This is a genomic window from Thiomonas intermedia (assembly GCF_002028405.1).
Lineage (GTDB): Bacteria > Pseudomonadota > Gammaproteobacteria > Burkholderiales > Burkholderiaceae_C > Thiomonas > Thiomonas intermedia.
This window is the reverse complement of record NZ_CP020046.1, coordinates 1,302,312-1,358,255: the sequence shown is the minus strand read 5'-3', so window position 1 is coordinate 1,358,255 and position 55,944 is coordinate 1,302,312. Positions and strand designations below refer to the sequence as shown.

The following is a 55,944-nucleotide window of genomic DNA, read 5'->3' as shown; positions in this document are numbered from 1 at the left end:
CTGCAAAAGCTCATCGACATGCAGACCGTCAACGCCGCCACACCGGGTGCGGCCGGGGCCCAGGCCGCAGTCGCCAGCAGCAGTGGGGCGATGCGCGCGGTCATCCTGCCGGAGAACGCGAGCAATTCCTTGATCGTGCGGGCCACCAACGGCGCGCAACTCGCGCAGATCGAACAGATGATCCGCCGTCTCGATCGTCCGCAGAACGATCAGGACAACATCCACGTGGTGTACCTGCGCAATGCCAACGCCGCCGACCTGGCGCGCACCCTGCGCGGCGTGCTGGCGGCGCAAGGTTCGGGCAGTGCAGCGGAAGGGCGGTCGCAGAGCAAGAGCCTCGGCGATTCGCAGAGTCTGAGCAACGGCAACAATCCCTCCGCCTCGTCCACCTCCGGCTCGTCCAGCACCACCAGCCCGGGGCTGGGCCAGACGCCGGATTTCACGTCCACGGCCAGTGACGCCACGGTGAATCTGCCGCAGGGCGGCACGGTGTATGCCGACAACGCCCTCAACGCCTTGATCATCAACGCCCCGCAGCCGGTCTATATGCAGTTGCGGCGGGTGATCGAGCGGCTCGACGTGCGCCGGGCGCAGGTCTATGTGGAGGCGCTGATTGCCGAGGTCGATGCCAACAAGGCGGCACAACTGGGCATTCAGTGGCAGTCGATCGCCGCCAGCAGCGGCAACAACAACGCCATCGTCGGCGGCACCAACTTCGGCACGGGCGGCAGCAACATCATCAATCTGCAGGCCGGCCTGTCCAGCGGCGGAAGCACCGCCGCGTCCGCCATCACCAGCGGCACGCTGACCGTCCCCACCGGTCTGAACATTGGTGTGCTGCACAACTTCGCCGGGGTGGTCACGCTCGGCCTGCTGGCCAACTTTCTGCAGACGCACGACGGCGCCAACATTCTCTCCGCCCCCAATCTGATGACCCTGGACAACGAAGAGGCCAAGATCGTCGTCGGCCAGAACGTGCCCTTCATCACCGGGCAGTACGCGCAGACCGGTTCCACCGCCACGGTCACGCCGTTCCAGACCATCGAGCGCAAGGACGTGGGCCTGACCTTGAAGGTGCGGCCGCAAATCACCGCGGGCGGCGCGATCAAGATGGATGTCTATCAGGAAGTGTCGAGCATTTCCAGCCAGTCCAACAGTGCGGGCATCATCACCAACAAGCGCTCCATCCAGACCGCCGTACTGGTCAACGACGGCCAGACCATCGTGCTCGGCGGGCTGATGCAGGACAACGTGAGCGAGAACAACAGCAAGATTCCGGGCCTGGGTGACATCCCCGGCATTGGCGCGCTGTTCCGCTCGAATTCGCGTACCGCGACCAAGACCGATCTGATGGTGTTCCTGCGGCCCATCGTGGTGCGCACCGAGAACCAGGGCAACATCCTGAGCCAGCAGCGCTATGACACCATGCGTGGTCTGCAGGGCAATGCGCAATTGCCCGCGCAACTGGGCATGCCCGACATGCCAGGCCCGGTGATGCCCTCGCTCCGAGACGATGGCGGCGGGGCGCCCGCAGGCGCGTCGGCACCAGGCAGCGCTTCGACACAGTCGTCGGCTTCGACCAAGGCCATGAGCCGCGGCGGCCCGACCGCTGCCAATGCCCTGCAAAGCCTGCAGGCCCAGGCTCAAGCCGGTGCAACCGAGGTCGAGATCGGCTTCTCCCAGCCTCTGGCCGCGCCGCCGACGGCGTTCACCCTGAGCGACCCCATCCGGCTGATCCTCGATTTCCAGGGGGCGCAGTCCCAGCTCAGCAGCAAGACCCAGTCGTTTGATCTCGGGCCCTTGCAGTCCGCCAGTGTGATGGACGGTCAGGGCAAGACCCGGGTGATCCTGAACCTGAGCCAGACCACGCGCTACGTCACCGAGGTGCGGGGTACACATCTGCGCGTCACCCTTACGCCGCAGCACTGAGTCCCATGTCCGCGCGTCATCCCCTGCCCTATACCTTCTGCCGCGACCAGGCGGTGCTGGCCGAAGACGATGGCCAGGGCGTCGAGCTGTGGATGTGCGAGGACACCCGGCCCGCCGCGCTGGCCGAGGTCCAGCGCCAGCATGTGCTGCGCGCGGTGCACCGCACCAGCGCCGAAGACCTGCAGGCCCGCATTGGCGCCGCCTACGCCGCCCGCGATGGCAGCGCGGCCGCGGTCATCAGCGAGGTCGAGGGCGACGTCGATCTCGGCCGGCTCATGCAGGACATCCCGGCCGTGGAGGATCTGCTCGAAGCCGCGGACGACGCCCCCATCATCCGCATGCTCAACGTCCTGTTCACCCAGGCGGCGCGCGAGGGGGCATCCGATATCCACATCGAGCCTTACGAAACCTCGTCGGTTGTGCGGTTTCGGGTGGATGGCACGCTGCGCGAAGTGGTCCGGCCCAACAAGGCCTTGCATGGCGCGCTGATTTCGCGCATCAAGATTCTTTCCCAGCTTGACATCGCCGAGAAGCGCCTGCCCCAGGACGGCCGCATCGCCCTGCGCATCGGTGGCCGCACCCTCGATGTGCGCGTGTCCACCCTGCCTTGCGCGCATGGCGAACGCGCCGTGCTGCGCCTGCTCGACAAATCGGCCGCGCGGCTGAATCTGCGCGCCGTGGGCATGGCGCCCGACATGCTCGATCATTTCGATGCGCTCATTCGTGCGCCGCACGGCATCCTTCTGGTCACCGGACCGACCGGCAGCGGCAAGACCACCACGCTCTACTCCGCGCTGAGCCGGCTCGATGCCAGCACCACCAGCATCATGACGGTGGAAGATCCGATCGAGTACGACCTGCCCGGCATCGGCCAGACGCAAGTCAACGCCCGCATCGATCTCAGCTTTGCCCGCGCCCTGCGCGCCATCCTGCGGCAAGATCCCGACGTGGTCATGATCGGCGAGATCCGCGACTTCGAAACCGCGCAGATCGCCATCCAGGCCTCGCTCACCGGTCACCTGGTGCTCGCCACCCTGCATACCAACGACTCCGTTTCCGCCGTCACGCGCCTGACCGACATGGGCGTCGAACCCTTTCTGTTGGCCTCGTCGCTGCTGGGCACGCTGGCGCAGCGTCTGGTGCGTCAGCTGTGCCCCGCCTGCAAGGGGCCCGCACCGGATGGGCAGGGCTTCGCGCCCGTGGGGTGTCCGGTCTGCAACCACACCGGCTACACCGGCCGCACCGGCGTGTTCGAGCTGTTCGAGGTTGACGACCGCTTGCGCGCGGCCGTTCACGCTCGTGCCTCCGAGGCCGAATTGAGGCGGCTTGCACAGGCGGGCGGGATGCGCAATATGCGTCAGGACGGGCAGCGCTACATTGACAGCGGCATCACCAGCCTGACCGAGTTGCTGCGCGTCACGCGCGACTGAGCGACTGAGTTTCCCGACGATGGGGTTTCCGCACCACCATGCCCGCCTACCGCTTCACCGCCCTTGACGCCACTGGCGCCGAGCAATCCGGCGTACTCGAATCCGACAGTGCGCGTGGCGCGCGCACCCTGTTGCGCAGCCGCGGCCTCATCCCGCTGCAGGTCGATGGCATTTTTGAGGAGGCCGCCCAGGCCGGTGTGCGCCGGTTCGCCCGCAAGGTCTTCAACAATCAGGAGCGCACCCTGTTCACCCGCCAGCTTGCCGGCTTGCTCGTTTCGGGCCTGCCGGTGGAGAAGGCCTTGTCCGCGTTGGCGGAAGATGCCGATCGCGCCGAGGTCGGCAACCTGCTGTCCAACCTGAAGAGCGAAGTGTCGGCGGGGCACAGTCTGGGCGCGGCGCTGGCGCAGTATCCGCGCGAATTCACGCCGATCTACCGGGCGCTGGTGAGTGCCGGAGAAGACAGTGGCGACCTGGGCTTGGTGATGGAGCGCCTGGCCGACTATCTCGAAGACCGGCAGGCCTTGCGAGGCAAGATGGTGCAGGCCTTTGCCTATCCGGCCATCGTGGTGCTGGTGGCCGTCACGGTGGTGGTGCTGCTGCTCACCTATGTCGTGCCACAGGTCGTCGGCGTGTTTCAGGGAGCGCACCAGAAGCTGCCTTTGCTGACCGTCGGCCTGATCGCGGTGTCCGATTTCATGCGGGCCTGGGGGTGGCTGATCCTGATCGTGCTGGTCATCGGCGGGATCGTTTTCGCGCAGGCCATGAAACTGCCCGGCCCGCGCCTGGCGTTCGACGGCCTGATGCTGCGCAGCCCTCTGTTCGGGCGTCTGGTGCGAGGCCTGAATACGGCCCGCTTCGCCAGCACCCTGGGCATTCTCGGTGCTGCGGGCGTGCCTATCCTACGTGCGTTGCAGGCCGCTGCCGACACGCTGAGCAACAGCCTGCTCAAGGCCGACGCCGAAGAGGCCATCGCCCTGGTGCGCGAGGGCGCCTCGCTGGCGCAGTCGCTGGCGCTGCACAAGCGTTTCCCGCCCGTGCTCATCACCTTCATCCGTTTGGGCGAGCAAACCGGCACGCTGCCGCAGATGCTTGACCGCGCCGCCGTGCAGCACGCCCAGGAAGTGCAGCGGCGCGCCATGACCCTGACCACCATTCTTGAGCCGCTGCTCATCCTGGTGATGGGCGGTATGGTGCTGCTCATCGTGCTGGCGGTGATGATGCCCATCATCCAGATGAACAATCTCGTGAAATAAACCCATGCCAGCCGATCTGAACGACCGTCTGGTCGTGGCGATTTCCTCCCGGGCCCTGTTCGATTTCGAGGAGGAGAACCGCGTCTTCGAGCAGGCCGACGATGCTGCCTACATGCAGCTGCAGCTCGACCGGCTGGAGCGTCCCGCATCTCCCGGCGTGGCGTTTCAGCTGGTGCTCAAACTGCTGGCGTTCAACACCAGCGACGCGCAGCGCGACCGGGTGGAAGTGGTGCTGCTGTCGCGCAACGATCCGGTGTCCGGGCTGCGGGTGTTCCATTCCGCCAAGCACCACGGCACGGCCATCGAGCGCGGCGTGTTCACCCGCGGGCGGGCGCCCTATCAATACCTTCAGGCGCTGCAGGCGAATCTGTTCCTGTCGGCCGATACGGACGATGTACGCGCCGCCTTGCACGCAGGCTATCCTGCAGCGCAGGTCTATCCCGACTCGGCCCGTGCGTCCGAGGCGCACCCTGAAGAAGTGCGCATTGCCTTCGACGGTGATGCGGTGCTGTTTTCCGACGAGGCCGAACGGGTGTTCCAGGCCGAGGGGCTGCCCGCGTTCCAGCAACACGAGGCCCGCAAGGCCGCTTTGCCACTGCCGCCCGGACCCTTCAAGCCCCTGCTCGAAGCCCTGCACCGCCTGCAGCGGGCCAGCGCCGATGGCTCCACACCCATGCGCCTGCGTACGGCCTTGGTTACGGCGCGCAGTGCCCCGGCGCACGAGCGCGCCGTCCGTACCCTGATGCACTGGAACATCGCCGTCGATGAAGCCATGTTTCTCGGTGGATTGGACAAAGGACCATTCCTGCGCGAATTCCAGCCCGACTTCTTCTTCGACGATCAGGCCGGTCATGTGCAATCCGCCGCGCGCCATGTGCCCTCGGGGCAGGTTCACGCCGAAGTCACGCGCAAGGATTGAGCCGACCCGTCAGGGCGGACGGTGCCTGAAAAAAAGTGGCCGCGCCTCTACCATGCAAGCCTTCGTCATCCGCTGACTACATCCCGAAGGAGACTCGCATGGCCACCACGCATCTGCATGGCAACCCCGTTCCCACCAGCGGCGAACTGCCTGCCAAAGGCAGCAAAGCCCCGGATTTCCGCCTGACCGACAAAGACCTGACCGATCGCACCCTGGCAGACTTCGCGGGCAAGCGCAAGGTGCTCAACATCTTCCCGTCCATCGACACCCCCACCTGTGCGCAGTCGGTGCGAGCCTTCAATGCGCGGGCCAGTGAAAAGGCCGATACCGTGGTGCTGTGCATTTCCGCTGACCTCCCGTTCGCCCAGGCCCGCTTCTGCGGCGCAGAAGGCCTGGACAAGGTGGTCAATCTTTCGGAAATGCGCGACCGCAGCTTTGCCCAGTCCTATGGCGTGGGCATCGCCGCGGGTCCGCTTGCCGGGCTTTGCGCCCGCGCGGTAGTGGTGCTCGACAAGGACAACACCGTGCTGCACACGGAGCTTGTGCACGAAATCGCCCACGAACCCAACTACGACGCGGCATTGACGGCGCTGTAAGGCAGCAGACTCCGCGCAGCGCACGTCTGCTGCGGAGTTTCTAGAATCACCCTTTTACCTCCCGGAGACAACACATCATGGTCATGCCTGCTTCCATGTCGGATCGCGACGGCAAAATCTGGATGGACGGTCAGCTCGTCGAATGGCGCGATGCCAAGATCCACGTGCTGACTCACACCCTGCACTACGGCTGCGGCGCCTTCGAGGGCGTGCGGGCTTACAAGACCGACAAGGGCACGGCCATCTTCCGTTTGCGCGATCACACCGAGCGTCTGTTCAATAGCGCCAAGATCTTGCGCATGGAGATTCCTTTCACCGTCGAGCAGGCCATGCAGGCGCAGATCGACGTGGTCAAGGCCAACGGCTTCGATTCCTGCTACATCCGTCCGCTGACCTGGATCGGCGACAAGAAGCTCGGCGTCTCGCCGCGGGGTAACACCATTCATCTGATGATCGCGGCGTGGCCGTGGGGCGCCTATCTCGGCGAAGACGGTCTCAAGCGCGGCATTCGCGTCAAGACCAGCAGCTACACCCGCCACCACGTGAACATCACCATGTGCAACGCTAAGGCGGTGAGCAATTACACCAATTCCATTCTGGCGAACATGGAAGTCACCAACGACGGCTACGACGAGGCGCTGCTGCTCGACCCGCAGGGCTTCGTGAGCGAGGGCGCGGGCGAGAACATCTTCGTCGTGCGCGACGGCGTGCTCTACACCCCGGACCTGTCTTCGGGCGCGCTCAACGGCATCACTCGCAAGACCGTATTCGCGATCTGCGAGGATCTGGGTCTGACCATCAAGGAAAAGCGCATCACGCGCGACGAGGTCTACATCGCCGACGAAGCCTTCTTCACCGGCACCGCGGCCGAGGTCACGCCCATTCGCGAGCTTGACGGCATCACCCTCGGCCCCGGGCATCGCGGCCCGATCACCGAGCGCATCCAGAATGCCTTCTTCGACATCGTCGGTGGACGCAATCCGAAGTACGCCAACTGGCTTTCGATGGTCTGACCACGACGTCCCCACCACTTGACTGAGGTTTGCACATGAGCGCCATTCCCAAGCCCGACATGCCCGTGGTCGAACTCAAGGCCAAGGATCTTCCGGCCCATTGTCCCAATCCGAACATGCCGATCTGGAGCAGCCATCCGCGGGTGTTCATCGACATCACGCACGGCGAAGCGGCCTGCCCCTACTGCGGCACCCGCTACCGGCTGGCGGAAGGCGAAGTGGTGCGCGGCCATTGAGCGCGCATACGGCATGACCCGTGTGCTGCTGATCGCGCCCCAGTGGATCGGCGACGCGGTCATGGCCCAGCCTTTGGTGGCCTTGCTGGCCAGAGGCGGCGCGACCATCACGGCGCTGGGGCTGCCCAGCGTGGCGCCGGTGCTTCGGGCCATGCCGAGCGTGGACGAGGTCATTGAGGCGCCCTTTGCGCATGGCCGACTCGATTTCAATCTTCGTCGACAGCTTGCTGCGCAACTGCGAGGCCGAGGTTTCGAGCGTGCCTACGTGCTCGGCAACAACATCAAGTCGCGCCTGGTGCCGTGGCTGGCGCGTATTCCCCGGCGCATCGGATACCTCGGCGAGGCGCGCGGCGTATTGCTGACGGACCGTGTCGATATCACCGATCAGCGAGCCATCAAGGCAGCCGAACCCATGGCGCTTTCGCCTGTGTCCTGCCGCATGCCGCAGCCCGCGCAGGCATTGCGGGCGGACATGCGAGAGCATTACGCTGCATTGGCTCAGATCTCCGCAGCGCAGGTGTTGCCCGAGCCAGTGCTGTCCATAGCGTCTCAGCAGGCTGAGGCAGCGCGCCAGCGGTTTGGGTTGCCGCAACGCTGGATCGCCCTCTGCCCGGGCGCCGAGTATGGTCCGGCCAAACAATGGCCGGTTGACCATTACGCCGCACTGGCAGGACGGGCGCAGCAGGGGGGCTATGGCGTTGCAATACTCGGAGCATCGCGCGACGGCGCCATCGGCGCGCAGATTGCTGCGGGCGCGGCAGGCAGCGTGAACCTTTGTGGCGCAACACGCCTGGAAGAGGCCATCGCCCTGTTGGCCGATTGCAGTGGCGCGGTAAGCAATGATTCCGGCCTGATGCACGTTGCGGCGGCCTTGGGGCGGCCGACCCTCGGGCTGTATGGCTCGACCGATCCGCGGCATACGCCGCCAGCGGCCCATCGCAGCGCTGCCTTGTGGCTGCATCTCGACTGCAGCCCGTGCTTTCAGCGCACTTGCCCGCTCGGGCATCTCCATTGCCTGCGCCAAATCACCCCGGATGCGGCGTGGGATGAGCTGAGCCGACTGATGGCGGCACCGTCCTTCACCGACTGAGGGTCGCCCGGTCCCGGTTGGGCGTCAGCGCCAGAACAGTGCCGCCGCAATGGCGAGCCAGCCCAGCGTGAAATTGAGAATCACCAAGGGGTGAATCTGCTCCAGTCCCCGCGCCGTGGCGGGCCAGTCCTGCACGGCTGCCGCTCGTCTGGCGCGTCGGTAAGGCGCGAAAAACAGGTGCGCAAAAACCAGCATCATCACCAGCCCGATGCCGAACATCGCGTGCCAGCCGATGGGCGCCTGTGCAAAGCCCACCTGAAGCATGATGATCAAGCCGGTGACCAGGATCACGCCGATGCTGAGCCAGACGAGAGGAAAAAATCGCTCCAGGGTTGCCAGGATGAACTGGGGGCGCGTCGGTGCCTGCAGCGTGGCCAAGGCCGCGGGCCGCATAGCGAAAAGAATGAACGCCATGCCCCCCATCCAGATGAAGGCGGCGACAAGATGTAAGAAAACCAGAAAGACAATCATGGGAGTGCGAGGGTTGCGGCCCGACGCCGGGAATGCACGAAATGCGGCCCCCGTGCATTCGCGTGCCAGGAGGAAGGACGGAACGTTGACCCGACACAATCTTAGGTGCTCCGGCACGAAAAAAGCTGGTGCAGTATCGACTTTCCCCTATACTTTCGCCGTTTGACCTGTAAGCCAATTGTTACCCGCCGCAACAACCCGCAGGGGTTTGAGGCAAGGCGAGGCAAGGCCTACGAGGCTGCCGACCCCCGGGCATAGTCCCACCCCCACTTTGTTGATCCGAGTGTTTTCGCTTTGAACCAAACCGTGCCATCCACCGATCCCTGGAAAGACGAGCAAGAAACGCCGTCCGCTCCGCCGCTCACACGCGCAGAGGTGCAGGGTCTGTTGCTGCGCAAGCCGCAGGTTTCCGTGTGGCGCGTCGTGGCGCTGCAGGCTGTGGTGGGTGTGGTTGTGGCGCTGGGGGCCTGGTTCGTCTCTTCGGGTCGGGGCTCGGTGGTGTTGTCGGCGCTGTACGGTGCGGCCATCATCGCGGTGCCCTCGGCGCTGTTTGCGCTGTCCATTCAGTTCTGGCTGTCCAAATTGAAGCCTGGCGTGGCCGTTTACGGTTTTGCGTTGGGTGAGTTGTTGAAAATCGGTTTGACCATTGTGCTTCTGTTTTTTGCGCCTCGCATTGTCCAGCCGCTGAGTTGGGCGGCGATGCTGATCGCAGTCGTTGTGACCTTGCAGGTGTACTGGGTCGCCTTGCTTCTGCGTGGCAAAAAAACGAGTTGCGCCGCCTGATCCATTCAAGTCGCGTCGCGCAAGCGACCCTCCTTCATTAGTCGACCATGTCCGCAGACCAACACACCATCACCGCAGGCGAGTACATCGTTCACCACCTGACGCATTGGACCAGCGGTCCGCGTGCCGGGGTGATTGACTTCGGTATCGTCGATATCGACTCCATCATTTTCTCCGTGCTTCTGGGGGTGATTGCCTGCTACGTGTTGTGGCGCGTCGCCAAGAATATGACCACCGGTCGGCCCGGGCGCATGCAGGCCGCGGTGGAATTCCTGGTTGAGTTCGTCGACGAACAGGCTCGCGGCATCGTGCGCAATGCCAAGTCCCGTGAGTTCGTGGCCCCGCTGGCCTTCATCTCGTTTGTCTGGATCGTGATGATGAACCTCATGGATCTGCTCCCGGTGGACCTGCTGCCGCGCCTCTGGCAAACGGCCGGAGCTGCCGCCGGGCACGACCCCGAACACATGTATATGCGCGTCGTACCCACGGCCGACTTGTCGGTCGCCCTGGGGATGTCGATCACCATTCTGTTGTTGAGCCTTTATTACGGCATCAAGATCAAGGGCATTGGCGGCTGGGTGCATGAGCTCTTCACCGCGCCGTTCGGCAATCATTTTCTGCTCTGGCCGCTGAACTTCGCCATGCAGGTGCTGGAGTACCTGGCCAAGACGCTGTCGCACGGCATGCGGTTGTTCGGCAACCTTTACGCCGAAGAAATTCTGTTCATGATCATCGCCCTGATGGGTGCGGCTGGCTTGAGCAGTCTGACGGGTTGGGCCTTGTTTGTCGGTAATATCGCCGCCGGCCTGGCCTGGTCGATCTTCAGTTTGCTGGTCATCGTGCTGCAGGGCTTCATTTTCATGATGCTGACCCTGGTGTATATCGGCCAGGCGCATGATCATCACTAATCCTTTTGGATCGCTTTCGTTTCTTTTCTCTTTACCTCTTTAACTCTTCAACTCACTAGGAGCAAGCATGGAACACGTTCTCGGATATGTCGCACTGGCCGCTGGTCTGATCATTGGTCTGGGTGCCAATGGCGCCTGTATCGGCATCGGCATCATGGGTAGCAAATACCTCGAGTCCGCCGCACGTCAGCCCGAGCTGATGAACGAACTGCAAACCAAGATGTTCCTGCTGGCCGGTCTGATCGACGCGGCCTTCCTGATCGGTGTCGGTCTGGCCATGATGTTCACCTTCGCCAACCCGTTCGTGCTGAAGTAATCCACGCTTGATTCCAGCAACGATCTGTTCACCCATCTGAAGCAAAGGTTAGCGCCATGCATCTGGACGCAACACTCATTGCGCAGATCATCGTTTTCTTGCTGTTGGCGTGGTTCACGAAGAAATTCGTGTGGCCACCCATCACCAAGGCCCTCGATGAGCGCGCAACAAAAATCGCCGACGGCCTGGCAGCCGCCGATCGTGCCAAGACCGAACTCGCTTCGGCCAACCGCAAGGTCGAGGAAGAGCTGGCTCGCTCGCATCACGAGAGCGCCGGTCGACTTGCCGACGCCGAGCGCCGTGCGCAAGCCGTGATCGAGGAGGCCCGCAAGAAGGCCGAGGAGGTCGCTGCGAACATCGTGGCGCAGGCCAAATCGGAGGCTGATCAGCAGGCTGTCAAGGCTCGCGAGCAGTTGCGCGACCAGGTGGCGGCACTGGCGGTCAAGGGTGCCGAAGCCATTCTGCATCGCGAGATCAATCCGCAGGTGCATGCCGATCTGCTGAACCGGCTCAAGGCCGAGCTGTAATCGGAGCGCGCCATGGCAGAACTCGCCACCATTGCCCGGCCCTACGCCGAAGCTGCTTTCGCCGCAGTACGAGACTCCGGTCTTCCCGCCGCCCAGGCCGCCGACACGCTGGATCAGATTGCGCAGATTGCCGCAGACCCTGCCCTGCGCGACGTGATCGGTAGCCCCAAGGTCTCGGCGCGCCAGTTGGCCGATCTGGTCCTGGGTGCCTTGCCCGGCTCCGTGCCCCCAGCGCTGAAAAACCTGGTCGAGATGCTGGCCGAGAACCAGCGTTTCGCGGCGTCCGGCCAGATCGCGGAGCAGTTCCGTGCGCTGAAGGACGAAGCCGAAGGGAAGGTCGAGGCTGTGGTATCCAGCGCGTTTCCGCTGGAGGGCGAGGCGCTCGATGGCCTGCTCCGGGCGCTCGAGCGCAAATATGGCCGCAAGCTGCACGCCACCGTGGAAATCGATCCGTCGCTCATCGGGGGAGTGCGTGTCGCCGTTGGCGACGAAGTGCTCGACACCTCGGTCCGCGCCCGGCTGGAGCAGATGAAAGTCGCTCTCACCGCTTAAAGTTTTAGAGGCTCCCATGCAACTCAATCCCGCAGAAATTTCCGAACTCATCAAGAGCCGCATCGAAGGTCTGGGCGCCAGCGCCAATATCCGCAACGAGGGCACGGTCGTGTCCCTGACCGACGGTATTGCGCGGGTGCATGGGCTGTCCGACGTGATGCAGGGCGAAATGCTCGAATTCCCGAACAACACCTTTGGCCTGGCACTCAACCTTGAGCGCGATTCGGTCGGTGTGGTGATTCTGGGCCCCTACGAGCACATCTCCGAAGGCGACACCGTCAAGTGCACCGGTGAGATTCTTTCCGTGCCCGTCGGCCCCGAGCTGATCGGCCGTGTGGTCAACACGCTGGGTGTGCCCATCGATGGCAAGGGCCCGGTGGAAACCAAGCAACTCGATCCGATCGAAAAGATCGCCCCAGGCGTGATCTGGCGCCAATCCGTGTCGCAACCGGTGCAGACCGGTATCAAGGCGATCGACGCCATGGTGCCCGTCGGCCGTGGCCAGCGTGAGTTGATCATTGGCGACCGCCAGACCGGCAAGACCGCCGTGGCCGTCGACTCGATCATCAGCCAGAAGGGCAAGGACCTGATCTGTATCTACGTGGCGATCGGCCAGAAGGCTTCGACCATCGCCAACGTGGTGCGCAAGCTGCAGGAGTTCGGTGCGATGGAATACACCATCGTTGTCGCTGCCTCCGCGTCGGATTCCGCCGCCATGCAGTATCTGGCGCCTTATGCCGGTTGCACCATGGGCGAGTACTTCCGCGACCGCGGCCAGGACGCGCTGGTGATCTATGACGATCTGACCAAGCAGGCTTGGGCGTATCGCCAGATCTCGCTGCTGCTGCGCCGTCCCCCGGGCCGTGAAGCCTATCCTGGCGACGTGTTCTACCTGCACAGCCGTCTGCTCGAGCGCGCCGCCCGTGTCAGCGCCGAATATGTCGAGAAGTTCACCAACGGCGCTGTGACGGGCAAGACCGGCTCGCTGACCGCGCTGCCCATCATCGAAACGCAGGCGGGCGACGTGTCTGCCTTCGTGCCGACCAATGTGATCTCGATTACCGACGGCCAGATCTTCCTCGAAACCGATCTGTTCAACGCCGGTGTGCGTCCTGCGATCAACGCGGGCGTGTCGGTGTCGCGGGTGGGTGGTGCGGCACAGACCAAGATCATCAAGAAGCTCTCCGGCGGCATTCGCACCGACCTGGCCCAGTACCGTGAACTGGCAGCGTTCGCGCAGTTCGCCTCCGATCTGGACGAAGCGACCCGCAAGCAGCTCGAACGCGGTCGTCGCGTGGTCGAACTGCTGAAGCAGCCCCAGTATCAGCCGGCCCAGGTCTGGCAGATGGCGGCTTCGCTCTACGCAGTGAACAACGGCTATCTCGACGATCTCGAAGTCAAGCAGGTGCTGCCTTTCGAGAAAGGGCTGCACGATCATCTGCAGACCAAGCATGCTGCCCTGGTGCAAAGCATCGAATCGGCCAAGGATCTTTCCAAGGACGACGAAGCCAAGCTCAAGGACGCGATCGCCGAGTTCAAGAAGAACGGTGCGTACTAATTCATTCCATGATGGACAGGACCGGAAGGCCCGCGGCCTGCCGGTCTGACCGAGGAGTAAATCAATGGCTGGAATGAAAGAAATTCGCGTCAAGATCAAGAGTGTGCAGAACACACGCAAGATCACCAAGGCGATGGAAATGGTGGCCGCATCCAAGATGCGCAAGGCCCAGGAGCGCATGCGCGCGGCACGCCCCTATGGCGATACCGTGCGCGTCATTGCGGGCCATCTGCGTCAGGCCAACCCTGAGTACACCCATCCTTTTCTGATCAAGCGCGAGCCGATCAAGCGCGTCGGCCTGATTCTCGTGACGACCGACAAAGGGCTTTGCGGCGGGTTGAACACCAACATCATCCGCATGGCGCTGGGCAAGATCAAGGAATGGCAGGCCGAAGGAGTGCAGATCGAATGCTGCGCCATCGGCAACAAGGGCATGCAAATTCTGCAGCGCCTGGGCATGAACATCACCTCGCAAGTGGTGCAGCTCGGAGACAAACCTCACCTCGAGAAGCTCATCGGGCCTGTCAAGGTCATGTTGGACGCCTACCAGGAAGGCAAGCTCGATGCGGTGTATCTGGCCTTCAGCCGCTTCGTCAATACCATGAAGCAGGCGCCGGAGATCGAGCCCCTGGTGCCGCTGCCAGCTCACGCCCTGGACGCCAAGGCCGGTGATGCCAAGACCCACAGCTGGGACTACATCTACGAGCCCGACGCCAAACCTGTGATCGATGCGCTGCTCGTGCGCTACATCGAGGCACTGATCTACCAAGCCGTGGCTGAAAACATGGCTTGCGAACAATCGGCGCGGATGGTGGCGATGAAGTCGGCTTCCGACAACGCCAAGAGCGTGATCGGTGAGTTGCAGCTCGTCTACAACAAGAGCCGACAGGCGGCCATTACCAAAGAACTTTCGGAAATCGTGAGCGGAGCCGCCGCGGTCTGATGAGGTCAAGTTCTGACCCTCTACCCGGCCAACCGAATTCAAACCATTGGAGAGCAATATGACGACGGCTCAAGCGCAAGGCAAAATCGTTCAGTGCATCGGCGCTGTGATCGATATCGAGTTCCCCCGCGACGCCATTCCCAAGGTGTATGACGCCCTGGTTCTGGCCGACAACAACGACAGCAGTCTGGCCGAAAATGGCCTGACCTTCGAGGTGCAGCAGCAGATTGGTGACGGTGTGGTTCGTACCATCGCCATGGGTTCGGGCGACGGCCTGCGCCGCGGCATGCGGGTCAACAACACCGGCCATTCCATCCAGGTCCCGGTCGGTCCCGCCGTGCTGGGCCGCATCATGGACGTGCTGGGACGCCCCATTGACGAAGCCGGTCCGATCGCCACCGACGAGCGCCGCTCGATTCACCAGGCTGCGCCCAAGTTCGACGATCTGTCCCCCTCGGTCGACCTGCTCGAGACAGGCATCAAGGTGATCGATCTGGTCTGCCCGTTCGCCAAGGGCGGCAAGGTCGGCCTGTTCGGCGGCGCCGGTGTGGGCAAGACCGTGAACATGATGGAGCTCATCAACAACATCGCCAAGCAGCACAGCGGTCTGTCGGTGTTCGCCGGCGTGGGTGAGCGCACCCGCGAAGGCAACGACTTCTATCACGAAATGAAGGACTCCAACGTCCTCGACAAGGTGGGCATGGTGTTCGGTCAGATGAACGAACCCCCGGGCAACCGCCTGCGCGTGGCGCTGACCGGCCTGACCATGGCCGAGCGTTTCCGCGACGAAGGCCGCGACATCCTGTTCTTCGTGGACAACATCTACCGTTACACCCTGGCCGGTACCGAAGTATCCGCGCTGCTGGGGCGTATGCCGTCTGCCGTGGGCTATCAGCCGACGCTGGCCGATGAAATGGGCAAGCTGCAGGAGCGCATCACCTCCACCAAGACCGGCTCCATCACCTCGATCCAGGCCGTGTACGTACCGGCGGACGACTTGACCGACCCGTCGCCCGCGACCACCTTCAACCACCTGGACGCGACCGTGGTGCTGAGCCGCGACATCGCCTCGCTGGGCATCTACCCGGCCGTAGACCCGCTGGATTCCACCAGCCGCCAGATCGACCCCAACGTCATCGGCGAAGAGCACTACTCCACCACGCGAGCGGTGCAGGGCATTCTGCAGCGCTACAAGGAACTGCGCGACATCATCGCCATTCTCGGCATGGACGAACTGTCGCCGGAGGACAAACTGGCCGTGGCCCGTGCCCGCAAGATCCAGCGCTTCCTGTCGCAGCCCTTCCATGTGGCCGAAGTGTTCACCGGTTCGCCGGGCAAGTATGTGCCGCTGAAGGAAACCATCCGTGGTTTCAAGATGATCGTGGGCGGCGAGTGCGATGCCCTGCCCGAACAGGCGTTCTACATGGTCGGCACCATCGACGAAGCCTTCGAAAAGGCCAAGAAGCTCAACTAAGCCAGCGAGCTTGAAGCGATCCAATCCGGCTGACGATCTTTACACAAGACCGCCGGCCGGAGCCTGAAAACGCATCACGTTCCGGATTGAAGCCATGAACACCATCCATGTCGACGTCGTCAGTGCCGAGGAGTCCATCTTCTCCGGCGAGGCGCGTTTTGTCGCCCTACCGGGCGAATCGGGTGAACTGGGCATTCTGCCCGGCCACACCCCGTTGATCACCCGCATCAAGCCCGGCTCGGTGCGCATCGAATTGGCAGAGGCCAACGCCACCGGCAGCAAGGAAGAGTTTGTTTTCGTTGCGGGCGGCATTCTCGAAGTGCAGCCCAAGCGCGTCACCGTGCTGGCCGACACGGCCATTCGCGGCAAGGACCTCGACGAGGCCAAGGCCAACGAAGCGCTGAAGGCCGCGCAGGAAGCACGAGCCCATGCCAAGGAGGCGCAGGATGTTGCGGTGGTCGAGGGCGAACTCGCCATGCTGGCGGCGCAGCTCGCGGCCATTCGTCGATTGCGTGGGCGCTCGCACTGAGCCCATCGCTTCGTCGTTTCAAAACAGCCCGCCGTTGCGGGCTGTTTTGTTTGCAGGACGCACGCCGCTAGCATGCGGCTACGGTATCCCAGCGGAGTATGCGGATGAGCAAATGGCAGGATGCGTGCGAAAAACGCATGGGCTCACTTGTGGCAGGACCAGGACAGCGTCGCCTCGCCCTGGGGCTCACAGTTCTGTCGGGCATGGTCCTCGGGGGATGTGCCAGCGCGCCACCGCGCGCGAGTTTGAGCGGGGCGCCGGTGAACGCGCAGGCGGGCTGCCACGCACCCACGCCCAATTTGCGAGCGGCGTACAACCGAACCTATACCGTTCGGGGCCGCAGCTACACGCCCCTGCGCAACGCCGACGGCTATGACGAGGTCGGTACGGCGTCCTGGTATGGCTGGGAGTCGGGCACGACCACGTCGATGGGCACCCGCTTCAATCCACGGGATTTTTCCGCGGCGAGCCGTGTTCTGCCGCTGCCAACCTGCGTTCAGGTGACGAATCTGGACAATGGCCTGAGCGCGCTGGTTCTGGTCAACGATCGCGGCCCCTTCGTCAGTGGCCGCTTGCTGGATCTGTCGATGGGGGCGGCTCAGGCGCTGGGTGTCACCCGGACGGGTACGGCACGCGTGCGTATCGTGGCACTGCCCGAGGGAGCGAACGCACCGCTGCAGTATGCCCAGGCCCCTGCGGCGGCATCGCCGCCGCAAGACCATCCTGTCATGACCCCCTCACAGGCGGACATGTCTTCGCGGGCATCGACCGCGGCGGCGCCGCAGCAGTTTGCGACGCAACCCGTGACACCATCAATCCCCGCAGCATCCTCCTCCATGGGGGTCCCCGAGTCGCCTCAGGACGCCCCTCCCGCGCCGATCGAGGAGCAGGTGCTGCCGCCCATGGCGTCCTCGTCCGCCCCTGCCGCATCGGTCAGCCGGGCCGCGGCGCCCCCCGGCCCGGCGAGCAGCCAGGAGACGATGCCGCAACCTGCGCTTTCCTTGCTGGGGGCCTCATCGCCAGCAGGCGCCACGCCCGCCTCGGCCCCCCCTCCTGCTGGGGCGGCACCGCCAGCCCAGCAGAACTATGTGCAGACCGGCGCCTTCACGTTGCAAGCCAACGCCGAGGCCGAACAGGCGCGGCTGCAGGCGGCAGGGATCGCAGACGTGATCGTGGTGCCTGGCTATATCCGTGGACAAACCTTCTATCGTGTCCAGGTCGGCCCTCTGCCCGCCGCGATGCCCGATGCCACGCTCGTGCAGCAATTGCGTGGCCTGGGCCTGAATGGCTATTCGGTGGTGCAGCAGTAACCTGGTTCGATGCGTGCCTGCTGCGTGCGGGAAAGAAAAACGCACCCGAGGGTGCGTTCAGTGCGGCCGCCGAAGCGCTGCATGGCGGCCAGCCCGTCAGGGCAAAGACGCTACGGATTATTTCTTGCGCAGGCAATCGCTCATGAACTTCTTGCGCTCTTCGCCCTTCAGACCCTTGGTCTTGGCGTCCTTGCTGCAGAACGACATCTTTTCCTGCTGCGGGGTCAGTTTCTTGCCCTCGGCCATGGCTTTGTGTTCTGCCTTTTTCTCGGGCTTGGCGGCTTCCTTGGCGGCAGGTTTGGCGGCTTCGGTGGCGGCGGGCTTGGCCGCCAGGCATTCCTTCATGAAGGTTTTGCGAGCATCACCCGTCTTGCCGGTCGCTTCCTTGTTGCACTGAGCCATGCGGCTTTGCTGCGGCGTGGTCTGCGCTTGCGACAGTACGGGCAGTGCCAGCATGCCCAGGGCCAGACCCAGTGTGGCGATCAGTTTTTTCATCATTCCTCCAAGTTGTGTTGTGACCGGATGCCGGTCGGGGGGAACCGCACGATCTGCCGTAGCAAGCCAGCTTGCAGTCGGCAAACCATTACACCATAGGGTCGTGGAGGCGCGAAGCAGGGCAACTGCCTCCTAAAATGCCGACTTTGCGTCTTCACAACATTCCCATAATGATCGAATTCACAGCGCGGTTGACCTCGGCCCTTCATCGCGCGGCCTGCATCTTGCAGCCCGAGTTTTCAGGCTCCATCGAATTGAGCCGTCCCCGCAGCGACGACCATGGCGAACTGGCGAGCAATCTGGCCATGCAGCTTGCCAAGCCCTTGAAGCGCAACCCGCGCGAGGTGGCTCAGCAGATCGCGGATGGGCTGGCCTCGGAGGCTGACCTGGCCGCCGGTGTGGCGCGCATCGAGATAGCGGGTCCCGGGTTCATCAATTTCCACCTTCAGGCGGCTGTGCTGCAGCAGGTCATTGCCGAGGTCGAACGAGGCGCCACGACATTCGGCCACTCGCAGGCGGGCGGCTCGCGGCCGATGTTGGTGGAGTTTGTCTCGGCCAATCCGACCGGGCCTCTGCATGTGGGGCACGGACGTCAGGGCGCCTTGGGCGATGCCATCGCCGCCGTGCTGTCCACCCAGGGCTGGGCGGTGCAGCGCGAGTTTTATTACAACGACGCCGGGGTGCAGATTCAGACCCTGGCGCTTTCGGTGCAGGCCCGGGCGCGGGGGTACAAGCCCGGCGATGCCGAATGGCCCGAGTCGGCCTACAACGGCGATTACATCGCCGAAATCGCGGAGGATTTTCTCGGTCGCCAGTCGGTGCCGGACGACGAAGGACGCCCGATCACCGCCAGCGGCGAGGTAGGCGACCTGGACAACCTGCGCCGCTTCGCCGTGGCCTATCTGCGCCGCGAGCAAGATCTCGATCTCAAGACCTTCGGCATCCGGTTCGACTGCTATTACCTCGAATCCAGCCTCTACACCGACGGCCGTGTGGAAGACGTGAAGCGCCGCCTCCAGGCTTCGGGGCATACGTTCGAACAAGACGGCGCGTTATGGCTGCGCACCACCGATTTCGGCGACGATAAAGACCGGGTGATGCGCAAGTCCGACGGCAACTACACCTATTTCGTGCCCGACGTGGCCTATCACCTCGCCAAGTGGGAGCGCGGCTTTCACCGCGCGGTGAATATCCAGGGCTCGGACCATCATGGCACCATTGCCCGGGTACGCGCCGGACTGCAGGCGCTCGATCTGGGCATTCCTTCGGGCTATCCCGACTATGTGCTGCACAAGATGGTCACCGTCATGCGCGGGGGGCAGGAGGTAAAAATTTCCAAACGCGCCGGCAGTTATGTGACCGTGCGCGATTTGATCGAATGGTCGGGCGGTGCGCGCGAGGACATGACCACGGACGAGCGCAGCCAGGCGCTGCAGCGGGGCCGCGATGCGGTGCGCTTCTTCCTTGTTTCGCGCAAGGCCGACACCGAATTCGTGTTCGACGTCGATCTCGCCCTGGCGCAAAACGACGAAAACCCGGTTTACTACGTGCAATACGCCCATGCCCGGGTGAACTCGGTCTTCGAGCAATGGACGGCCCGCGCGCCCTTGGACGCTGCGCAGCCCGCGCTGCTGGACCAAGCCGACCTCGCCCTGCTCACCGCACCACGCGAACGCGCCTTGCAACTCACGCTCGCGCGCTATCCCCAGGTCTTGGCCGCGGCGGGCCAGGAACTGGCGCCGCACCATGTCGCCTTCTATTTGCGCGACCTTGCGGCCGACTTCCATGCCTTTTACAACGCCGAGCGGGTGCTGGTCGATGAGCTGCCCTTGCGGCATGCGCGCCTGCGGCTGCTGCGCGCCGTGCGCCAGGTGATGCACAATGCGCTGGGTGTGCTGGGCGTGAGCGCGCCGCTGCGTATGTGAGTGTCCCTCTCGAGCGCACACCCGAGCGCCCGCCAGATTCCACCCTCAACGTTTCATCCAGCTCTCCATGCCCACACCCACTTCATTTCGCCGCCAATACGGGGGCACCGTGATCGGCCTGATCGCCGGTCTGGTCATCGGCCTGGCCATTGCACTGGGCGTCGCCCTCTACATCACCAAGGCCCCGCTGCCCTTCATGAACCGGTTCCAGGAGCGGCCTTCCAGCGCTGCCTCGGGGGCTGGCAACTGGAATCCCAATCAGGGTTTGAGCGGGGCGACACAGTCGCCGCCGGCAGGCAGCGGCTCCATGCCCGTGACCGTGGCAAGCAAGCCGCTCTCGCCTCAGGCGCTCGCCAAGCTCGGGCAGCCGGGTGCCGGGGCTTCCCAGCCCGAGGCGGCTCCTGCGGCCGGCGGCACCCCCGCGCCGACAACCGCGGCCAAGCCTGCCGCACAGGGCCCCGTGCAGTATGTGCTTCAGGTCGGGGCCTACAGCACGCGCGACGACGCCGAGCGCCAGCGCGCCAAGGTCGCCCTGATCGGGCAAGAGGCTCATGTGGATGAGCGCGTTGTCAACGGCCGGACCTTGTATCGCGTTCGGGTAGGGCCGTTCACCTCGGTGCAACAAGCCGAGCAGACGCAGAAACTTCTGGGCGACAACGGCGTTCAAACCGCGCTGGTTCGCACCAGTTCATAAAACGACTCTCTGACTCCCTACCAAAGGACGACTCATGTTTCAACGCTGGCTTTCCGTGGTGTTTCTGGCCTTTTCCATGGGCTTTCTCGCCGCAGGCGCGCAAGCGCAGACGCCGGCCAAGCCCCAACCGTTCAACGAGGGCTTTGCCTACAACCGCCTTGCCGTGTCACAGCCGGTGAGTCCGTCGGACAAGGTCGTGGTGACCGAATTCTTCTGGTACGACTGCCCGCACTGCGCCGATTTCGATCCCATGCTGGAGGCCTGGACGAAGAAGCTGCCGGCCGGCGTGGTGCTGCAGCGCGTGCCGGTGGCGTTTTCGCCCCAGTTCGTGCCGCAGCAGCATCTCTATTACGCGTTGATGGCCCTGGGCAAGCTCAACGACGACATGCAGGCCAAGATCTTCAATGCCATTCACAAGCAGCGCATTCCCTTGGGCACGCCCGAACAGATGGCCAACTGGCTGGCCCAGCAAGGCATTGCGAAAAAGGCTTTCATGGATGCCTACAACTCGTTTGGCGTCAACGCCCAGGTCAAACAGGCCACGCAGATGGTGACCGATTACCAGATTCAGGGTGTGCCGACGATGGCGGTGCAGGGGACCTACACCACCTCGGCGGCGATGCCTGAAGCGAACAACAACCAGAAGGTGCTGGAGGTTGTGGATTTTCTGATCAAGAAAGTTCAGGCGGCGAAGAAATAAGCGCTTTGCTTTTGTTCCGGAACAAGCTGCCCGCATTGAGCGGGCAGCTTGTTTTTCGCCATGCAGGATCTGTGCGCGAACGCGCGGCCTTGCCCTAGAATGAGCCGACCAAAGCAAAACCCATGCCGATGAAACGAGTGGCCCGTTCCCTGTTGTCTGTCCTGTTGTTCGCGCTGCATCTGGCGCCGTTCGCGCAGGCCGCACAGACCGATCGAAATCAGCCCATCCACATCGAGGCCGATGCCATGCGTTACGACGATGTGCACCAGACCAGCGTGTTCACCGGCCATGTGGTCGTGACCAAGGGCTCCCTCGTTTTGCGTGCCGCCACCGTGGACGTGCGCCAGGCTCCGGATGGCTATCAATATGCCACGGCATTGGCCGCGCCGGGAGAGCTGGCAACCTTTCAGCGTCAAATCGACGTCGCTCCAGGCCAGCCCGCCCAGACCCTGGACGGCGCAGCACAGCGCATCGAATACGACGGCAAGACTGATGTCGTCACCCTGCGTGGCCAGGCCATTCTCAGTCGGCTGATCGATGGTCGATTGATCGACCGCAGCCAGGGCAATGTGATTGCCTACAACCAGATCACCGACGTCTTCACGGTGGAAGGGGGCGCACAAGGCGCCACGGCGACCAATCCGGGCGGGCGTGTGCGGGTGATGTTGACGCCCCAGCCCGCGGCATCGTCCGCACCAGCGAGGCCGAAGTCGACACCGGCACTCAAAGTGGCGCCCACGCTTGGGGCTCAGCCTTGAGCGCGCAGCCGCAGCGGCCGCAGCAAACCGTGCTGCGGGGTGGACTGGAACCGGTTGCGTCTCAGCATGGCGAAAGTCCCTTGGCCATGCGTTCGGCTTCCGGGCCGCAACTCGACGTGCAGCATCTGCAGAAGCGCTATGCCGGCAGGCAGGTGGTCCGCGATGTGAGTTTCAGCGTGCGCTGCGGCGAGGTCGTCGGTCTGCTGGGCCCGAACGGCGCAGGCAAGACCACGTCGTTCTACATGATTGTTGGGCTGGTGCGACCCGATGCGGGGCGCATCCACATCGACGGCCAGGATGTGAGCGATTCGCCCATGCATCGGCGGGCGCGCATGGGGCTGTCCTACCTGCCGCAAGAGGCTTCCATCTTCCGGCGCATGACCGTCGCCGAGAACGTCCGGGCCGTGCTGGAACTGCAGCGTGACGCCCAGGGGCGTCGCCTGAGCCGTGCCGAAATCCGCCAACGCGAAGATCACCTCCTGCGCGAACTGCATGTCGAACACCTGCGCGACAGCCCCGCGCCCGCGCTGTCGGGAGGCGAACGTCGGCGCGTGGAAATCGCGCGTGCACTGGCCACGCAGCCGCGGTTCATCCTGCTCGACGAACCGTTCGCCGGGATCGATCCGATCGCGGTGATCGAGATTCAGCGCATCGTCCATTTCCTGAAAGAGCAGGGCATCGGTGTGCTCATCACCGACCACAACGTGCGCGAGACGCTAGGGATCTGTGACCGTGCCTGCATCATCAGCGAAGGCCAGGTGTTGGCCCAGGGCGATCCGCAATCCATCATTGACAACCCCGCGGTGCGCAAGGTGTACCTCGGTGAAAACTTCCGCATGTAAGCCGCGATGAAACCGTCGCTGAATCTGCGCCTGTCCCAGCATCTCGCGCTCACGCCGCAGTTGCAGCAGTCCATTCGCCTGCTGCAACTCTCCACGCTCGAACTCACGCAAGAGATCGAAGGTCTGCTCGAATCCAATCCGTTTCTCGAACCCGAAGAAACGGAGGATCCGTCGGCCGCTGCGACGACGTCCGAGCCGCAGGCGGCGTTGACGCCCGACGTGCCCCAGGTGGCCACCGAGGGGCATGAGACCGCGGCTGAGCCCACTGCCGAACTGCAGCTCGAAACGCAGGACTGGACGGCCAGCAGCGGCGAGACCGATCACGGCGCCGATATCGATGCCGACGCTGACTCCTGGGTCAGCTCAGGCCAGAGCGCCGGAGGCAGCGGGGACGACGACGAATTCAGCGCCCTGGACGTTGCTTCTGAGCAGATCGATTTGCGCGATCATTTGCGGGCGCAGCTTGCCGGGCTGGCCTTGAGCGCCACCGACCGCGCGGCCGCGGAGGCCATCATCGATTCCCTCGACGACGATGGCTATCTGCCCGACACGCCCCTGGAGCTGGCGCTGGCCCTCGCCCCCGCGGCAGATGCCGAACAGATCGAAGACCTGTCCGACGCGCTCACCACGGCCATGCGACTGATCCAGAGCTTCGATCCGGCCGGGGTGGCCGGGCACGATCTGGCCGATTGCCTTTGTTTGCAGTTGCTGCGTCAGCCGCGTTGCGCCGTGCGAGAGCTGGCCCTGCAGATTTGCCGCGGCGGCCATCTGGACATGCTGGCCAGGCGCGACTGGCGCAAGCTCGAACGCCAGCTCGAGGCCGATGAAAACGCGTTACGCCAGGCGCAGCAACGCATCGCCCAGCTCGACCCGCATCCGGGTGGCGCTTTCCGCCGCGATGCCGCGCAAGCGGTGACGCCCGATGTGATCGCCCGCAAGACCCCGCAAGGCTGGACGGCGCAGCTCAATCCCGAGGTCATGCCCAAGCTGCGGGTGAACCAGATCTATGCCGATGCCATGCGCCGAGCGCGCGACAGCGGTGGCGCCATGCAGGGCCAGCTTCAGGAGGCGCGCTGGTTCGTGAAGAACGTACAGCAGCGTTTCGAGACCATTCAGCGCGTCTCGCAGACCATTGTCGAGCGCCAGCAGCGGTTCTTCGACTTCGGCCCGGTGGCCATGCGGCCGATGGTGCTGCGTGAAATCGCCGACGAACTCGGGCTGCACGAATCGACCATCTCGCGCGTGACCACCCAGAAGTTCATGCTCACGCCCTTTGGCACCGTGGAGCTGAAGTATTTCTTCGGCTCCGGCCTGAGCACCGAGGCCGGGGGCAACACCTCGTCCACGGCGGTGCGCGAACTCATCCGGCGCCTCGTTGCAGAGGAAAACAGCGCCAAGCCCCTGTCGGACAGCGAACTCGCCGAGCGCCTCACGCAGCAAGGCGTGCAGGTCGCACGGCGCACCGTGGCGAAGTACCGCGAGGCCCTGCGCATCGCCCCGGCGAATCTGCGCAAGACGGGCTAATCTCAGCTCAGGCCGAGCTTGCCGCGCAGCATCGAGAGGTCTTCGGCCAGGGTGTTGACCGCGCCCGAGAGGATCTTTCGATCCTTTTCCGTGACCTTGTCATAGGTCACGTAGCCGCCGTCCTGGGTCTTGTACTTGTCGAGGATGGTGTTGACCGTGCCGAAGTTTTTCTCGACCTTGGCCACATAGGCCTCGTTGCCCTTGGGCAGTTGCGGACGGAACAGATCGAAGATCTTTTTCGAGCCGTCCACATTCGCCTGGAAGTCGTACAGATCGGTGTGGCTGTAGCGGTCTTCCTCGCCGCTGATCTTGGTGGCGGCCACTTCTTCCATCAGCGCCGCAGAGCCGCCCACCACCTTGTCGGGCGGGAAGGTCATGCCGTTGATGCGCTTTTGCAGGTCGAGCACGTCGGCCATCAGCTTGTCCGCAAACGGTGTGAGGCCTGTCGTGCTGTTTTTGATCCACAGCCCGTATTCGATGCGGTGAAAGCCGGTGAAATCGGGGGCGTTCACGCCTTTTTCATGATCGTCCTCTCGCGAATCCATCGAGGCGTCCAGATCGCTGAAGAGCTCAGCGATCGGTTCGATGCGCTCGTAGTGCACGCGGGTCGGACCGAACAGCTTTTTCGCCGTGGCCACATCGCCTTTCTTGACCGCCGTGGTGAAGGCGCGGGTCTGGGTGACCAGCTCGTTGATGTTTTTGGTGACGTAGATTTTGTAATCGGTGATCGGGGTGACCAGATCGAGCGAGGCCGGGGTGGCGGCCTGCGCGGCAAGCGGACTGCCGAGCAGGCTGGCGCCCAGCAGACAGGCCATGGCGAAACGTTTCATGGGAGACTCCATTGAGAGGGGTGGGTGTGAAAGGGATTCAGGCGCTGGCCAGCAGCAGCGAGCGGCCGTAGAAGTCCTGCGCGTCGACTACCCCGGGCAGGGCGAAGAAATAGCCGCCGCCCGTGGGTTTGATGTATTCCTCCAGCGGTTCGCCGTCGAGGCGGCGCTGCACGGTGATGAAGCCCTGTTCGAGATCGGCCTGATAGATGACCATCAGCAGGCCCATGTCGAGCTGGCCGTTCTTCATCACGCCGTTGGAATAGTTGAAGGGGCGGCGCAGGATGAGGTTTTTTTCCGAGTCCTCGGTGCGCGGATTGGCCAGGCGGATATGGGCGTCGAGGGGGGTGATCTTGCCCTCGGCGTCGCCGCTGTAATCGGGCGCGGTGAACTCGTCGGCGCCGCCAGACAGGGGAGCGCCGTTGTGCTTGCGCCGACCGAAGATGGCCTCCTGCTCCTGCAGCGGCGTGCGGTCCCAGCGTTCGACGAAGTTGCGGATCAGCCGCACCACTTGATAGCTGCCGTGGGTGGCCCAGGCCGGTTCACCGTCGTCCGGCCGGATCCAGACGACGTGGTTCATCAGCCGCTCGTCGTGGGCCGCCGGATTGGCCGAACCATCGAGAAAGCCGAGAAAATTGCGCGCGCTGGGCTCGGGCTGGCCGGGCTGCGTCTGGATGACGGGGACGGTGCCTTCCTGCTTCCAGTTCAAGACCATCAGGTCCGAGGTGTTCTTGACGATGTCGCGCAGGGCGTGGATGTTGGTGTCGGGCGTGTTGGCGCAGAACTGCAGCGTGAGATCGCCGTGGCAGCGGTCCTTTTCCAGCGCGTCGTTCGGGAATGCGGTCATGCGCTGCAGTCGACGCGGCCGGAGTTTGGCGAGGCCGTAGCGGTCGTCGAACAGACTGTCGCCCACGGCCAGGGTGATGGTGAGGTTGTCGGGGGTGACGACGGGGCCCAGAATGCCCGAATCCAAAGGGGGCAACTTGGGGTTGATCTCAGGAACCGGGCCGCCGCTCATGAGAAAGCGCACACGCTCGGTCAGTGTGCGCAGCAGCCGTTCCAGATCGGCGCGGTGGGTGGCGATGATGTCGAACGAAGCCACCATGCCCGCGGCGGGCCGAGGGGTGACGATGCCTGGCTGATGCAGGCCGTGGAACGGCTGGAGCTGCAGCACGGTGTCGCTCTGCGGTGCGTGGGTCGCCGCAGAAGCGTCGGCCGCACGGGCCAGGCCCGGGCACAGCCCGGCAACCGCCGCGCCCGCGGTGGCGCCGAAGCCTTGCAGCAGCCGTCGGCGTTGCGGACAGCTCGGCGGTGGAATGTCTTTGGAAGCCATGATGAGTCGCAAAAGCCGTTCAGGTGGTGGAAAGACCGAGCGCGCCATTGACCGCGCCCAGCGATTGCGCAAGCAGGTTTGCCTGCTGCGCAATCCGTTGTCGCGTGCTGGCATCGACCTGGTCATAGGGTCGATAGCCCTCGGTGCCGTGCAGACCGCCCAGCGTGGAGGCGAGGTTGGCGGTCTCGGTCTGGAGCTGTGCCAGCAGCTTGGGATCGGCCTTGACCAGCAGCGGCTGCAGGAGCGCGAGGGTCTTGTTCACGCTGTCGAGATTGGCGGCGAACCCAGCCAGATCGGCGTGGCTGTAGCGTTCCTCTTCGCCCTGGCTGCGGGTTTGCGCCAGCGAGCGCATCAGCCGTTCGGCGTTGAGCGCAAGCTGCTGCGGCGGCAGCGGCCGCGCCAGCATGGCGGTGCGCAGGGCGGTCAGATCGGCGTTCAGCTTGGTGGCGACAGGCAGCAGTCCGGCCGTGCTGTTTTCGGCGAAGAGGCCGTACTCGATGCGGTGAAAGCCGCCGAACGCCGGGTCTTTTTCGCGCTGGGCGAAGTAGTCGGCGCGCGCGTTGATGGCGTTGTCGAGATCGCCATAGCGCTGGGCCGTGGCGGCGATGTGCTGATAGTCGATCCGCGCCTTGAGATAGGCCGCGCGTGCGGCGTCGAGCTGACCGGCTTCGATGGCCAGCCGCAGGGCGGACGCCGCCTCCAGCAGATCGTCGCTGCGCATCGTGAGGTCAAAACGCTGCTCGGCCAGAGGGCCGATGAAGGCCGCGGTGGTCGGTGCGGCCTTGGCGGTGGCCGACGATTCGGTGGTGGGCGTGACCTTGAGCGTGCCGCGCGGGTTGCTCAGCAGCCCGCAGGTGATAGCGTAATCGCCCGGCTCCAGCCGCGTGGTCAGCCGCGTACTCAGACCGGGTGCGATGTTTTCACGCTCTTCGACCACCATCACGCCGTCGAGAATCTCCCACTCCACCGCGCGATCGGACTGGTTGACGATGCGGAACTGGGTCGTGCCCGCAGGCACGGTCAGCGCGTTGGGTTCGCAATGCCGCGCGTGGATGGTGACGATGATCTCATCGCCCTGATTCGGAGCTTTGTCGTGCGCCAGTTGCGAGGCGTAATAGAACGCGGCTCCGGCAGCGATCAGCACCAGCGCCGATGCGACGAGCGCCGCGCGCATCCAAAATCGATGAGGGGCGGGCGGTGGGGTGTTCATGCGTTGGATGGGGCTTTGGCCGGATCGTGGTTGAGGGAGGCGGGGGACGGCTTGCCGGACGGGCGGAAGAACAAGGTCAGCGCAACGACGAGATACAGCGCCCAGGCCCCCAAGGTGCTGACGGTCGGCGTGTCCTGGTAGCCGAAGAAGCCCGCCAGGACGGAGCCGACCGGGCCGTCATCGGGCAGGCGTTCGCTCCAGTCGAAGACCACCGCCTGCAGGTTGTTCCAGAGCCCCGCCTCGTGCAGCGAGCGCACTGCGCCGGCCAGAATGCCTGCGGCGACCACCAGCAGCAACAGGCTGGTCGTGGAGAAGAAGCGAGCGAGGTTCAGACGAATGCTGCCGACGTAAATCCCCCATCCCACGGCGATGGCCATGATGAGGCCGAGCAGTGCGCCCAGCGGCGCGAGCGGGCTGGGGCTTTGCTGGAACACGGCCAGCAGGAAGAACACCGTCTCCAGGCCCTCGCGCGCCACCGCCAGAAACACCATGCCGATGAGGGCATAGGCCTGGTTCTTGTGGGTGCCCGACAGCGCCGCATCGATGGAGGCATGCAATTCCTGCTTCACCGATCGCGCCACCCGCCGCATCCAGAACACCATGGACGTCAGGATGCCGACGGCCAGCAGGCCGATGATGCCCTCAAGCAATTCCTGCTGGCGCTGGGGAAACTCGGCCCCGGCGAATTGCAGCGCGGCGCCGACGAACAGCGACAGCGCCGCCGCCAGCATCACGCCGACCCAGACGGCGCCCATCCAGGCACTGCGGCCGGTGCGCCTGAGATAGCCGGCAATGATGCCGACAACCAGCGCGGCTTCGATGCCTTCGCGCAGCATGATGAGTAGGGGAATCCACATGGGAGGACAGCAATCTCGAAAAGTCGGGCGCAAAAAAGCGTGTTAGTAACGAGAGAGCAGTCTATTTGCAAATAATAATGATTGTCAATTGAGTGGGTCTGCGGGCGTGTTGCGAGTCCCTTTGAAAAGGCATGAAGCAGCACCACGGAAGGCCTCCGCTCAAGCCTGTTTGGGGACTGCGGGGTGAACGTCAAGGCGCCCGCGCGTCGCCCGCTCACGCGGGCGAGGGCGAGCCACGCCGCCAACTGCCTCCGGCCGTGATGCGGGCCGCCGCACGCGCGGCCGACGCGCAGCGGGCTATTGACGGGCGGCGCTCAGGGCGCGCTTCAGGCCGGTGCGGGCCAGGTCGAAGGCCAGGTCCACGCTGGGGCGTTGCGCTGGGGGGCACGATGGCGCGGCGTCGAGCGCTGCATCATCGAGCCAGCGCGCCAGCCGCAGCGTGTCGAGCGCCGCGCCCAGATCGGTCTGCAGCACGCCCACGAGCTTGAGCCAGGTCTTGCCTTCGTCTCCAAGCACGGCGGCGACCCAGGGGCCCAGCCACTCCAGCGTGTAGCGCAATTGCTTGGCGCGCAGGCGCAGGGTGTGCAGGGCAGCCCAGGGCGCCTCGGCTGGCGTGGCGGCGAGGCTTTCCCATATGGCCAGGAGCTCGGTCCACCGCTGGGGATGCAAGGACAGATCTTCGCGGTGAAAGTGCAGCAGACGGCGGGCCAGCTGATCGGTCGAGAGATCATGGTCGACGATCCTGCCGCTGCTCCAGCACTCCGCCCACCGCGCCTGGGCCAGCAGCACACGGCCCCATCGCGCGCTGCGCAAATACGCCAGAAGGGCGGCCAGACGCGCCTCCCGTCTGCGTGCCAGACTCTCGCAAGCCGCGGAGACGCTCGGGCTCTCGTCTTCGCTGTGAGCTCGGGCCTGTTCGAGGCAGACGTCCACGTCGCGCACCGCCCCCAGAAGCTGACCAGCCCACCGCCACTCATCGCGCAGCCAGCGGCAGGCCGCGCGCTGCGACTTGGGCCCCATGGTCTGCAGGAGGCGCAGAAGGACCCGCAGGCGGCGTAGCTGAAGACGCATCTGATGCACCGTCTCGGCGCTGGCGCTCTGGTGCAGCAGATCGGCGCCGATGGCGATGAAGGCCGTCGCCAGTTGAAGCGCGTCGGCCACCGCCTGGCCGCCCTGCGGGTGCGGAGCGAATTCGCGCGCAAGCGCGGGCAGCTGCAGCGTGGCGGCGCCTGCGGCGCAGGCGGCGAGCTGGAGTTTGCTGACCGGTGAGATCAGCAGCGGCAGGTCTTGCGCCAGCGTCCAGGCGAGATCGAAGGCATGGGCCCATTGACCTTCGACGAGTTCGATCTCCAGTTCGCTGATGGGCAGGCTGGGCGCGCCCGTGTGGTTGCCGCCCAAGGCCTGCCCCTCGTCGAGGCAGACTTCGAGCCGGGTGCCTTGCCACGTCACCAGCCACATCGTGCGCCGCACGCGCGTTCCCAGCACGGCGCGCAACTGGCTTGCCAGAACCTGCGGCTCATCCAGCGTGGCCAGCGGTGTGTGGCCGAGGCGCTGCAGCGCGCTGATTTCGGGCACATCGGCGTCGATCGGAAACTCCCATTCGCCACGCGCGAGTTGCAGGCCCTGCGCCGGGCTGCTCTTGAGCGTGAGGATGCGCTGGCCGTCGGCCAGATGCCTGACCCGCAGCGCCAGACCCGCTTGACGCAGCGCCTGTGCGGGTGTGTCGAAATACCAGGTCTGCATGGAGTGGACCTCGGGGCCCTCTGCCAGGGTCAGCAGGACCGGGTGGTGGCGCACGGCGTCGTGCAGGGTGGGGTCGAGTCGGAATTTGAGTTCGCGTTCCTGGCTCATGGCGGCAGATGTCGGAGGGAATCGGGCCCTCATTTGACCCTGTCGCCAGGCGCTAGACAAGCGCCCATATCGGCGAGGCGGCGCAGGTTTTTTCGTGACATTCACGCGCCTGACACATTGGGCCGATGCAATGCGCGGCATGGCGATCCCAACCCTGTCCCGAATGATGCGCAGCAGTGTCGTGCTCTCCAAGGATGACGCACCACCCGCGGCGATGCGCGCCACCGCGTCGGCCGAGTTCCCCGACGGCGCAGGCGATGCCGAGCCAGCCGTGTCGTGGCGCACGCTGTGGCTGTCGGACATTCATCTGGGCACGCGCGACTGCAAGGCGCCGCAGCTGCTGGAGTTTCTGCGCCATTGCGGCGCCGACACCATCTATCTGGTGGGCGACATCATCGACGGTTGGCAGCTCAAGAAAAAAGGCATCTACTGGCCGCAGTCGCACAACGACGTGGTGCAGAAGCTGCTGCGCAAGGCGCGCAAGGGCACGCGGGTGGTGTTCGTGCCGGGCAACCACGACGAGTTCGCGCGGCCTTACGACGGGCTGCATTTCGGTGGCATCGAGGTGCTCAACCAGGTGCGTCACGTCACCGCCGACGGCCGCACGCTGCTCATCGTGCACGGCGACCTGTTCGACAGCGTGGTGCTCTATGCCAAGTGGCTGGCGCATCTGGGCGATGCCGCCTACATGTTCACGCTCAAGCTCAATCGCTGGCTCAACCATGCCCGGCTCAGGCTGGGCCTGCCGTACTGGTCGCTGTCGCAGTATCTCAAGCACAAGGTCAAGGCGGCGGTGAACACCATTTCGAGCTTCGAGACGCTGCTCAGCGACGAGGCGCGGCGCCAGCAGTGTGACGGCGTGGTGTGCGGCCACATTCATCGCGCCGAGCTTCGCCTCGACGAGGGGCAGATCTATGCCAACTGCGGCGATTGGGTCGAAAGCCTCACCGCACTGGCCGAAGATGCCGATGGCCGCCTCAAGCTGCTGCACTGGAATGCCGGGCTTCAGCTCCTGGCGGAACTGCCGCCGCAAGCCGTGGCGCCATTGGCCGCCACCCGCGGAGCACGCGCATGATCGCCTCCACCGTTGCTCCGCAGGTGGCGGCCGCGGCCGAGAAGCCCTGGCCCGCGGCCGCGGGCACGCCGCCGCTGCGCATTCTGATCGTCACCGACGCCTGGGCGCCGCAGGTCAATGGCGTGGTGCGTACCCTCAAGACCACGATAGACCAGCTGCGCGACCTGGGTCAGGTGGTGGAGGTCGTGGAGCCCAACGCCTTCCGCACCATTCCCTGCCCGACCTATCCTGAAATCCGGCTCAGCCTGCGGCCCCGTGCGCAGATCATGCAGCGCGTCACCCGCTTCATGCCCGACGTGGTGCATGTGGCCACCGAAGGGCCGCTGGGTCAGGCCGCCCGCCGCATCGCGCGGCGCCTGGACATTCCGCTGACCACGGCCTACCACACCCGCTTTCCTGAATACGTGCACGCACGCTTGCGCATTCCACTGGGGTGGACCTATGCCTATCTCCGACGCTTTCACAACGCCGGCCGCGCCGTGCTCGTCCCCACCCAGGTGGTGCAGCGCGATTTGCAGGAGCGAGGATTCCGTCACGTGAAGCTGTGGTCGCGCGGGGTGGATGCGGGCGTGTTCTATCCGCGCGAAGGCGCGCGGCTCGACGGTACGCCGCCGATTTTTCTCTACGTCGGCCGCGTGGCGGTGGAGAAGAACATCGACGCCTTTCTGCGGCTCGACCTGCCGGGCACCAAATGGGTGGTCGGCGAAGGGCCGGAACTCGAACGCATACGCCGACAGTATCCCGATGTGCGCTTTCTCGGCGTGCTTACTCAGAACGAGCTCGCCAAGGTCTATTCCGGCGCCGATGTGTTCGTTTTCCCGAGCCGGACTGACACCTTCGGACTGGTGCTGATCGAGGCCCTGGCCTGCGGCTGTCCGGTGGCAGCGTACCCGGTCACCGGCCCGCTCGACGTCATCGGCGACAGTCCGGCCGGCGCGCTCGACACCGATCTCAAGGCCGCCTGCCTGCGAGCCCTGCAGATCCCACGCAGCGTGGCGCAGGCGCATGCGCGCAAGTTCACCTGGGAGGCCGCGTCCCGACAGTTCCTCGACCATCTGCGTCGCGCCGTACGCGAAGGCGTGTCGACGCCAGCGGCGCGTTGATCCGATGGCTTTCAACGAGACGCCGGGCCGGCAAGCCGACCCTGGGGGCGCTCAGCAGCGTGATCGCGCACCGGCGTCCCCTCCAGAGGCGCCGCCTCATCCCTACAAGACCCGTACCGGGCTCTCCCGGGTGGTTCACGCGGGCATCAACTCCCTCAGCGGCCTGTGTGCGGCCTGGCAGACCGAGTCGGCCTTCCGCCAGGAGCTCACGCTGGCCGTCATCATGCTGCCGCTGGCGCTGTGGCTCGGACGCACCTGGGCCGAGCGCGCGGTGCTCGCGGGCTGCGGGTTGCTGGTGCTCATCGTCGAGTTGCTCAACACCGCCATCGAATACACGGTCGATCGCGTCTCGCTGGAGCGCAATCCGCTGAGCAAGACCGCCAAAGACCTGGGCAGCGCCGCCGTCCTGCTCACTTTGCTGCTGTGCGTGCTCATCTGGGCGTCGGTGCTGTTGCCGCGCCTCTGACTTAAGCGCCGTGTCATGCGACCTGCGCCTCCCATGGCCTCCGCCCAGACCCCCGGTGCGATGCAGAAATGGCGTTAACAGACCCTGTTGATCCGGCCTGGAGAAGGATGAACGGGTCATGGGCCCCGCCATGCAGGCGCATCCCCCTCCCAACCTCCCCCACGCTGTGGGGGAGGAGAAAACTGCGCTGTGCGCGATCTGCGTAAGCCCTCCCAACCTCCCCCACGTCGTGGGGGGCCGTGTTGGCTCCCTCTCCACTTGTGGGGAGGGTTGGGGTGGGGTGCCGTTTCAGACGTCAACGCACCGGATCAATAAGATGCGCGTCATGGAAACCGACGGCGCCTTCTCGCCCTTGCATCGCATCGCCCGCGTGTTTGAGCAACTGCGCGCCGACCAGCTCGATGTGCTGGCGCAGGTCTACGCCCCGCAGGCCACTTTTCAAGATCCCTTCAACCGCGTGCAGGGGCTGGCCGCCATCACTGCGCAGTTTGCGCATATGTACGCCAAGCTGCACGCGCCGCGCTTCGTTGTGAAGGACGTGACGATGCAGGGCGCCGTGGGCTGGATGGTCTGGGATTTCCACTTTGCCCTGCGAAAGGGCGCGCCTTTGCAGGTGATCGAGGGAGCCACGCGCTTCAAACTCGACGCGCTGGGCCTCGTTGTCGACCATCGCGACTACTGGGACGCCTGTGATTTCTACGCCACGGTGCCCGTGCTCGGCGGCGTGGTGCGGCGACTCAAGCGGGCCGCGGCGGCCTGAAGCGCCGCGCCCTTTACCCTTTACTCCAGCCAGCCCTTCTTGCGGAAGAACCAGAACGGCGCGATGACCGAGACCACCATCAGCGCCAGGGCGAAGGGGTAGCCCAGGCTCCAGTCCAGCTCGGGCATGGCCTTGAAGTTCATGCCGTAGATGCTGGCGATGAGCGTGGGCGGCAGCATGGCGACCGAGGCGACCGAGAAGATCTTGATCACCTTGTTCTGGTTGATGTTGATGAAGCCGACCGTGGCATCCATCAGGAAGTTGATCTTGTCGAACAGGAAGGCGGTGTGGCCGTCGAGCGAATCGAGATCGCGCAGAATCTGCCGGGCCTCCTGCGACTGCTCGGCGCTGAGATGGCGGCTGCGCAGCAGAAAACTCAGGGCCCGGCGCGTATCCATCACATTGCGGCGGATGCGGCCGTTGAGGTCTTCCTGCTGGGCAATCACGGTGAGCGCACGCGACGCATCCTGATCGCTGGCGCCGGGGCGGATGATGTCGGCGCTGATGGCTTCGAGCGCGTCGTAAACGCCTTCGAGCACGTCGGCCGAATATTCGGCGTCGGTGAGGTAGAGCGCGAGCAGCACGTCGGTGGCGTTTTCGATCAGCCCGGGCATGCGCCGCGCGCGCAGCCGCAGCAGGCGGAACACGGTGAGATCGTGCGTGTGAATGGAGAACAGCACGCTGCCGTGAATGATGAAGGCCACGCGCTCGTTGCGCGGCCGCTCTTCATCGCTGATCAGAAAGTCCGAACGCAGGTGAAGCTGGTTCTCGTCTTCCTCCTCGTAGAACCGGGCGGATTCCTCCAGGTCCTGGTCGAGCACATCGGCGGGGATGGTCAGGCCGAAGCGTGCCTCGATCCAGCCCAGCTCGCGCGGATCAGCCGACTCGAGATCGACCCAGACGGGCTGAAGTCCGGCCAGGGCTTGCGGATCGTCGACCTCCTGCTGCACCAGGCGGCCATTCTTGAGGGTGAAGACATTGAGCATAGGCCCGCATTATGCGCAAAGCGGCCCGGGTTCGGCTGGCTTGAAGAAGGCGGCGATGGCCTCGCGCTGCGCGGCCGCATCGGCCCGTCCGAGTTCGACCAGGGCGGTGAGATAGTCGGAGGTGAACAACAGATAGCTGGCCAGTGCAGCCCCCCGGCCCACGCCGACCCCAACGGCCTGCAACAGGCGTCGCGCGCCCTGGGGCATGCTGCGCCAATGCTGGGCGGCGATGGCATTGATCGAGGTGGAGGGCAGCAGGGTGAGCGTGGGTAGTGTCCGGTAGGGCAGTCTGCCGCGCAGGGCGGGCGGCAGATCCGACAGCATGCGGTTGATGCGCTCGGCCTGCTGCGCATCGGCGCGCAAGGTGTCGAGAAACACCGTGGACATGGCGTGCGCGGCAATCTCCGCCACGCTGGGATACGGGGGCAAGCGGTCATGCCGGGCCCCGATCTGGGCCTGCGGTTCGGCCACGCCAATCGCCAGCACCCGCTCCGCACCAAGGTGGATGGCGGGGGCCAGCGGCGCGAGTTGCCGCATGGCGCCGTCGCCAAAATATTCCGGGCCGACCTCGCCCGCCAGAGGAACCGCGGGAAAAACGAAGGGCAGGGCGCTGGAGGCCAGAAGATGCGCCACGCCGATGGGCTGGGCGATGCCCCACAGCCCGGGGCGCCTCCAGGGCTGCACCTCCGGTCGGGCCTGGAAAAAGGTGATGTGACGTCCACTGGTGTAACTCGACGTGGCCACAGAGAGCGCACGCAGCGCGCCGGACTTTATGGCCTCGTCCACCGCCTCGAAATGCAGCAGGCGCGTCAGGGTCTGGGATAGCGGCGTGTTGTCGAGCAGCGCGCGCGGATGCTGTTTGATTAACCACCCCAGGGCCATCAACGCGAGCCACCGCGCCCCGCCTCGCAGCAGTTGCAGGCTGCCGACCTCGAACACGTCGTGGACTTGCAGGCTGCTCCACAGGTCTTGCATGTCGTACAGGGCCTGGGGCCAGTCGGTGCAGCGGCTGGCGAAGTAGGCTGCATTGATGGCGCCGGCCGAGGTGCCGCAGACGACCGGAAACGGATTGCGCTGCGCGGGCCAACGCGCTTCCCGAAGGATGTCGGCCACACCGGCGAGCACCCCGGCCTGGTAGGCCGTGCGTGCCCCGCCGCCCAGCAGGATCAGCGCGGCGCCCTGGGGGGCGTCATTTTTGGCGGCGGTGGATAGGGGCTCAGACATGGCGGCGCGGGCGGGTTTGATCGGAGGGCCGTCTGTCGTGCCGCCCGTTGCCTCAGCGCACGAAGCGGTATACACCGTCGTTGACAAGGCGGCGTAGCTGGCCGTCGAACCACAGCTTGTGCAGATGGGCGATGGACTCTCCCATGGCAAAGGTCATCTGGTGGACGTCCAGAGGGCGTTTGAACAGCACGGGCAGCAGATCGGCCGCGGTCTGCGGCGTGGCGCAGGCGAAGACCACCTCGGCCAGACGTTCGCGGTGATGTTGCTGGAGCTGCGCGATGCGGGCCTGGGCGCCGCGGAAGGGCAGGCCGTGCGACGGGAAGATCAGGGTGGTGTCGGGCAGCAGAGCGGCAAAGCGCGCGAGGCTGTCGAGAAACTGCTGCAGCGGGTTGGCCAGGGGCTCGTTGTCGTTCACGCTGATGTTGGTGGAGATGCGCGGCAGCAGCATGTCGCCTGCGATGAACAGCTCGTCGGCCTCGCAGTGAAGGCTGATGTGTTCCGGCGCATGGCCGAAGCCTGCAACGCAACGCCAGTGGCGCGCGCCGATGCGCAGCACGTCGCCGTCTTGCAGACGTACGAAGCGTGGCGGCATCGCGGGCACCAGGCCGGTGTAGTAATCGGTGCGCTTGCGAATGGCCGCCAGCGTGTCGGCATCGGCCAGGCCATGCGCGGCGAAATGCGCTGCCATGGGTTCGCCACCGATGGTCATGCAGCCCCGCGCCGCCATGCACGACACCGCGTAGTCGGTCGCGCTCATCCACAGCAGACAGTTCCAGCGTGCGGTGAGCCAGTGGGCCAGCCCCACATGGTCGGGGTGCATGTGCGTGACCACGACCCGCAGGATGGGGCGCCCGTCCAACTGTGTGGCAAACACCTGTTCCCAGGCGGCACGGGTCGGCGCGGCGTCGATGCCGCAGTCCACCACGGTCCAGCCGTGGACGCCGTCGATACAGTCTTCCAGAAGCCAGAGGTTGATGTGGTTGAGCGCGAAAGGCAGGCCCATGCGCAGCCAGCGCAGGCCGGGTGCCAATTCGAGGCTCTCTCCCGGTTCGGGCTTCGCGTCGCCAAAGGGGTAGTGCAGAGCATCGGCGCAGGCTTGGGCGGTCATGGTGGGCGGTGGCTGGGTGGGAAAGGGGACGCGACAACACATTACACTTGACGTTAACGTCAACTGGAGCCGAGTATAGGCACGCATGAAAAACGCTGCTGCTGCCCCCGCCGCTGCCACCTTCACCATCGGTGAGCTCGCGCGCGAGTTCGACCTGACCACCCGTGCCATCCGTTTCTATGAAGAAGCGGGCCTGCTCTGCCCCCGACGCGAGGGCAGGCTGCGCGTCTACACCCAGGGCGACCGCACGCGGCTGAAGCTCACGCAGCGCGGCAAACGCCTGGGGCTGAGCCTGGCCGAGATCAAGGAGCTGGTGATGATGTACGAGTCGCCGCGCGACACCGTGCCCCAGCTGCGCCGCTATCTGGAGGTGCTCGCCGAGCACCGTGCCGACATCGAAGGCCGCATGGCCGATCTCAAGGCGACGCTGGAGGAGATCCGGGCGTATGAAGGGGAAGCCCAGGCGCTGCTGAGAAAACAGGGCGGCTAGCGTCGGGTTGTCCTGCCGGACCGGACGATTCAGTCGCGGCGCGGGCCGGACGTGTGAAGAGGCGGAACCGTTCGTTGCTGTCGCCAGGACGACTCCCCTCCCAGACCTCCACCCAGGGCTGGCCCGGAGCGGGAATACGCGCCGCGGCCTTGTCCAGCACCAATAAGGCGCGGCAGGCGTCCGGGCCGTGCAGGGAGCTGGCGATGATCGGGTTCAGATCCGTCAGAAAGGCCACCATGGCGCGCTCCGAGTCGCCCAGCCCGAAAGTCAGCAGACATCGCGTCGGACTCGGGACCTCAGCCTGCATGGCGGCGAAGGTGGCGCGGTAGCTGCGCGCATCATTCATCCACGGCAGAAGCAGGGTGTTGAACGTTCCCCACATGAATGTGAGGCCGGCGAACCCGACGAGCAAAGCCCCGGCTGCGCGCGCTGCCCAAAGGCTCAAAGCCCAGACCCAGGCTGCGGCGATGCCTATGGCCGCCATGGCGGCCATGACCGACAGAGGCATGGACTGTTCCAGGGGCAGCCATTTGCCCAGACCGAACGTGGCCAGATCGCCATGACCGCTCACCATGGCCAGCCAGCGGACCCAGAGCGCCAGACCCAGCACGGAAAACACCACCAGCGCGGCGCTCGCCCAGGCGCGGTCGAGTCGTTCGGGCAGCGAGACCCGTGTGGCGAGCAGGGCCAGCGCGGGCATGAGCGGCAGCAGGTAGATGTCGCGCAAGACCGACGAGAACCACAACGTGGCCACGAAGATCACCACATAGACCCACAGAATGCCCAGGGCCGGATCGATCGGCTTCATGCGCAGTTTCGCTCGTCTGAATGCGGCGATGGCACCGCCTACCGCAACCCAGCCCGAGGGGAAGGTAAGCCCGATCAAGGAGAGCAGAGCGTCGGCATTGCTGCCGCGCGCGCCTCCCAGATGTTCAAAACCAAAGTAGCGGCCGAAATTGTTGTCCCAGAACCAGAGCGTGAAGAGGCTTGGCGAGGTCTTCCAGAATGCGATGGGCCAGATCAGCAACCAGGGCAGCGCGGCCAGGAAGGCCCAGGCCAGCATGACGGCGTAGCGACGTTGGCGAAACGCGGGAAACAGGGGCGCGAGCAGGCAGGTGATGCCCACGACGCCGGGCACCAGCAGCCCCTTGCTCATGAAGGCGATGCCTGCGCCCGTGCCCAAGAGCAGGCCGCTGCCCAGCGCGGTCTTCGGCAGTCCAGGCACGGCGTCAGCGCCGGGCGGATGCTGGCTTGACCGGGCATAGGCGACGAGCGCGGCAAGGCACAGAAGGGCCCCTGCCGTGAAGGGAATGTCGGCGGTCAGTTTGTGCAGATGTTCGATCGTGCCCAGGGTGCCGAGAAACCACAACACCGCGCTCAACCCGGTCCCGCCTGTCCCGCGCGAGGTCTCGGCAGGGCCCGCCAATCCGTCGCCCGCGCGCTTGAGCACCCAGATCATCAGCAGCAGCCAGGCCAGAGTGGCCAGCTGCGCGCCGTCGAAGAAGGGCAGCCAGTGATCGGTCAGACGTGCCGTGAATGCGGCCGTCCAATACATCAGCGGCGGTTTTTCGACGAAGGGCACCCCGGCCACACGCGGCACGATCCAGTCGCTGCTCCGCGAGAAGTCGAACGCCATGCCCACCGAATAGGGCTCGTCCGCCTTCCAGGGGTCGCGACCAAACATCCCGGCCACGACGAGGATGAGCACCAGCGCCCACGCGTAAGTCGTCAGGCTGCGCCCAAACAAGACCGAGCGTCGCCGCACTGTGAGCTGCGGCGGCGCAACGAGCCCAGCCTTCTGCGCGATTGGCAAGGCGGTCGGAGGGGGGAACGAAGACTCTGAGATGTCCTGCATCGATGAACTCGGTGATCGCCGAATCGCCTTTGATCCCAGAGGCGGGCCAACAGGATCCGCCCGAGGGTCGATCCCGTGTGCATGATCATCTGGCGCCCGGATCCTGGACAAACAGCAGAAAATGATCGGGATGAAGAAATTAAATTGTAGGTATAAGATCGCTGACAACCTGTATGAATTTCTTCACAGTTCGGTTCTTTACATCCCGATACGCGGCGGAAATCCATCGCTCTTGCGCGGCCAGCCCGGTACAGGGAATGGCTGACGCAGGATGCGTCAAGTCAGCAGGTGGGATCTCGCATTGATGCGGCGGGGGCCGAGTCAGGCATGATTTTGAGGAGGATCCAGCTTTGAGTGTGAGGGCCAAGGCCGCTCGCGGCGACCCGGCGCCGAAGCCCGATGATCACTTGATTCACCTCGGACCTAAATGGATGAAGGCGCTGAAACTCTTCATCGGCGCGCGCGTCGTTCGCGCGGCCACACGAGTCAGGCGTCAGGCCTTCGCGCGGCGAAGCTCACGCGACGATTCCTTGAGCACTGATGCCGACGATCTGGCGAAAAGAACGGCAATACCAATTCCGACGAGAAGGTCGGGCCACGCCTCCCGGGTTAGCCAGACTCCTATTGCGGCCAGCACGACGGCCAAGTTCGCGAGTAAGTCATTGCGTGAGCAAAGCCAAACCGAACTCATATTGACGTCATCTGCCCGGTGTCGCCATAGAAGAGAGAAGCAGTAGCCGTTAGCAGCCAATGCCAGCAGGCCCACGAGACCGATAGTTTCTGCCGCCGGAGGGCTGGATGCCAGCAACTTGTATGCGACCTGCCCGAAGGCGGCCAGAGCAAATATCGCCATGATGCCGCCCTTGAGTAGGGCCGACCGGGCCTTGGCCGCGGCGGTGCCTGCGACGACGTACAGGCTGAATGCGTAGACGAGCGAGTCACCGAGCATGTCCAATGAATCTGCGACCAGCGAGGCCGAGCCCGCATGAAAACCGAAAGCAAATTCAACAACGAACATGAAAGCGTTCACCGCGAGCACGACTTTCAGCACAGCCGACTGCCTGCGCTGAAGCGCCTCGATCTCGCACGCCTTGTTGTTACAACAGTTGCTCATTCCGCCCGCCAAAAGGCCTGATATCGATCCCGCAGCGCTTGCCAAATTGCGGTCTGGGTTTGGGCTATAGGGACGGTGCAAAAACACAGGTTCAAACGCGCCATCAAACGTGGCATCAAACCCGGCATGCCCGCTTCGCGCCTGGTGCGCCCGCTCGATCAGCTGCGCGAGCACATCCGGTCCATGCACTATAGCCTCAGCTCCAGGAAGGCCTCAGGTGAGGTGTATGGGGTGCGCCTTTTCATGCGCTGGCAGGGCGCGGCGCAAGGTCGCGGTCACACTGCAATCAGCTCGCGGACGCCGTCGGCATCCATGTCGTCGCCGTGCCCGGTCTTCACCACTTCGCCACGCGACATCACGCAATAGGTGTCAGCGAGCGATTTGGCGAAGTCGTAGTACTGCTCGACGAGCAGGATGGCCATGTCGCCTCGCGAGGCGAGCATGCGGATGACGCGTTCGATGTCCTTGATGATCGAGGGCTGGATGCCTTCGGTGGGCTCGTCGAGGATGAGCAGCCTGGGGCCCGCGGCCAGGGCGCGGGCGATGGCGAGCTGCTGCTGCTGACCGCCGGAGAGGTCGCCGCCGCGGCGCCCGAGCATCTGCTTGAGCACCGGGAACAGGGTGAACAGTTCATCGGGCACGGTGGTCGATCCGGGGCGGTAGGCCAGGCCCATGCGCAGGTTCTCCTCCACGGTGAGGCGGGGGAAGATCTCGCGGCCCTGGGGCACATAGCCGATGCCCAGGCGCGCCCGCGCGTCGGGCCGCAGCGGGTCGATGCGGGTGCCGTCGAGCGTGATGCTGCCACTCCTGATGCCCACCAATCCCATGATGGCCTTGAGCAGGGTGGTCTTGCCCACGCCGTTGCGGCCGAGCAGGGTGAGCACCTTGCCTTGTTCAAGGCTGAGGCTGACGTTGCGCAGGATATGGCTGCCGCCGTAGTACTGCTGAATGGCGTCGATCTGGAGCATGGTTAGCGGGGGAAGTGCGGGAGTGGGGGCGCAGGCGGCGGACGGCTTAGCGACCGAGATAAACCTCGACGACGCGCTCGTCGGCCTGTACCTGCTCCAGGCTGCCTTCGGCGAGCACGCTGCCTTCGTGCAGCACGGTCACCTTGTCGGCGATCTTGCGGACGAATTCCATGTCGTGTTCCACCACCATGAGGGTGTGCTTGCCGGCCAGCGAGACAAAGAGTTCGGCGGTGCGGTCGGTCTCGAAGTCGGTCATGCCGGCCACGGGTTCGTCGAGCAGCAGGAGCTGAGGTTCGAGCATCAGCAGCATGCCGATTTCCAGCCACTGCTTCTGGCCGTGCGACAGGTCGCCGGCGCGGCGCCCGGCCTGGTCGTGCAGACGGATTTGTTCGAGCACTTCCTCCACCCGCTGGCGCTGCGCGCTGCTCAGCCGGAAGAACAGGGTGGCGCGCGCGCGCTTGTCCGACTTGAGCGCCAGCTCCAGGTTGTCCTGCACGCTCAAATCCTCGAACACCGTGGGCTTCTGGAACTTGCGGCCCACGCCGGCGGCCACCACCTCGGCCTCGCGCAGCTTGAGCAGATCGATGGTCTGACCGAAAAAGGCGGTACCGGCGTCGGGTCGGGTCTTGCCGGTGATCACGTCCATCATCGTGGTCTTGCCCGCGCCATTGGGGCCGATGATGCAGCGCAGCTCGCCCACGTCGAGCGAGAGGCTGAGCTTGTTGAGGGCGCGAAAGCCGTCGAAGCTCACGCTGATGTCGTCGAGGTAGAGGGCCACGCCGTGGCTGAGGTCCACGCCGGGTTGACGCACATGGCCGTAGCCCGCCGACGCATCGCCACCGAGTTCGGGCTGGGGCTGCTGGTACACGATGTCCCGCCAGTCGAGATCAGCCACGGCGCGTCCTCCCAAGGAAACGCAGGGCCGCCCCAAGTTTCCTTGTTCCCCGCGGGGGGCGGGCTGGGCGCTGCTCAGCTCTGGGGGCTCTCCATTGCTTGAACAGCCCGACGATGCCATAGGGCGCATACAGCGTGACCACGATGAACAGGCCGCCCAGCAGATACAGCCAGACCTGGGGAATGGACACGGTCAGCCAGCTCTTGGCCACGTTCACGAGTACCGCGCCGACGATGGGGCCGATCAGGGTGCCGCGTCCGCCGATGGCCGTCCAGATGGCGATCTCGATCGAGTTGGAGGTGGACATTTCGCTGGGATTGATGATGCCCACCTGCGGCGCATACAGCGCACCCGCGATGCCGCACATCATGGCCGACACCGTCCACACCCCGAGTTTGAACCACAGCGGGTTGTAGCCGCAGAACATGACCCGGCTCTCCGCATCGCGCACGGCGGTGAGCACGCGGCCGAACTTGCTGCGCACCAGCCAGCGCGAGAACAGGAACATGCCGACGAGCGTCACACTGCTGGCGACGAACAGCGACACCGTCATGCCCGCCGTGCCCATGGGAAAGCCCAGCAGCACCTTGAAGTCGGTGAGACCGTTATTGCCGCCAAAGCCGGTCTCGTTGCGGAAGAACAGCAGCATGGCCGCATAAGTAAGAGCCTGGGTGATGATGGAGAAATAGACCCCCTTGATGCGCGAACGGAAGGCGAAGAAGCCGAACACGAAGGCCAGCAGGCCGGGCGCGGCCACCGCCAGGAACAGCGCCCAGGCGAAATGCTCGGTGCCCACCCAGTACCAGGGGAAGTGCGTCCACTGCATGAACTGCATGAAGTCGGGCAGATTGCCGCTGGCCGCATTCATCGCCCGGTTGAGGTACATGCCCATGGCATAGCCGCCCAGGGCGAAGAACAGGCCGTGGCCCAGCGACAGGATGCCGGCATAGCCCCAGACCAGATCCATCGCCAGCGCCACCATGGCGTAGCACAGAATCTTGCCCGACAGCCCGACCCAGTATTGCGACAGATGCAGACTGCTGCCCTGCGGCAAGGCCAGCGCCAGAAGGGGCACCAGCGCCGTGGCCAGCAGCAGAAAGCCGATCAGCGCGGCCCAGCCCCACAGCGGCAGAAAAGCCGTGGGCGACTGCAATTGCACTCGCGGCGGCGGCACCAGCGTGCCGGATTCGTTGAGGATGGCGGCCATGATGGGTGCTCAGCTTTCCACGCTGCGGCCCTTGAGGGCGAACATGCCCTGCGGGCGCTTTTGAATGAACAGGATGATGGCCACCAGCACGGCGATCTTCGCCAGCACCGCGCCGGCCACGCCTTCGAGCAGGGTGTTGGCCACCCCCAGGCCCAAGGCGGCGGCCACCGTGCCGGTGAGCTGACCCACGCCGCCCAGCACCACGACCATGAAGCAGTCGACGATGTAGCCCGTGCCCATCTCCGGGCTGACGTTGCCGATCTGGCTGAGCGCGCAGCCCGCCAGGCCCGCGATGCCCGTGCCCAGCCCGAAGGCCAGCATGTCCACCCGGGCGATGCGCACGCCTACGCAGGAGGCCATGGGACGGTTCTGCGTGACGGCGCGCACGAACAGGCCCAGCCGCGTGCGGCTGATGAGCAGCCACATGCCCAGCAGCACCACCACGGTGAAGGCGATGATGACCATGCGGTTGTAGGGCAGGATGAGATTGGCCATGATGTTGAAGCCGCCCGACATCCACGGAGGGTTGTCCACCTGCACGTTTTGCGGCCCGAACAGGCTGCGCACCGCCTGGATCAGCACCAGACTGATGCCCCAGGTGGCCAGCAGGGTTTCGAGCGGCCGGCCGTACAGACGGCGGATGATGGTGCGCTCGATGAGCATGCCGATGCTCCCCGCCACGACGAAGGAGAAGGGCACCGCCGCGATGAGCGCATAGTGCACATAGCCCGGCAGATAGTGCTGGAACAGGCTCTGCATCACATAGGTGGCGTAGGCCCCGATCATGATGAACTCGCCCTGCGCCATATTGATCACGCCCATCAGCCCGTAGGTGACGGCCAGGCCCAGCGCGGCCAGAAGCAGAATGCTGCCCAGGCTGATGCCCGAAAACAGCGTGCCCAGCCGCTCGCCCCAGGCCAGGCGGCCGTCGATCTCGGCGAGGCTTTTCTCGATCTGCGTGCGCACCAGCGGGGAGCTTTCGACGAAGGCGCCGTCCTTCTTGTCCAGCCGCGACAGCAGCAGCGCGCGCACCGCCGGGTAGTTGCTGGCCGCCAGTTCCTTGGCCGCGGCCAGGCGGTCGGCGGCGCTGGCGCTGCTGAGCAGGATGGCGGCATGCAGCAGTTGCAGGCGCTGGAGGATTTCCGGGTCTTTCTCGGTTTTCAGCGCCTGCTCTACCAGGCCGCGGTCGACCGAGGTCGGGTCGTCCTGCAGTTGCTGCACGGCCTTGAGACGCTGGGTGCGCTGCGGCGAAAACAGGTCGAGCGCGGCGCGGGCCGATTGCAGCTCCTTGCGCACATAGTTGTTGTTGACCACGCCTTGCGCGTTGTCGCTGGGGGTGACGGCCTTGCCGGTCGCCAGGTCGATCCAGGCATCGCCTTGCTGCACCTGCACCATGGTGCCGTCGATCTGCACGTCGCCATCGAGCAGTTTGTGCAGAAAGTCAGCGAGCTGCGGATCGGGCTTGGCCGCGGCCTTGTGCAGGGCGGCGATGCGGGCGTCGGTGTCGCCGCTGGAAATCGCCAGCGCCTCCTGCGGCGTGAGCGCATGGGCCTGCGGCAGCAGGCCGATCAACAGTAGGCCGAACGCCAGACGCAGCCAGGCGCCGGGTCGGTGCCACAGAGAGCGCGAAGGGGTCATGGTCGTGAAGAGCGGGGAGTGGGGGCGATGCTTTCAAGGCTCCCCACCCCAGCCCTCCCCGCGAGCGGAGAGGGAGCAAACCCACAGCGCTGCGCGGCGGGTTGCCCCTCCCCCACGGCGTGGGGGAGGTTGGGAGGGGGAGTGTTTGCGTGGCCGAAACAATCAAGCGTTCTTCGGCTTGGGGATGTAGGGACTCCAGGACTCGCCCGGCACCAGACCCTTGGACTTCCACACCACGTCGAACTGCGCCTTGTCGTTGATCTGGCCAATGAACACCGGCTTGCTCAAGTACTGGTTCTCCAGCACTTCGACGGTATAGCCATCGGGGGCGGCGAACTTCTGTCCGATCAGCGCCTTGCGCACCTCGTCGGTCTTGGTGGACTTGGCCTTCTCCACCGCCTGCTTCCACAGATGAATGCCGATGTAGGAGGCTTCCATCGGGTCGTCGGTGACGGGGTAGTCTTTCAGGCCCTTGGCTTTCACATAGTCCTGCCAAGACTTGACGAACTTGGCGTTGCGCGGATTTTTCAGCGACTCGAAGTAGTTCCACGCGGTGAGCTGGCCCACCAGCGGCTTGATGTCCATGCCGGCGATTTCCTGCTCGGCGATGGAGAAGCCGACCACCGGAATGTCGGTGGCTTTGATGCCCTGGTTGCCCAGCTCTTTGTAGAACGGCACGTTGGAATCGCCGTTCACGGTGGAGATCACGCAGGTCGGGCCGCCGGAGGCGAACTTCTTGATGTCGGCCACGATGTTCTGATAGTTGCTGAAGCCGAACGGGGTGTAGACCTCGGCGATGTCGGCGTCCTTCACGCCCTTGGAGTGCAGGAAGCCGCGCAGGATGGCGTTGGTCGTGCGCGGGTAGACGTAGTCGGTGCCCAGCAGGAAGAAGCGCTTGGCACCGCCGCCGTCCTTGCTCATGAGGTATTCGGTGGCGGGAATGGCTTGCTGGTTGGGCGCGGCACCCGTGTAGACCACATGCTTGTTCTGCTCCTGCCCCTCGAACTGCACGGGGTAGAACAGCAGGCCGTTGAGCTCGTCGAGCACCGGCAGCACCGATTTGCGCGACACCGACGTCCAGCAGCCGAAGATGGCCGCCACCTTGTCCTGACTGATGAGCTGGCGCGCCTTCTCGGCGAACAGCGGCCAGTTGGAGGCGGGATCGACCACCACGGGTTCGATCATGTGCCCGTCCACGCCGCCCGCGGCATTGATCTCGGCAATGGTCATCAGGTCAACGTCCTTCAAGGCCGTTTCGGAGATGGCCATGGTGCCCGACAGCGAATGCAGGATGCCGACCTTGATCGGTGCCTTGCTCGCGGCAATGGCGGGGAAGGGCAGGGTGCTGGCAGCCGCTGCGGCGACAGCGCCGCCAACGGTCTTCAATGCGGTACGACGATCCATGTTGGAAATTCCTCCAAAGGGTGATGGTGGGGTGCGACGCTCCCTGTTGTGCAAGTCGCGTGCCACGGTTTTGTCGCCTCCCGCGATGAGGGGTGACAGTTGCTTCACGATGGTTTCCTATCGGTGTTCGTGCATGCGTGCTGGCCTGGGGCGCAACGGGCTGCAAGCCATGCGCACTCAGGTCGTCTCAGTGCGTGCGGGGCGGTCTGATTTGGTGCGGCCGCACCAGAAGTGTGCGTCTGGGGCGCTTGTTCGCGCCGCCTCCTGCCCATGCCTTCGCAAGATGCCCGCGCCGGGGGCGGGTCTGTTTTTTGCACCATGGTCATGGCCCGCGCGCATCGCAGGATGCGCGATGTATTCAGGCTTGCGCGCTAAGCTCGCGCCCACGTTCTCACCGCACTCACCGCGTCATGGATCTCACGCCCCGCGAAAAAGACAAGCTGCTCATCTTCACCGCCGCGCTGCTGGCCGAGCGCCGCAAGGCCCGCGGGCTCAAGCTCAACGTGCCCGAGGCCATCGCCTACATCACCGCCGCGGTGATGGAGGGTGCGCGCGACGGTCGCACCGTGGCCGAGTTGATGAGCGAGGGCCGCATCCTGCTCACTCGCGGCGAGGTGATGGACGGCGTGCCCGAACTCATTCCCGACATCCAGGTGGAAGCCACTTTCCCCGACGGCACCAAGCTGGTGACCGTGCACCAACCCATCGTCTGATACCGCACCGCCCCCTTCATCTCCAACGCTTTCACGAGACCTCGAATGCAAGCCTCCACGCACCTCTCAAGCCGCAGCCGTATCCGAGCCCTGTTGGGGCTGGCCCTGTTCGCCGTCGCGACTTCCGCCCTGGCCCATACCGGCAACGATGGCGGTCTGCATCACAGCTTCGGCAGCGGATTTGTGCATCCCTTCACGGGGCTCGACCATCTGTCGGCCATGGTGGCCGTGGGCCTGTGGAGCGCCATATCGGCCGCCGCCGTCGACCGCCGCCTGTTGTGGGCGCCGACGGGATTCGCCAGCATGCTGCTGCTTGGGGCGTTGCTCGGCTTTGCAGGGGTGCAACTGCCTGCGGTCGAACCGATGATCGCGGCCTCGGTGCTGGTGATCGGTCTGTTCGCCGCCGTGCGGCTTCGCCTGGCGGGTTGGGTGGCGGCAGGCGTGGTCGGGGCCTTCGCGGTGTTCCACGGACTGGCCCACGGCGAGGAACTGGCGGGCGTGGCCGGACGCTGGGCCGTGGTGGCCGGCATGGTGAGCGCCACGGTGTTGTTGCATGCCGCGGGGCTGGGCGCGGGCCTGGCACTGCGACGCACCGGTCGATGGGGCGCGCTGCTGGCCGGCGGCACCATCGCCGGCATGGGTGCGTCTTTGCTGGGCGGCTGGGTAGCGGCCTGATCGATTCGAAAAGGACGCCACGATGATTCCCGGTGAAATCCTCTGCGCCGAAGGTGACCTCGCGCTCAACCCCGGCCGCACGCCCCTCGATCTGGTGGTGGAGAACGTGGGCGACCGGCCCATTCAGGTCGGTTCGCACTATCACTTCGCGGAAGCCAATCCCGGTCTGCGCTTTGATCGCGCGGCTGCGCGCGGCATGCGCCTGCATATTGCCAGCGGTACCGCGGTGCGCTTCGAGCCGGGCCAGCAGCGCAGCGTGCAGCTCGTACCCTTTGGCGGGGCGCGGGTGGTCATCGGCTTCCGGCAAGACGTGATGGGGGCGCTGTGATGGCCACGATTTCCCGCCGTGCCTATGCCGAGATGTACGGCCCCACCGTGGGCGACCGCGTGCGCCTGGCCGATACCGATCTGCTCATCGAAGTCGAGGACGACTACACCCTGCGCGCCGGCGGCTATGGCGAAGAGGTGAAGTTCGGCGGCGGCAAGACCATCCGCGATGGCATGGGCCAGGGCCAGCGCACTCGAGCCGAAGGGGCGATGGATCTGGTCATCACCAATGCGCTCATCCTCGATCACTGGGGCATCGTCAAGGCCGACGTGGGCATCCGCGGCCAGCGCATTGCCGCCATTGGCAAGGCCGGTAATCCCGACGTGCAGCCGGGGGTGGACATGGTCATCGGCCCGGGCACTGAAATTCTCGCGGGCGAAGGGCTCATCCTCACCGCGGGGGGCATCGACAGCCATATTCACTTCATCTGCCCGCAGCAGATCGAAGAAGCCCTGATGAGCGGCGTCACCACCATGCTGGGCGGCGGCACGGGGCCAGCCACCGGCACCAACGCGACCACCTGCACGCCAGGTCCCGAGAACATCGCCCGCATGCTGCAGGCCGCCGACGCCTTCCCGATGAACCTGGGCTTTCTCGGCAAGGGCAACGCCAGCCAGCCCGCGGCGTTGCGCGAGCAGATCGAGGCCGGCGCCATCGGCCTGAAATTGCACGAAGACTGGGGCACCACGCCCGCGGCCATCGACTGCTGCCTGTCGGTAGCCGAAGAGACCGACGTGCAGGTGGCCATCCACAGCGACACCTTGAACGAAAGCGGCTTTGTCGAAGACACCATCGCCGCCTTCAAGGGCCGCACCATCCACACCTTCCACACCGAGGGCGCGGGCGGCGGCCACGCCCCCGACATCCTGCGGGTGCTGGGCGAGGCCAATGTGTTGCCCTCCTCCACCAACCCCACGCGCCCCTTCACCGTCAACACCATCGACGAGCACCTCGACATGCTGATGGTGTGCCACCACCTCGACGCGGGCATTGCCGAAGACCTGGCGTTTGCCGAAAGCCGCATTCGCCGCGAGACCATTGCCGCCGAAGACGTGCTGCACGATCTGGGCGCCATCAGCATCATGTCCAGCGACAGCCAGGCCATGGGCCGCGTGGGCGAAGTCATTCTGCGCACCTGGCAGACCGCGCACAAGATGAAGGCGCAGCGCGGCTGGCTGGCTCCTACACAGGGCATGAACGGCGTGCAGGGCAACGACCGCAACGACAACTTCCGCGCCAGGCGCTATGTCGCCAAATACACCCTCAACCCCGCGCTGGCCCACGGCATTGCGCACGACGTGGGCTCGGTCGAAGTGGGCAAATGGGCCGACCTGGTGCTATGGCGCCCGGCCTGGTTCGGCGTCAAGCCCAGCGTCATCGTCAAGGGCGGCTTCATCGCCGCCGCGCTGATGGGCGACGCCAACGCCTCCATTCCCACCCCGCAACCGGTGCACACCCGGCCCATGTTCGGTGCCTTCGGCGGCGCGCGGCTCGCCACCTCTCTGACCTTCGTGTCGCAAGCAGGCTTGGCCCATGACATCGGCCAGCGACTGGGCCTGCAGAAGACGCTCGCTGCCGTGCGCGGCTGTCGCAGCGTGAAAAAAGCCGACATGGTGCACAACGCCTACACCCCGCAGATGCAGGTGGACGCGCAGACCTACGAAGTGCGCGCCGACGGCGTGCTGCTCACCTGCGAAGCGGCGACCGTGCTGCCGATGGCGCAGCGGTATTTTTTGTTCTGAGCGCTTCCCGGGGTGGGGATGCCGATCCGCCTCAGCGCAGGTCGGAAGACGCGAGCAGGTCGGTCAGCGCCTTCGGGGCGATGGGGTGGCTCAGGCCAAAGCCCTGCAGTTCGTCGGCTCCGAGTTCGCGCAGCAATGCAATTTGATCGGCGGTCTCCAGCCCTTCGCAGGTCACGACGAGCTTCAAACCGTGGGCGAACCGCACGATGGCGCGCAGCAGCAGGGCATCTTCGCCCTGCTGCGGCAGGCGGGCCACGAAGCTGCGATCGATTTTGAGACGATGAACCGGGTGCAGCTGCAGATGACTGAACGACGAGTAGGCCACCCCGAAGTCGTCCAGCGCCAGTCGCACACCCAGGGCATGCACCTGCCGCAGAGCCGGGGCGCAGTCGCCGCCCAACAACTGCTCTTCCGACAGTTCGAGTTCGAGGGCTTCACCTGGTAGTGCCCGCGCGACCAATGCGGCGGCGACCCGGGCGGCAAATCCGGGGTCCAGCCAGTCTTCCCGGGTGACGTTCACCGCCACGCGCATATGGGGTTGTTGCCGTCGCCATTCCACCAGGGCGTCGAGAGCCTGCTGCAGCACCCAGTCGGTGATGCGCGGCATCAAACCCGCGCGCTTGGCGAGGGGCAGGAATTCCTGAGGGCCAAGCAGTCCGAGCTCTGGATGTTCCCAGCGCAGCAGCGCCTCGGCCGCGACGATGCGAAGGTCGGCCGCGGCGTATTCGGGCTGCGCCAGCAGGCGCAGTTCGCCACGCGCAATGGCCATGGGTAGCGCGCTGCGCAGCCGGGCGGCGCGTTGCAGACTCAGGCCGTCTGGATCGTCGACAAACGCCATCCGCGGCCCACCGCCCGCCTGTGCACGCGCCGTCCCGACCGCGTGTCGCGTGGCGTCGAGCAGCGTTGGCGTGTCATCGGCGTCGGCCGGATACAGCGCGATGCCGATGGCGGCTTTGCTCGGCGGGGCCGAGAGGGTGGCGCCGTCTTGCCCCAGTGCGTCGGCCATGCGCAGCGCAAGTTCTGCCAGATCCTGTCGCCCCAAGGGGTCGAGACGGTGCAGCGGCGCCAGCAGGCCAAGGCTGCGCTGCCCGATCCGGCCGAGAACGTCGATGCGCCGTTTGGTTTGCGCCAGGCGTTGCGCCATTGCGGCAAAGGCCGCGTCGTCGCACGGCATCACGTCCACGCGCAGCAAGGCCAGCACGGTGCCGTCGGCCTGGGCTTGCAGGCGGGCATGCTCCAGCCAGGCCAGGAAATACGGTCGGTTGGGCAGTTGGGTGAGGGCGTCGAGGCTGGCTTCGTCGTCCAGACGTGCCAACAGGCGGCGGCGCTCGCCCAGAGCGCGCAACATGCTGCGCAGGGCCAGGCCAAGGGCCACCATCAACAGCACGCCGAAGGCAATGAGCAGCTCTGCGTTCCACTGCAGCGCGGCTTGCATCTGCTTTCGGCGCTTCGAGGCGTTGTCAAGAATGTGCTCGCGCAGAGCCTTGAGTCCGACACGAATGGCATCCACGCGCTGCGCATCGGCTGCGGCCGAGGTGTGGCCAGGGGTTGCGCCGTTGGAGGGCAGCGTGTGACTGCCCAGCACCTGCTGGCGGGCGAGGATCAGACCTTGAGCCTGGGCCAGCAGCATCTGTGTTTGCGTCGCAGCCGGCAGAGCGTTCACCGTTGCCGAGAGTCTGTCGAGCGCCCCCAGAAGAGCCTGCTCGGCGGTACCCAACGCGGCGAGGTTGGCAGGGGTCGGCTTGGCGAGAAAAAGCCGCAGTTGACCCTGGGTGAGCAAGAGTTTGCCCTGAGTGGTGGACAGGGCCTGCAATGCCGCATTTTCGCGAAACGAAAGCCGCTCATGATCGAGCGCCCGCAGGGTGCGCACGATCAGCCAGCCGCCGAGTACCACGGTGACGATGTAGAGCCCGAGCACCAGAGCAATCAGCTGGCGTTGCATCCGCCCTGGCGGCAGCCGCGGGGCGAGTCTTGGCATTCCGACAGAAAATTCGGTGAAAGGCTTCATATGCTCAATGGTATGGGGGTTTATTCCTTTGTCACCCACTGGATGCGGCGGTACAGCCGATGCTCGTCGGCTGTTGACGGCAGTGCTATAAACATCCATGTTTTTGCCTGATTGCCACTTGACGCCCATCGCCCATGCTCACCGCCAACAAACACCTCCCCGCCGGTCGTGGTCTGGCCCCGGCCCTGCTCGCTCGCGCCGCCACGCTGTCCTTGGATTGGGACACCCGTAGTAAAAGCCGCTTTGACGCGCATGACAGCACAGGCCGCCGCATCGCCGTGTTCCTGCCGCGAGGCACGGTGCTGCGCGGGGGCGACGTGCTGGTGGCGGAGGACGGGTCGTTCCTGCGCATCGAGGCCGCTCTGCAGCCCGTGCTGCAGGTGCGCGCCTGCGCCGAGCATGGCACGCCCACCGATCTGATGCGGGCGGCCTATCACCTGGGTAACCGCCATGTGCAGTTGGAAGTGCAGGCCGACTGCCTGCAGTTCGAACCTGACCCGGTGTTGGCCGACATGCTGCGCCGCATGCACCTGATCGTCGGCGAGGCACAGGCTGCGTTCGAGCCTGAAGCCGGGGCGTATGGGGAAGGGCATGGACATGCTCACGGGCATTCGCACGACGGACATCACGACCACGCACACGGCCACACGGGACATGGGCATTGAGTCGAAAGCCTCCCCACCCCAGCCCTCCCCACGCGTGGGGAGGGAGCTCACCAGTGGAGGGGGAGGCTGGGAGGGGGAGATCGTCCCGCCGCAGCTCGCCATGATGTGGCTGGCCTCACCGGCCTTGCCGGTGGGCGGGTTCAGCTACTCCGAAGGGCTGGAGGCCGCGGTGGACGCGGGCCTGGTCAGCGACGAGGCGCAAACCTTGGACTGGCTGCGCGGCCAGTTGCAACTCACCCTGGCCCGCAGCGAACTGCCTGCCGCCTGCGAGGCGCACGCCGCCTGGGCTGCGGGCGACAGTGCAGGGCTGCAAGCCATTCAGACCTGGGTGCTCGCCACACGAGAAACCGCGGAGCTGCGCCGCCAGACCGAGCAGATGGGCCGCTCCATGCTCGACTGGCTGCGCAATCTGCAGCCCGAACATCCCGCGCTGTCGCTGGCCGCCACGCTGCAGCCCGCCCCCGCCTGGCCGCTGGCCTTCGCCCTGGGCGCCCATGCGTTGGGGCTGGACGCCACACAGACCGCGCAGACGCTGGCCTTCTCCTGGCTGGAAAATCAGGTGCAGGCTGCCATGCGCGTGGTGCCGCTGGGGCAGAGCGCAGGGCAGCGCCTACTCGCCGCGCTCAGCGCCGACATTCCCGCCGCCGTGCTGCAGGCACGAAATCTGCAAGGCCGAATGGACGCCTGGCAGAGTTTCTCGCCCTTGCTGGCTATTCTCAGCAGCCGCCACGAAACCCAATACTCCCGACTCTTTCGCTCATGACACACTCCACCGGCACCGCCAGTCCGCTGCATCACATCCCCCACCGCATTAAACGCTTGCCGCCCTTGCGCGTGGGCATCGGCGGGCCGGTGGGCTCGGGCAAGACCACCCTGCTGGAAATGCTGTGCAAGACGCTGCGCGAGCGCTACGACCTCGTGGTGGTCACCAACGACATCTACACCAAGGAAGACCAACGCCTGCTCACCGTGGCCGGCGCGCTCGAACCCGAACGCATCATGGGCGTGGAGACGGGCGGCTGTCCGCACACGGCCATCCGCGAAGATGCCTCGATCAATCTCGAAGCGGTCGATCGCATGCTGGAGCAATTTCCGGATGCCGACATCGTGTTCATCGAAAGCGGCGGCGACAACCTCGCCGCGACCTTCAGCCCGGAGCTCAGCGACCTCACCATCTACGTCATCGACGTGGCCGGCGGCGAGAAGATTCCGCGCAAGGGCGGGCCCGGCATCACCAAGAGCGATCTGTTCGTCATCAACAAAACCGATCTGGCCCCGCATGTAGGCGCCAACCTCGACGTGATGCGCGCCGACACCGAGCGCATGCGCCCGGGCAGGCCCTACGCCATGACCAACCTCAAGACTCTCGACGGGCTGGAGGCGGTGGTGCGGTTCATCGAACTCAAGGGTTTGCTCGTCATCGCCTGAAATCGAGGAGTCCGCGATGTTGCTCTCTGGCCTGAATCGTCGTCCCCTGGCCATCACGGTTCTGACCCTGCTGGTGCTGCATCTTGCCGCCTGGGGCTGGCTGCTGGCCATGCTGCCCGCCCATCCCGCGCTGCTGGGCATCGGCGCCCTGGCCTATTTGCTCGGTCTGCGTCACGCCTTCGATGCCGATCACATCGCTGCCATCGACAACGTCACCCGCAAACTGCGCCAGGACGGCCAGCGTCCCATGGCCGTCGGCTTGTTCTTCTCCCTCGGTCATAGCGGCGTGGTGCTGCTGCTGTCGGCGGTGGTGGCCTTGCTGGCGCGCCATGCCCATGCGCTCATCCAAGACGCGGGCGTGGCCGGTGGGTGGATCGGCACCCTCGTCTCCGCGGGGTTTCTCACCCTCATCGGCATGGTCAATCTGCTGATCTTCCGCCGGCTGCTGCGCCTGCTGCTGGCCGCGCGTCGCGGCGACGTGATAAGCCCCGCCGCGGTGGACGATCTGCTCGCTCGCCGCGGTGGCATGGGCCGTCTGCTGCGCGGGCTCTACTCGCGCATTCATGCCAGCTGGCAGATGTTGCCGCTGGGTTTCCTGTTCGGCCTGGGGTTCGACACGGCGACCGAGGTGGCGGTGCTCGGTCTGTCGGCTGCCTTCGCACAGCACACTGATTTCCCTGTGGCCGGCGTGCTCGTATTCCCCCTGCTGTTCGCCGCCGGCATGAGCTTGATGGACACGGCCGATGGCCTGGCCATGCTGCGGGTCTATGACTGGGCGATGCAGGACGCCGCGCGCAAGCTGGGTTTCAACGTGCTCATCACCGGCTTGTCGGTCTGCGTGGCGCTGGTGATTGGCGGCATCGAGTGGTTGCAACTGCTGGGGGCGCACATGCAGGTATCCGGCAGTCTTTGGGCGAATTTGGAATCACTCGATTTTTCCGCGCTGGGGCTGGGCGTGACGGCATCGCTGCTCGCCATCTGGGCGCTGGCTTGGCATCACTACCGCGCAAGATAAAAAAAGCCGGGACGAGCCCGGCGAAGTCCAGCTAGCCGGTCTCGGCTTGCGCCCAGGCCGGCTTCCTCAAGGTTCAGGCTGTGCCACTGGCCAGGTCGGCCAGCAGTGCTTGGATGTCTCGCGTCCAGCGATCAAAACTGCCATGAAGCCGGTTCATGATGACCTCCTAGGTGTGTGGAGTGAATGGCGCCTCAGGCCAGATCGAAGCGATCGAGGTGCATCAC

Annotated in this window: 56 protein-coding genes (2 of these 56 running past the window's edge); 37 read left to right on the top strand and 19 right to left on the bottom strand. The window is 65.1% G+C overall.

Annotation, left to right across the window (positions count from 1 at the left end; translation table 11 throughout):
• From gspD to waaF, 8 genes are all read left to right on the top strand, one after another.
• On the top strand, positions 1-1,929 hold the 3' portion of the coding sequence (gene gspD, locus BVH73_RS06375; protein ID WP_245800442.1) for a type II secretion system secretin GspD. Its footprint begins 693 nt before the window's first position; 1,929 of the gene's 2,622 nt are visible here — the last part of the coding sequence; its start codon lies beyond the left edge, outside the window; its stop codon occupies positions 1,927-1,929.
• Between the two features lie 5 nt (positions 1,930-1,934).
• Positions 1,935-3,359, top strand: a complete 1,425-nt coding sequence (gene gspE / locus BVH73_RS06370) for a type II secretion system ATPase GspE (protein ID WP_079417136.1) — start codon at positions 1,935-1,937, stop codon at positions 3,357-3,359.
• A gap of 38 nt (positions 3,360-3,397) precedes the next feature.
• The gene (gspF, locus tag BVH73_RS06365; protein WP_079417134.1) at positions 3,398-4,612 is read left to right on the top strand and encodes a type II secretion system inner membrane protein GspF; all 1,215 of its coding nucleotides are present in this window, start codon (positions 3,398-3,400) and stop codon (positions 4,610-4,612) included.
• A gap of 4 nt (positions 4,613-4,616) precedes the next feature.
• The gene (locus BVH73_RS06360; protein ID WP_079417132.1) at positions 4,617-5,531 is read left to right on the top strand and encodes a 5'-nucleotidase; all 915 of its coding nucleotides are present in this window, start codon (positions 4,617-4,619) and stop codon (positions 5,529-5,531) included.
• 98 nt (positions 5,532-5,629) lie between these two features.
• On the top strand, positions 5,630-6,127 hold the full coding sequence (tpx, locus tag BVH73_RS06355; protein WP_079417122.1) for a thiol peroxidase: 498 nt from the start codon (positions 5,630-5,632) through the stop codon (positions 6,125-6,127).
• 77 nt (positions 6,128-6,204) lie between these two features.
• Positions 6,205-7,140 carry a branched-chain amino acid transaminase gene (locus BVH73_RS06350; protein ID WP_079417120.1) on the top strand — a complete coding sequence of 312 codons (936 nt, stop codon included), beginning with the start codon at positions 6,205-6,207 and terminating at the stop codon, positions 7,138-7,140.
• A gap of 35 nt (positions 7,141-7,175) precedes the next feature.
• Positions 7,176-7,376: a zinc-finger domain-containing protein gene (locus BVH73_RS06345; protein ID WP_079417118.1), complete on the top strand. Its 201-nt coding sequence runs from the start codon at positions 7,176-7,178 to the stop codon at positions 7,374-7,376.
• A gap of 13 nt (positions 7,377-7,389) precedes the next feature.
• Positions 7,390-8,466, top strand: a complete 1,077-nt coding sequence (waaF, locus tag BVH73_RS06340) for a lipopolysaccharide heptosyltransferase II (protein ID WP_079417116.1) — start codon at positions 7,390-7,392, stop codon at positions 8,464-8,466.
• A 24-nt stretch (positions 8,467-8,490) separates the two neighbouring features.
• On the opposite strand, the gene BVH73_RS06335 is transcribed toward waaF, so the two are convergent.
• Positions 8,491-8,880, bottom strand: coding sequence for a CopD family protein (locus tag BVH73_RS06335; RefSeq protein WP_342746332.1), 390 nt, complete (start codon positions 8,878-8,880; stop codon positions 8,491-8,493).
• A 444-nt stretch (positions 8,881-9,324) separates the two neighbouring features.
• Here BVH73_RS06335 and BVH73_RS06330 point away from each other — a divergent pair, with 444 nt between their 5' ends.
• From BVH73_RS06330 to BVH73_RS06285, 10 genes are all read left to right on the top strand, one after another.
• Complete coding sequence (locus BVH73_RS06330; RefSeq protein ID WP_245800441.1) at positions 9,325-9,720, top strand: ATP synthase subunit I; 396 nt, start codon at positions 9,325-9,327, stop codon at positions 9,718-9,720.
• A 47-nt stretch (positions 9,721-9,767) separates the two neighbouring features.
• Positions 9,768-10,628: a F0F1 ATP synthase subunit A gene (gene atpB / locus BVH73_RS06325; protein ID WP_079417110.1), complete on the top strand. Its 861-nt coding sequence runs from the start codon at positions 9,768-9,770 to the stop codon at positions 10,626-10,628.
• A 67-nt stretch (positions 10,629-10,695) separates the two neighbouring features.
• Positions 10,696-10,944, top strand: coding sequence for a F0F1 ATP synthase subunit C (atpE, locus tag BVH73_RS06320; RefSeq protein ID WP_013107156.1), 249 nt, complete (start codon positions 10,696-10,698; stop codon positions 10,942-10,944).
• Positions 10,945-11,000: 56 nt separating this feature from the next.
• Positions 11,001-11,471: a F0F1 ATP synthase subunit B gene (locus BVH73_RS06315; RefSeq protein WP_079417108.1), complete on the top strand. Its 471-nt coding sequence runs from the start codon at positions 11,001-11,003 to the stop codon at positions 11,469-11,471.
• 12 nt (positions 11,472-11,483) lie between these two features.
• Positions 11,484-12,023, top strand: a complete 540-nt coding sequence (locus BVH73_RS06310; protein ID WP_079417106.1) for a F0F1 ATP synthase subunit delta — start codon at positions 11,484-11,486, stop codon at positions 12,021-12,023.
• 16 nt (positions 12,024-12,039) lie between these two features.
• Positions 12,040-13,581 carry a F0F1 ATP synthase subunit alpha gene (gene atpA, locus BVH73_RS06305; RefSeq protein ID WP_079417104.1) on the top strand — a complete coding sequence of 514 codons (1,542 nt, stop codon included), beginning with the start codon at positions 12,040-12,042 and terminating at the stop codon, positions 13,579-13,581.
• 64 nt (positions 13,582-13,645) lie between these two features.
• On the top strand, positions 13,646-14,524 hold the full coding sequence (atpG, locus tag BVH73_RS06300; protein ID WP_079417102.1) for a F0F1 ATP synthase subunit gamma: 879 nt from the start codon (positions 13,646-13,648) through the stop codon (positions 14,522-14,524).
• 58 nt (positions 14,525-14,582) lie between these two features.
• Entirely contained in the window at positions 14,583-15,998 is a 1,416-nt protein-coding gene (gene atpD, locus BVH73_RS06295; RefSeq protein WP_079417100.1) for a F0F1 ATP synthase subunit beta, read from the top strand.
• 94 nt (positions 15,999-16,092) lie between these two features.
• A complete protein-coding gene (locus tag BVH73_RS06290) occupies positions 16,093-16,527 on the top strand; it encodes a F0F1 ATP synthase subunit epsilon (RefSeq protein WP_079417098.1) in 435 nt (144 codons plus the stop codon).
• Positions 16,528-16,772: 245 nt separating this feature from the next.
• Positions 16,773-17,837 carry a septal ring lytic transglycosylase RlpA family protein gene (locus BVH73_RS06285; RefSeq protein WP_245800440.1) on the top strand — a complete coding sequence of 355 codons (1,065 nt, stop codon included), beginning with the start codon at positions 16,773-16,775 and terminating at the stop codon, positions 17,835-17,837.
• Positions 17,838-17,954: 117 nt separating this feature from the next.
• Here the strand turns inward: BVH73_RS06285 and BVH73_RS06280 are convergent, their stop codons facing one another.
• Positions 17,955-18,332 (bottom strand): PsiF family protein, encoded by a 378-nt coding sequence (locus tag BVH73_RS06280; protein ID WP_079417094.1) that lies wholly within the window; start codon positions 18,330-18,332, stop codon positions 17,955-17,957.
• 170 nt (positions 18,333-18,502) lie between these two features.
• Here BVH73_RS06280 and argS point away from each other — a divergent pair, with 170 nt between their 5' ends.
• The 6 genes from argS to BVH73_RS06250 all read left to right on the top strand — a co-directional run bounded on the left by argS (position 18,503) and on the right by BVH73_RS06250 (position 24,775).
• Positions 18,503-20,257: an arginine--tRNA ligase gene (gene argS, locus BVH73_RS06275; RefSeq protein WP_079417092.1), complete on the top strand. Its 1,755-nt coding sequence runs from the start codon at positions 18,503-18,505 to the stop codon at positions 20,255-20,257.
• 67 nt (positions 20,258-20,324) lie between these two features.
• Positions 20,325-20,951, top strand: a complete 627-nt coding sequence (locus tag BVH73_RS06270) for an SPOR domain-containing protein (protein WP_079417090.1) — start codon at positions 20,325-20,327, stop codon at positions 20,949-20,951.
• Between the two features lie 34 nt (positions 20,952-20,985).
• Positions 20,986-21,651 carry a thiol:disulfide interchange protein DsbA/DsbL gene (locus BVH73_RS06265; protein WP_079417088.1) on the top strand — a complete coding sequence of 222 codons (666 nt, stop codon included), beginning with the start codon at positions 20,986-20,988 and terminating at the stop codon, positions 21,649-21,651.
• A gap of 122 nt (positions 21,652-21,773) precedes the next feature.
• A complete protein-coding gene (lptA, locus tag BVH73_RS06260) occupies positions 21,774-22,409 on the top strand; it encodes a lipopolysaccharide transport periplasmic protein LptA (protein WP_079417086.1) in 636 nt (211 codons plus the stop codon).
• 86 nt (positions 22,410-22,495) lie between these two features.
• Positions 22,496-23,251 (top strand): LPS export ABC transporter ATP-binding protein, encoded by a 756-nt coding sequence (lptB, locus tag BVH73_RS06255; protein WP_079420398.1) that lies wholly within the window; start codon positions 22,496-22,498, stop codon positions 23,249-23,251.
• A 6-nt stretch (positions 23,252-23,257) separates the two neighbouring features.
• Positions 23,258-24,775: an RNA polymerase factor sigma-54 gene (locus tag BVH73_RS06250; RefSeq protein WP_079417084.1), complete on the top strand. Its 1,518-nt coding sequence runs from the start codon at positions 23,258-23,260 to the stop codon at positions 24,773-24,775.
• 2 nt (positions 24,776-24,777) lie between these two features.
• Here BVH73_RS06250 and efeO (BVH73_RS06245) read toward each other — a convergent pair whose 3' ends face one another.
• The 5 genes from efeO (BVH73_RS06245) to BVH73_RS06225 form a co-directional block, all read right to left on the bottom strand.
• Complete coding sequence (gene efeO / locus BVH73_RS06245; protein ID WP_079417082.1) at positions 24,778-25,605, bottom strand: iron uptake system protein EfeO; 828 nt, start codon at positions 25,603-25,605, stop codon at positions 24,778-24,780.
• Between the two features lie 37 nt (positions 25,606-25,642).
• On the bottom strand, positions 25,643-26,935 hold the full coding sequence (gene efeB, locus BVH73_RS06240; protein ID WP_079417080.1) for an iron uptake transporter deferrochelatase/peroxidase subunit: 1,293 nt from the start codon (positions 26,933-26,935) through the stop codon (positions 25,643-25,645).
• 19 nt (positions 26,936-26,954) lie between these two features.
• On the bottom strand, positions 26,955-28,145 hold the full coding sequence (efeO, locus tag BVH73_RS06235; RefSeq protein WP_079417078.1) for an iron uptake system protein EfeO: 1,191 nt from the start codon (positions 28,143-28,145) through the stop codon (positions 26,955-26,957).
• A complete protein-coding gene (gene efeU / locus BVH73_RS06230) occupies positions 28,142-29,002 on the bottom strand; it encodes an iron uptake transporter permease EfeU (protein ID WP_079417076.1) in 861 nt (286 codons plus the stop codon). Before efeU ends, efeO (BVH73_RS06235) begins: the two co-directional genes overlap by 4 nt.
• Before the next feature lie 297 nt (positions 29,003-29,299).
• On the bottom strand, positions 29,300-30,853 hold the full coding sequence (locus BVH73_RS06225; RefSeq protein ID WP_079417074.1) for a CYTH and CHAD domain-containing protein: 1,554 nt from the start codon (positions 30,851-30,853) through the stop codon (positions 29,300-29,302).
• Between the two features lie 130 nt (positions 30,854-30,983).
• On the opposite strand from BVH73_RS06225, the gene BVH73_RS06220 reads away from it, so the two are divergent.
• The 4 genes from BVH73_RS06220 (at position 30,984) to BVH73_RS06205 (ending at position 34,257) form a co-directional block, all read left to right on the top strand.
• Positions 30,984-31,928: a UDP-2,3-diacylglucosamine diphosphatase gene (locus BVH73_RS06220; RefSeq protein ID WP_079417072.1), complete on the top strand. Its 945-nt coding sequence runs from the start codon at positions 30,984-30,986 to the stop codon at positions 31,926-31,928.
• Entirely contained in the window at positions 31,925-33,031 is a 1,107-nt protein-coding gene (locus tag BVH73_RS06215; protein WP_079417070.1) for a glycosyltransferase family 4 protein, read from the top strand. Before BVH73_RS06220 ends, BVH73_RS06215 begins: the two co-directional genes overlap by 4 nt.
• A gap of 4 nt (positions 33,032-33,035) precedes the next feature.
• Positions 33,036-33,497 (top strand): diacylglycerol kinase, encoded by a 462-nt coding sequence (locus BVH73_RS06210; RefSeq protein ID WP_079417068.1) that lies wholly within the window; start codon positions 33,036-33,038, stop codon positions 33,495-33,497.
• A 325-nt stretch (positions 33,498-33,822) separates the two neighbouring features.
• Positions 33,823-34,257, top strand: coding sequence for a nuclear transport factor 2 family protein (locus BVH73_RS06205; protein ID WP_245800439.1), 435 nt, complete (start codon positions 33,823-33,825; stop codon positions 34,255-34,257).
• A 20-nt stretch (positions 34,258-34,277) separates the two neighbouring features.
• On the opposite strand, the gene corA is transcribed toward BVH73_RS06205, so the two are convergent.
• From corA to BVH73_RS06190, 3 genes are read right to left on the bottom strand one after another with little or no spacing between them, the layout of a single operon-like run.
• Entirely contained in the window at positions 34,278-35,243 is a 966-nt protein-coding gene (corA, locus tag BVH73_RS06200) for a magnesium/cobalt transporter CorA (RefSeq protein ID WP_079417064.1), read from the bottom strand.
• Positions 35,244-35,252: 9 nt separating this feature from the next.
• A complete protein-coding gene (locus BVH73_RS06195; protein WP_079417062.1) occupies positions 35,253-36,467 on the bottom strand; it encodes a patatin-like phospholipase family protein in 1,215 nt (404 codons plus the stop codon).
• 52 nt (positions 36,468-36,519) lie between these two features.
• On the bottom strand, positions 36,520-37,575 hold the full coding sequence (locus BVH73_RS06190) for an MBL fold metallo-hydrolase (RefSeq protein WP_079417061.1): 1,056 nt from the start codon (positions 37,573-37,575) through the stop codon (positions 36,520-36,522).
• An 85-nt stretch (positions 37,576-37,660) separates the two neighbouring features.
• On the opposite strand from BVH73_RS06190, the gene BVH73_RS06185 reads away from it, so the two are divergent.
• Positions 37,661-38,065: a MerR family transcriptional regulator gene (locus BVH73_RS06185; RefSeq protein ID WP_079417059.1), complete on the top strand. Its 405-nt coding sequence runs from the start codon at positions 37,661-37,663 to the stop codon at positions 38,063-38,065.
• Here the strand turns inward: BVH73_RS06185 and BVH73_RS06180 are convergent.
• The 7 genes from BVH73_RS06180 to urtA all read right to left on the bottom strand — a co-directional run bounded on the left by BVH73_RS06180 (position 37,992) and on the right by urtA (position 47,146).
• Positions 37,992-39,920 (bottom strand): ArnT family glycosyltransferase, encoded by a 1,929-nt coding sequence (locus BVH73_RS06180; protein ID WP_079417057.1) that lies wholly within the window; start codon positions 39,918-39,920, stop codon positions 37,992-37,994. The two genes, BVH73_RS06185 and BVH73_RS06180, sit on opposite strands and share 74 nt — an antisense overlap.
• Positions 39,921-40,413: 493 nt before the next feature.
• On the bottom strand, positions 40,414-41,208 hold the full coding sequence (locus tag BVH73_RS06175; RefSeq protein ID WP_218919050.1) for a cation efflux transmembrane domain-containing protein: 795 nt from the start codon (positions 41,206-41,208) through the stop codon (positions 40,414-40,416).
• Between the two features lie 101 nt (positions 41,209-41,309).
• Positions 41,310-42,002, bottom strand: a complete 693-nt coding sequence (urtE, locus tag BVH73_RS06170; RefSeq protein ID WP_079417053.1) for an urea ABC transporter ATP-binding subunit UrtE — start codon at positions 42,000-42,002, stop codon at positions 41,310-41,312.
• Between the two features lie 46 nt (positions 42,003-42,048).
• The gene (gene urtD, locus BVH73_RS06165; RefSeq protein ID WP_079420396.1) at positions 42,049-42,897 is read right to left on the bottom strand and encodes an urea ABC transporter ATP-binding protein UrtD; all 849 of its coding nucleotides are present in this window, start codon (positions 42,895-42,897) and stop codon (positions 42,049-42,051) included.
• Positions 42,890-44,104, bottom strand: a complete 1,215-nt coding sequence (urtC, locus tag BVH73_RS06160) for an urea ABC transporter permease subunit UrtC (RefSeq protein ID WP_245800438.1) — start codon at positions 44,102-44,104, stop codon at positions 42,890-42,892. Before urtC ends, urtD begins: the two co-directional genes overlap by 8 nt.
• A 9-nt stretch (positions 44,105-44,113) precedes the next feature.
• Positions 44,114-45,742, bottom strand: a complete 1,629-nt coding sequence (urtB, locus tag BVH73_RS06155; RefSeq protein ID WP_179947964.1) for an urea ABC transporter permease subunit UrtB — start codon at positions 45,740-45,742, stop codon at positions 44,114-44,116.
• 162 nt (positions 45,743-45,904) lie between these two features.
• A complete protein-coding gene (gene urtA / locus BVH73_RS06150) occupies positions 45,905-47,146 on the bottom strand; it encodes an urea ABC transporter substrate-binding protein (RefSeq protein ID WP_079417051.1) in 1,242 nt (413 codons plus the stop codon).
• A gap of 410 nt (positions 47,147-47,556) precedes the next feature.
• Between urtA and BVH73_RS06145 the strand changes: the two genes are divergently transcribed.
• The 4 genes from BVH73_RS06145 to ureC are packed head-to-tail and all read left to right on the top strand — an operon-like array spanning position 47,557 to position 50,604.
• Entirely contained in the window at positions 47,557-47,859 is a 303-nt protein-coding gene (locus tag BVH73_RS06145; RefSeq protein WP_079417049.1) for an urease subunit gamma, read from the top strand.
• A gap of 45 nt (positions 47,860-47,904) precedes the next feature.
• Positions 47,905-48,534, top strand: a complete 630-nt coding sequence (locus BVH73_RS06140; RefSeq protein ID WP_079417047.1) for a HupE/UreJ family protein — start codon at positions 47,905-47,907, stop codon at positions 48,532-48,534.
• Between the two features lie 22 nt (positions 48,535-48,556).
• Positions 48,557-48,862 (top strand): urease subunit beta, encoded by a 306-nt coding sequence (locus BVH73_RS06135; protein WP_079417045.1) that lies wholly within the window; start codon positions 48,557-48,559, stop codon positions 48,860-48,862.
• Complete coding sequence (gene ureC, locus BVH73_RS06130; protein WP_079417043.1) at positions 48,862-50,604, top strand: urease subunit alpha; 1,743 nt, start codon at positions 48,862-48,864, stop codon at positions 50,602-50,604. The genes BVH73_RS06135 and ureC overlap by 1 nt, the downstream gene beginning before the upstream one ends.
• Positions 50,605-50,635: 31 nt before the next feature.
• Here the strand turns inward: ureC and BVH73_RS06125 are convergent, their stop codons facing one another.
• Positions 50,636-52,546, bottom strand: a complete 1,911-nt coding sequence (locus tag BVH73_RS06125) for a bifunctional diguanylate cyclase/phosphodiesterase (RefSeq protein ID WP_169836759.1) — start codon at positions 52,544-52,546, stop codon at positions 50,636-50,638.
• A 200-nt stretch (positions 52,547-52,746) separates the two neighbouring features.
• Between BVH73_RS06125 and ureE the strand changes: the two genes are divergently transcribed.
• The 4 genes from ureE to BVH73_RS06105 all read left to right on the top strand — a co-directional run bounded on the left by ureE (position 52,747) and on the right by BVH73_RS06105 (position 55,720).
• Positions 52,747-53,277, top strand: coding sequence for an urease accessory protein UreE (ureE, locus tag BVH73_RS06120; protein WP_079417039.1), 531 nt, complete (start codon positions 52,747-52,749; stop codon positions 53,275-53,277).
• 100 nt (positions 53,278-53,377) lie between these two features.
• Positions 53,378-54,040: an urease accessory protein UreF gene (locus BVH73_RS06115; RefSeq protein WP_245800482.1), complete on the top strand. Its 663-nt coding sequence runs from the start codon at positions 53,378-53,380 to the stop codon at positions 54,038-54,040.
• The gene (ureG, locus tag BVH73_RS06110; RefSeq protein WP_079417035.1) at positions 54,037-54,705 is read left to right on the top strand and encodes an urease accessory protein UreG; all 669 of its coding nucleotides are present in this window, start codon (positions 54,037-54,039) and stop codon (positions 54,703-54,705) included. The genes BVH73_RS06115 and ureG overlap by 4 nt, the downstream gene beginning before the upstream one ends.
• Before the next feature lie 16 nt (positions 54,706-54,721).
• On the top strand, positions 54,722-55,720 hold the full coding sequence (locus BVH73_RS06105) for a HoxN/HupN/NixA family nickel/cobalt transporter (RefSeq protein WP_154048433.1): 999 nt from the start codon (positions 54,722-54,724) through the stop codon (positions 55,718-55,720).
• Between the two features lie 191 nt (positions 55,721-55,911).
• Here BVH73_RS06105 and katG read toward each other — a convergent pair whose 3' ends face one another.
• Positions 55,912-55,944: the end of a catalase/peroxidase HPI gene (katG, locus tag BVH73_RS06100; protein ID WP_079417033.1), read on the bottom strand. Its footprint extends 2,154 nt past the window's final position; only the last 33 of its 2,187 coding nucleotides appear in the window; the start codon falls outside the window, past its right edge; it ends in the stop codon at positions 55,912-55,914.

Bases quoted from the DNA above. Each gene is read 5' to 3' on its own strand.
- gspE (WP_079417136.1), top strand. From the start codon at position 1,935: ATGTCCGCGCGTCATCCCCTGCCCTATACCTTCTGCCGCGACCAGGCG.
- gspF (WP_079417134.1), top strand. From the start codon at position 3,398: ATGCCCGCCTACCGCTTCACCGCCCTTGACGCCACTGGCGCCGAGCAA.
- BVH73_RS06360 (WP_079417132.1), top strand. From the start codon at position 4,617: ATGCCAGCCGATCTGAACGACCGTCTGGTCGTGGCGATTTCCTCCCGG.
- tpx (WP_079417122.1), top strand. From the start codon at position 5,630: ATGGCCACCACGCATCTGCATGGCAACCCCGTTCCCACCAGCGGCGAA.
- BVH73_RS06350 (WP_079417120.1), top strand. From the start codon at position 6,205: ATGGTCATGCCTGCTTCCATGTCGGATCGCGACGGCAAAATCTGGATG.
- BVH73_RS06345 (WP_079417118.1), top strand. From the start codon at position 7,176: ATGAGCGCCATTCCCAAGCCCGACATGCCCGTGGTCGAACTCAAGGCC.
- waaF (WP_079417116.1), top strand. From the start codon at position 7,390: ATGACCCGTGTGCTGCTGATCGCGCCCCAGTGGATCGGCGACGCGGTC.
- BVH73_RS06335 (WP_342746332.1), bottom strand. From the start codon at position 8,880: ATGGCGTTCATTCTTTTCGCTATGCGGCCCGCGGCCTTGGCCACGCTG.
- atpB (WP_079417110.1), top strand. From the start codon at position 9,768: ATGTCCGCAGACCAACACACCATCACCGCAGGCGAGTACATCGTTCAC.
- atpE (WP_013107156.1), top strand. From the start codon at position 10,696: ATGGAACACGTTCTCGGATATGTCGCACTGGCCGCTGGTCTGATCATT.
- BVH73_RS06315 (WP_079417108.1), top strand. From the start codon at position 11,001: ATGCATCTGGACGCAACACTCATTGCGCAGATCATCGTTTTCTTGCTG.
- BVH73_RS06310 (WP_079417106.1), top strand. From the start codon at position 11,484: ATGGCAGAACTCGCCACCATTGCCCGGCCCTACGCCGAAGCTGCTTTC.
- atpA (WP_079417104.1), top strand. From the start codon at position 12,040: ATGCAACTCAATCCCGCAGAAATTTCCGAACTCATCAAGAGCCGCATC.
- atpG (WP_079417102.1), top strand. From the start codon at position 13,646: ATGGCTGGAATGAAAGAAATTCGCGTCAAGATCAAGAGTGTGCAGAAC.
- atpD (WP_079417100.1), top strand. From the start codon at position 14,583: ATGACGACGGCTCAAGCGCAAGGCAAAATCGTTCAGTGCATCGGCGCT.
- BVH73_RS06290 (WP_079417098.1), top strand. From the start codon at position 16,093: ATGAACACCATCCATGTCGACGTCGTCAGTGCCGAGGAGTCCATCTTC.
- BVH73_RS06280 (WP_079417094.1), bottom strand. From the start codon at position 18,332: ATGAAAAAACTGATCGCCACACTGGGTCTGGCCCTGGGCATGCTGGCA.
- argS (WP_079417092.1), top strand. From the start codon at position 18,503: ATGATCGAATTCACAGCGCGGTTGACCTCGGCCCTTCATCGCGCGGCC.
- BVH73_RS06270 (WP_079417090.1), top strand. From the start codon at position 20,325: ATGCCCACACCCACTTCATTTCGCCGCCAATACGGGGGCACCGTGATC.
- BVH73_RS06265 (WP_079417088.1), top strand. From the start codon at position 20,986: ATGTTTCAACGCTGGCTTTCCGTGGTGTTTCTGGCCTTTTCCATGGGC.
- lptA (WP_079417086.1), top strand. From the start codon at position 21,774: ATGCCGATGAAACGAGTGGCCCGTTCCCTGTTGTCTGTCCTGTTGTTC.
- lptB (WP_079420398.1), top strand. From the start codon at position 22,496: ATGCGTTCGGCTTCCGGGCCGCAACTCGACGTGCAGCATCTGCAGAAG.
- BVH73_RS06250 (WP_079417084.1), top strand. From the start codon at position 23,258: ATGAAACCGTCGCTGAATCTGCGCCTGTCCCAGCATCTCGCGCTCACG.
- efeO (WP_079417082.1), bottom strand. From the start codon at position 25,605: ATGAAACGTTTCGCCATGGCCTGTCTGCTGGGCGCCAGCCTGCTCGGC.
- efeB (WP_079417080.1), bottom strand. From the start codon at position 26,935: ATGGCTTCCAAAGACATTCCACCGCCGAGCTGTCCGCAACGCCGACGG.
- efeO (WP_079417078.1), bottom strand. From the start codon at position 28,145: ATGAACACCCCACCGCCCGCCCCTCATCGATTTTGGATGCGCGCGGCG.
- efeU (WP_079417076.1), bottom strand. From the start codon at position 29,002: ATGTGGATTCCCCTACTCATCATGCTGCGCGAAGGCATCGAAGCCGCG.
- BVH73_RS06225 (WP_079417074.1), bottom strand. From the start codon at position 30,853: ATGAGCCAGGAACGCGAACTCAAATTCCGACTCGACCCCACCCTGCAC.
- BVH73_RS06220 (WP_079417072.1), top strand. From the start codon at position 30,984: ATGCGCGGCATGGCGATCCCAACCCTGTCCCGAATGATGCGCAGCAGT.
- BVH73_RS06215 (WP_079417070.1), top strand. From the start codon at position 31,925: ATGATCGCCTCCACCGTTGCTCCGCAGGTGGCGGCCGCGGCCGAGAAG.
- BVH73_RS06210 (WP_079417068.1), top strand. From the start codon at position 33,036: ATGGCTTTCAACGAGACGCCGGGCCGGCAAGCCGACCCTGGGGGCGCT.
- BVH73_RS06205 (WP_245800439.1), top strand. From the start codon at position 33,823: ATGGAAACCGACGGCGCCTTCTCGCCCTTGCATCGCATCGCCCGCGTG.
- corA (WP_079417064.1), bottom strand. From the start codon at position 35,243: ATGCTCAATGTCTTCACCCTCAAGAATGGCCGCCTGGTGCAGCAGGAG.
- BVH73_RS06195 (WP_079417062.1), bottom strand. From the start codon at position 36,467: ATGTCTGAGCCCCTATCCACCGCCGCCAAAAATGACGCCCCCCAGGGC.
- BVH73_RS06190 (WP_079417061.1), bottom strand. From the start codon at position 37,575: ATGACCGCCCAAGCCTGCGCCGATGCTCTGCACTACCCCTTTGGCGAC.
- BVH73_RS06185 (WP_079417059.1), top strand. From the start codon at position 37,661: ATGAAAAACGCTGCTGCTGCCCCCGCCGCTGCCACCTTCACCATCGGT.
- BVH73_RS06180 (WP_079417057.1), bottom strand. From the start codon at position 39,920: ATGCAGGACATCTCAGAGTCTTCGTTCCCCCCTCCGACCGCCTTGCCA.
- urtE (WP_079417053.1), bottom strand. From the start codon at position 42,002: ATGCTCCAGATCGACGCCATTCAGCAGTACTACGGCGGCAGCCATATC.
- urtC (WP_245800438.1), bottom strand. From the start codon at position 44,104: ATGGCCGCCATCCTCAACGAATCCGGCACGCTGGTGCCGCCGCCGCGA.
- urtB (WP_179947964.1), bottom strand. From the start codon at position 45,742: ATGACCCCTTCGCGCTCTCTGTGGCACCGACCCGGCGCCTGGCTGCGT.
- urtA (WP_079417051.1), bottom strand. From the start codon at position 47,146: ATGGATCGTCGTACCGCATTGAAGACCGTTGGCGGCGCTGTCGCCGCA.
- BVH73_RS06145 (WP_079417049.1), top strand. From the start codon at position 47,557: ATGGATCTCACGCCCCGCGAAAAAGACAAGCTGCTCATCTTCACCGCC.
- BVH73_RS06140 (WP_079417047.1), top strand. From the start codon at position 47,905: ATGCAAGCCTCCACGCACCTCTCAAGCCGCAGCCGTATCCGAGCCCTG.
- BVH73_RS06135 (WP_079417045.1), top strand. From the start codon at position 48,557: ATGATTCCCGGTGAAATCCTCTGCGCCGAAGGTGACCTCGCGCTCAAC.
- ureC (WP_079417043.1), top strand. From the start codon at position 48,862: ATGGCCACGATTTCCCGCCGTGCCTATGCCGAGATGTACGGCCCCACC.
- BVH73_RS06125 (WP_169836759.1), bottom strand. From the start codon at position 52,546: ATGCAACGCCAGCTGATTGCTCTGGTGCTCGGGCTCTACATCGTCACC.
- ureE (WP_079417039.1), top strand. From the start codon at position 52,747: ATGCTCACCGCCAACAAACACCTCCCCGCCGGTCGTGGTCTGGCCCCG.
- BVH73_RS06115 (WP_245800482.1), top strand. From the start codon at position 53,378: ATGATGTGGCTGGCCTCACCGGCCTTGCCGGTGGGCGGGTTCAGCTAC.
- ureG (WP_079417035.1), top strand. From the start codon at position 54,037: ATGACACACTCCACCGGCACCGCCAGTCCGCTGCATCACATCCCCCAC.
- BVH73_RS06105 (WP_154048433.1), top strand. From the start codon at position 54,722: ATGTTGCTCTCTGGCCTGAATCGTCGTCCCCTGGCCATCACGGTTCTG.